Source organism: Pseudomonas sp. MYb118 (genome assembly GCF_040947875.1).
Classification (GTDB): Bacteria; Pseudomonadota; Gammaproteobacteria; order Pseudomonadales; family Pseudomonadaceae; genus Aquipseudomonas.
In genome coordinates this window covers 3,242,315-3,298,453 of record NZ_JBFRXN010000002.1, presented here as the reverse complement: position 1 = coordinate 3,298,453, position 56,139 = coordinate 3,242,315, and the positions used below count along the sequence as shown (strand labels likewise).

The 56,139-nt window shown below is 62.1% G+C and carries 53 protein-coding genes (2 of these 53 only partly in view); 26 read left to right on the top strand and 27 right to left on the bottom strand.

The features are described from left to right. Positions 1–1,214 carry the 3' portion of a mechanosensitive ion channel family protein gene (locus ABVN20_RS20920; RefSeq protein WP_368557590.1) on the top strand. Its footprint begins 85 nt before the window's first position, so only the last 1,214 of its 1,299 coding nucleotides appear in the window; its start codon lies off the left edge, out of view; its stop codon occupies positions 1,212–1,214. A gap of 126 nt (positions 1,215–1,340) precedes the next feature. Here ABVN20_RS20920 and ABVN20_RS20915 read toward each other — a convergent pair whose 3' ends face one another. The 3 genes from ABVN20_RS20915 to ABVN20_RS20905 all read right to left on the bottom strand — a co-directional run bounded on the left by ABVN20_RS20915 (position 1,341) and on the right by ABVN20_RS20905 (position 3,598). After that, entirely contained in the window at positions 1,341–2,207 is an 867-nt protein-coding gene (locus tag ABVN20_RS20915; RefSeq protein WP_368557589.1) for a carboxylate/amino acid/amine transporter, read from the bottom strand. A gap of 313 nt (positions 2,208–2,520) precedes the next feature. Continuing rightward, positions 2,521–3,120 carry an FMN-dependent NADH-azoreductase gene (locus ABVN20_RS20910; RefSeq protein WP_368557588.1) on the bottom strand — a complete coding sequence of 200 codons (600 nt, stop codon included), beginning with the start codon at positions 3,118–3,120 and terminating at the stop codon, positions 2,521–2,523. Positions 3,121–3,283: 163 nt separating this feature from the next. After that, positions 3,284–3,598, bottom strand: a complete 315-nt coding sequence (locus ABVN20_RS20905; protein ID WP_368557587.1) for a 3-phosphoglycerate kinase — start codon at positions 3,596–3,598, stop codon at positions 3,284–3,286. A gap of 50 nt (positions 3,599–3,648) precedes the next feature. On the opposite strand from ABVN20_RS20905, the gene ABVN20_RS20900 reads away from it, so the two are divergent. The 5 genes from ABVN20_RS20900 (at position 3,649) to aqpZ (ending at position 8,909) form a co-directional block, all read left to right on the top strand. Further along, the gene (locus ABVN20_RS20900; RefSeq protein WP_368557586.1) at positions 3,649–4,572 is read left to right on the top strand and encodes a LysR family transcriptional regulator; all 924 of its coding nucleotides are present in this window, start codon (positions 3,649–3,651) and stop codon (positions 4,570–4,572) included. A gap of 14 nt (positions 4,573–4,586) precedes the next feature. Then, positions 4,587–5,402 (top strand): alpha/beta fold hydrolase, encoded by an 816-nt coding sequence (locus ABVN20_RS20895; RefSeq protein ID WP_368557585.1) that lies wholly within the window; start codon positions 4,587–4,589, stop codon positions 5,400–5,402. Next, positions 5,396–5,953 carry a peptidylprolyl isomerase gene (locus tag ABVN20_RS20890; RefSeq protein ID WP_368557584.1) on the top strand — a complete coding sequence of 186 codons (558 nt, stop codon included), beginning with the start codon at positions 5,396–5,398 and terminating at the stop codon, positions 5,951–5,953. Before ABVN20_RS20895 ends, ABVN20_RS20890 begins: the two co-directional genes overlap by 7 nt. A 182-nt stretch (positions 5,954–6,135) precedes the next feature. Further along, positions 6,136–7,968, top strand: a complete 1,833-nt coding sequence (locus ABVN20_RS20885; RefSeq protein WP_368557583.1) for an ABC transporter ATP-binding protein — start codon at positions 6,136–6,138, stop codon at positions 7,966–7,968. 245 nt (positions 7,969–8,213) lie between these two features. Further along, positions 8,214–8,909: an aquaporin Z gene (gene aqpZ, locus ABVN20_RS20880; RefSeq protein ID WP_368557582.1), complete on the top strand. Its 696-nt coding sequence runs from the start codon at positions 8,214–8,216 to the stop codon at positions 8,907–8,909. A gap of 14 nt (positions 8,910–8,923) precedes the next feature. Here the strand turns inward: aqpZ and ABVN20_RS20875 are convergent, their stop codons facing one another. Then, positions 8,924–10,048 carry a GNAT family N-acetyltransferase gene (locus tag ABVN20_RS20875; protein WP_368557581.1) on the bottom strand — a complete coding sequence of 375 codons (1,125 nt, stop codon included), beginning with the start codon at positions 10,046–10,048 and terminating at the stop codon, positions 8,924–8,926. A 283-nt stretch (positions 10,049–10,331) separates the two neighbouring features. On the opposite strand from ABVN20_RS20875, the gene ABVN20_RS20870 reads away from it, so the two are divergent. Then, positions 10,332–11,648: a putative porin gene (locus tag ABVN20_RS20870; RefSeq protein WP_368557580.1), complete on the top strand. Its 1,317-nt coding sequence runs from the start codon at positions 10,332–10,334 to the stop codon at positions 11,646–11,648. Positions 11,649–11,900: 252 nt separating this feature from the next. Here the strand turns inward: ABVN20_RS20870 and ABVN20_RS20865 are convergent, their stop codons facing one another. From ABVN20_RS20865 to aceK, 3 genes are all read right to left on the bottom strand, one after another. Then, the gene (locus ABVN20_RS20865) at positions 11,901–13,022 is read right to left on the bottom strand and encodes a beta-ketoacyl-ACP synthase III (RefSeq protein WP_368557579.1); all 1,122 of its coding nucleotides are present in this window, start codon (positions 13,020–13,022) and stop codon (positions 11,901–11,903) included. Positions 13,023–13,360: 338 nt separating this feature from the next. Further along, positions 13,361–17,272 (bottom strand): ATP-dependent RNA helicase HrpA, encoded by a 3,912-nt coding sequence (gene hrpA, locus ABVN20_RS20860; RefSeq protein WP_368557578.1) that lies wholly within the window; start codon positions 17,270–17,272, stop codon positions 13,361–13,363. Between the two features lie 193 nt (positions 17,273–17,465). Further along, complete coding sequence (gene aceK, locus ABVN20_RS20855; RefSeq protein ID WP_368557577.1) at positions 17,466–19,184, bottom strand: bifunctional isocitrate dehydrogenase kinase/phosphatase; 1,719 nt, start codon at positions 19,182–19,184, stop codon at positions 17,466–17,468. A gap of 412 nt (positions 19,185–19,596) precedes the next feature. On the opposite strand from aceK, the gene ABVN20_RS20850 reads away from it, so the two are divergent. Together ABVN20_RS20850 and ABVN20_RS20845 are read left to right on the top strand one after the other, a co-directional pair. Continuing rightward, on the top strand, positions 19,597–21,222 hold the full coding sequence (locus ABVN20_RS20850) for a methyl-accepting chemotaxis protein (RefSeq protein ID WP_368557576.1): 1,626 nt from the start codon (positions 19,597–19,599) through the stop codon (positions 21,220–21,222). 72 nt (positions 21,223–21,294) lie between these two features. Beyond that, positions 21,295–22,176, top strand: a complete 882-nt coding sequence (locus ABVN20_RS20845; RefSeq protein WP_368557575.1) for a DMT family transporter — start codon at positions 21,295–21,297, stop codon at positions 22,174–22,176. 111 nt (positions 22,177–22,287) lie between these two features. Here the strand turns inward: ABVN20_RS20845 and ABVN20_RS20840 are convergent, their stop codons facing one another. The 6 genes from ABVN20_RS20840 to ABVN20_RS20815 all read right to left on the bottom strand — a co-directional run bounded on the left by ABVN20_RS20840 (position 22,288) and on the right by ABVN20_RS20815 (position 29,733). Beyond that, complete coding sequence (locus tag ABVN20_RS20840; protein WP_368557574.1) at positions 22,288–23,868, bottom strand: aldehyde dehydrogenase (NADP(+)); 1,581 nt, start codon at positions 23,866–23,868, stop codon at positions 22,288–22,290. 23 nt (positions 23,869–23,891) lie between these two features. Continuing rightward, positions 23,892–24,887: an AraD1 family protein gene (gene araD1, locus ABVN20_RS20835; RefSeq protein ID WP_368557573.1), complete on the bottom strand. Its 996-nt coding sequence runs from the start codon at positions 24,885–24,887 to the stop codon at positions 23,892–23,894. A 52-nt stretch (positions 24,888–24,939) separates the two neighbouring features. Then, complete coding sequence (locus ABVN20_RS20830; protein ID WP_368557572.1) at positions 24,940–26,115, bottom strand: L-rhamnonate dehydratase; 1,176 nt, start codon at positions 26,113–26,115, stop codon at positions 24,940–24,942. A 327-nt stretch (positions 26,116–26,442) separates the two neighbouring features. Next, positions 26,443–27,447 carry a 4-hydroxythreonine-4-phosphate dehydrogenase PdxA gene (locus ABVN20_RS20825; RefSeq protein WP_368557571.1) on the bottom strand — a complete coding sequence of 335 codons (1,005 nt, stop codon included), beginning with the start codon at positions 27,445–27,447 and terminating at the stop codon, positions 26,443–26,445. After that, the gene (locus ABVN20_RS20820; protein WP_368557570.1) at positions 27,444–28,400 is read right to left on the bottom strand and encodes an amidohydrolase; all 957 of its coding nucleotides are present in this window, start codon (positions 28,398–28,400) and stop codon (positions 27,444–27,446) included. Before ABVN20_RS20820 ends, ABVN20_RS20825 begins: the two co-directional genes overlap by 4 nt. Beyond that, a complete protein-coding gene (locus ABVN20_RS20815) occupies positions 28,393–29,733 on the bottom strand; it encodes an MFS transporter (RefSeq protein ID WP_368557569.1) in 1,341 nt (446 codons plus the stop codon). The genes ABVN20_RS20820 and ABVN20_RS20815 overlap by 8 nt, the downstream gene beginning before the upstream one ends. Before the next feature lie 379 nt (positions 29,734–30,112). Between ABVN20_RS20815 and ABVN20_RS20810 the strand changes: the two genes are divergently transcribed. The 6 genes from ABVN20_RS20810 (at position 30,113) to ABVN20_RS20785 (ending at position 35,135) form a co-directional block, all read left to right on the top strand. Next, positions 30,113–31,129, top strand: a complete 1,017-nt coding sequence (locus ABVN20_RS20810) for a Bug family tripartite tricarboxylate transporter substrate binding protein (RefSeq protein WP_368557568.1) — start codon at positions 30,113–30,115, stop codon at positions 31,127–31,129. 50 nt (positions 31,130–31,179) lie between these two features. Further along, positions 31,180–31,713 (top strand): tripartite tricarboxylate transporter TctB family protein, encoded by a 534-nt coding sequence (locus tag ABVN20_RS20805; protein ID WP_368557567.1) that lies wholly within the window; start codon positions 31,180–31,182, stop codon positions 31,711–31,713. Then, entirely contained in the window at positions 31,710–33,236 is a 1,527-nt protein-coding gene (locus ABVN20_RS20800) for a tripartite tricarboxylate transporter permease (protein WP_368557566.1), read from the top strand. Before ABVN20_RS20805 ends, ABVN20_RS20800 begins: the two co-directional genes overlap by 4 nt. 64 nt (positions 33,237–33,300) lie before the next feature. Then, the gene (locus ABVN20_RS20795) at positions 33,301–34,242 is read left to right on the top strand and encodes a LysR family transcriptional regulator (protein ID WP_368557565.1); all 942 of its coding nucleotides are present in this window, start codon (positions 33,301–33,303) and stop codon (positions 34,240–34,242) included. Positions 34,243–34,398: 156 nt separating this feature from the next. Beyond that, entirely contained in the window at positions 34,399–34,938 is a 540-nt protein-coding gene (locus ABVN20_RS20790) for a hypothetical protein (RefSeq protein WP_368557564.1), read from the top strand. Between the two features lie 35 nt (positions 34,939–34,973). Then, the gene (locus ABVN20_RS20785) at positions 34,974–35,135 is read left to right on the top strand and encodes a hypothetical protein (RefSeq protein WP_368557563.1); all 162 of its coding nucleotides are present in this window, start codon (positions 34,974–34,976) and stop codon (positions 35,133–35,135) included. Between the two features lie 55 nt (positions 35,136–35,190). Here the strand turns inward: ABVN20_RS20785 and ABVN20_RS20780 are convergent, their stop codons facing one another. Both ABVN20_RS20780 and cysK read right to left on the bottom strand, forming a co-directional pair. Next, positions 35,191–36,129: an aspartyl/asparaginyl beta-hydroxylase domain-containing protein gene (locus tag ABVN20_RS20780; protein WP_368557562.1), complete on the bottom strand. Its 939-nt coding sequence runs from the start codon at positions 36,127–36,129 to the stop codon at positions 35,191–35,193. A 208-nt stretch (positions 36,130–36,337) separates the two neighbouring features. After that, positions 36,338–37,312: a cysteine synthase A gene (gene cysK, locus ABVN20_RS20775; RefSeq protein ID WP_368557561.1), complete on the bottom strand. Its 975-nt coding sequence runs from the start codon at positions 37,310–37,312 to the stop codon at positions 36,338–36,340. 127 nt (positions 37,313–37,439) lie between these two features. On the opposite strand from cysK, the gene ABVN20_RS20770 reads away from it, so the two are divergent. Continuing rightward, complete coding sequence (locus ABVN20_RS20770) at positions 37,440–38,516, top strand: DUF748 domain-containing protein (protein WP_368557560.1); 1,077 nt, start codon at positions 37,440–37,442, stop codon at positions 38,514–38,516. On the opposite strand, the gene ABVN20_RS20765 is transcribed toward ABVN20_RS20770, so the two are convergent. Next, positions 38,513–39,016, bottom strand: a complete 504-nt coding sequence (locus tag ABVN20_RS20765) for a DUF2442 domain-containing protein (RefSeq protein ID WP_368557559.1) — start codon at positions 39,014–39,016, stop codon at positions 38,513–38,515. The two genes, ABVN20_RS20770 and ABVN20_RS20765, sit on opposite strands and share 4 nt — an antisense overlap. Continuing rightward, positions 39,004–39,234, bottom strand: a complete 231-nt coding sequence (locus ABVN20_RS20760; RefSeq protein WP_368557558.1) for a DUF4160 domain-containing protein — start codon at positions 39,232–39,234, stop codon at positions 39,004–39,006. Before ABVN20_RS20760 ends, ABVN20_RS20765 begins: the two co-directional genes overlap by 13 nt. 200 nt (positions 39,235–39,434) lie before the next feature. Between ABVN20_RS20760 and ABVN20_RS20755 the strand changes: the two genes are divergently transcribed. Both ABVN20_RS20755 and ABVN20_RS20750 read left to right on the top strand, forming a co-directional pair. Then, on the top strand, positions 39,435–40,280 hold the full coding sequence (locus ABVN20_RS20755; protein ID WP_260522592.1) for a MoxR family ATPase: 846 nt from the start codon (positions 39,435–39,437) through the stop codon (positions 40,278–40,280). Between the two features lie 25 nt (positions 40,281–40,305). Continuing rightward, positions 40,306–41,484, top strand: coding sequence for a VWA domain-containing protein (locus ABVN20_RS20750; protein ID WP_368557557.1), 1,179 nt, complete (start codon positions 40,306–40,308; stop codon positions 41,482–41,484). A gap of 94 nt (positions 41,485–41,578) precedes the next feature. Here ABVN20_RS20750 and ABVN20_RS20745 read toward each other — a convergent pair whose 3' ends face one another. From ABVN20_RS20745 to ABVN20_RS20730, 4 genes are all read right to left on the bottom strand, one after another. Further along, positions 41,579–42,505, bottom strand: coding sequence for a biotin-dependent carboxyltransferase family protein (locus tag ABVN20_RS20745; protein ID WP_368557556.1), 927 nt, complete (start codon positions 42,503–42,505; stop codon positions 41,579–41,581). Then, entirely contained in the window at positions 42,502–43,206 is a 705-nt protein-coding gene (gene pxpB, locus ABVN20_RS20740; protein ID WP_368557555.1) for a 5-oxoprolinase subunit PxpB, read from the bottom strand. The genes ABVN20_RS20745 and pxpB overlap by 4 nt, the downstream gene beginning before the upstream one ends. Further along, positions 43,203–43,955: a 5-oxoprolinase subunit PxpA gene (locus ABVN20_RS20735; protein WP_368557554.1), complete on the bottom strand. Its 753-nt coding sequence runs from the start codon at positions 43,953–43,955 to the stop codon at positions 43,203–43,205. Before ABVN20_RS20735 ends, pxpB begins: the two co-directional genes overlap by 4 nt. A gap of 73 nt (positions 43,956–44,028) precedes the next feature. Then, positions 44,029–45,315, bottom strand: coding sequence for an MFS transporter (locus tag ABVN20_RS20730; protein WP_368557553.1), 1,287 nt, complete (start codon positions 45,313–45,315; stop codon positions 44,029–44,031). 160 nt (positions 45,316–45,475) lie between these two features. On the opposite strand from ABVN20_RS20730, the gene ABVN20_RS20725 reads away from it, so the two are divergent. Then, positions 45,476–46,390 carry a LysR family transcriptional regulator gene (locus ABVN20_RS20725; protein ID WP_368557552.1) on the top strand — a complete coding sequence of 305 codons (915 nt, stop codon included), beginning with the start codon at positions 45,476–45,478 and terminating at the stop codon, positions 46,388–46,390. A 122-nt stretch (positions 46,391–46,512) separates the two neighbouring features. Here ABVN20_RS20725 and ABVN20_RS20720 read toward each other — a convergent pair whose 3' ends face one another. The 3 genes from ABVN20_RS20720 to ABVN20_RS20710 are packed head-to-tail and all read right to left on the bottom strand — an operon-like array spanning position 46,513 to position 48,373. Continuing rightward, positions 46,513–47,058 carry a DUF2937 family protein gene (locus ABVN20_RS20720; protein ID WP_368557551.1) on the bottom strand — a complete coding sequence of 182 codons (546 nt, stop codon included), beginning with the start codon at positions 47,056–47,058 and terminating at the stop codon, positions 46,513–46,515. A gap of 11 nt (positions 47,059–47,069) precedes the next feature. Then, the gene (locus ABVN20_RS20715; protein ID WP_214381327.1) at positions 47,070–47,846 is read right to left on the bottom strand and encodes a class II glutamine amidotransferase; all 777 of its coding nucleotides are present in this window, start codon (positions 47,844–47,846) and stop codon (positions 47,070–47,072) included. Between the two features lie 29 nt (positions 47,847–47,875). Next, on the bottom strand, positions 47,876–48,373 hold the full coding sequence (locus ABVN20_RS20710) for an MFS transporter (protein ID WP_368557550.1): 498 nt from the start codon (positions 48,371–48,373) through the stop codon (positions 47,876–47,878). Positions 48,374–48,576: 203 nt separating this feature from the next. Between ABVN20_RS20710 and ABVN20_RS20705 the strand changes: the two genes are divergently transcribed. Further along, entirely contained in the window at positions 48,577–50,616 is a 2,040-nt protein-coding gene (locus ABVN20_RS20705) for a S9 family peptidase (protein WP_368557549.1), read from the top strand. Positions 50,617–50,816: 200 nt separating this feature from the next. After that, complete coding sequence (locus ABVN20_RS20700; RefSeq protein WP_368557548.1) at positions 50,817–51,290, top strand: cyclic nucleotide-binding domain-containing protein; 474 nt, start codon at positions 50,817–50,819, stop codon at positions 51,288–51,290. On the opposite strand, the gene ABVN20_RS20695 is transcribed toward ABVN20_RS20700, so the two are convergent. Then, the gene (locus ABVN20_RS20695; RefSeq protein ID WP_368557547.1) at positions 51,287–51,580 is read right to left on the bottom strand and encodes a hypothetical protein; all 294 of its coding nucleotides are present in this window, start codon (positions 51,578–51,580) and stop codon (positions 51,287–51,289) included. The two genes, ABVN20_RS20700 and ABVN20_RS20695, sit on opposite strands and share 4 nt — an antisense overlap. Positions 51,581–51,673: 93 nt before the next feature. Here ABVN20_RS20695 and ABVN20_RS20690 point away from each other — a divergent pair, with 93 nt between their 5' ends. The 4 genes from ABVN20_RS20690 to ABVN20_RS20675 all read left to right on the top strand — a co-directional run bounded on the left by ABVN20_RS20690 (position 51,674) and on the right by ABVN20_RS20675 (position 53,881). After that, the gene (locus ABVN20_RS20690) at positions 51,674–52,360 is read left to right on the top strand and encodes a spermidine synthase (RefSeq protein ID WP_368557546.1); all 687 of its coding nucleotides are present in this window, start codon (positions 51,674–51,676) and stop codon (positions 52,358–52,360) included. A 48-nt stretch (positions 52,361–52,408) separates the two neighbouring features. Beyond that, positions 52,409–52,780 carry a YajD family HNH nuclease gene (locus ABVN20_RS20685; protein WP_007944009.1) on the top strand — a complete coding sequence of 124 codons (372 nt, stop codon included), beginning with the start codon at positions 52,409–52,411 and terminating at the stop codon, positions 52,778–52,780. Between the two features lie 166 nt (positions 52,781–52,946). Next, a complete protein-coding gene (locus tag ABVN20_RS20680) occupies positions 52,947–53,417 on the top strand; it encodes an RNA methyltransferase (RefSeq protein WP_093225527.1) in 471 nt (156 codons plus the stop codon). A gap of 86 nt (positions 53,418–53,503) precedes the next feature. Continuing rightward, complete coding sequence (locus tag ABVN20_RS20675; RefSeq protein WP_368557545.1) at positions 53,504–53,881, top strand: DUF2892 domain-containing protein; 378 nt, start codon at positions 53,504–53,506, stop codon at positions 53,879–53,881. Between the two features lie 137 nt (positions 53,882–54,018). Here the strand turns inward: ABVN20_RS20675 and ABVN20_RS20670 are convergent, their stop codons facing one another. Both ABVN20_RS20670 and ABVN20_RS20665 read right to left on the bottom strand, forming a co-directional pair. Then, on the bottom strand, positions 54,019–55,248 hold the full coding sequence (locus ABVN20_RS20670) for a hypothetical protein (RefSeq protein WP_368557544.1): 1,230 nt from the start codon (positions 55,246–55,248) through the stop codon (positions 54,019–54,021). A gap of 18 nt (positions 55,249–55,266) precedes the next feature. Then, complete coding sequence (locus ABVN20_RS20665) at positions 55,267–55,716, bottom strand: YcgN family cysteine cluster protein (RefSeq protein ID WP_368557543.1); 450 nt, start codon at positions 55,714–55,716, stop codon at positions 55,267–55,269. Between the two features lie 271 nt (positions 55,717–55,987). Between ABVN20_RS20665 and ABVN20_RS20660 the strand changes: the two genes are divergently transcribed. Further along, positions 55,988–56,139, top strand: partial view of a nitroreductase family protein gene (locus ABVN20_RS20660; RefSeq protein ID WP_368557542.1) — the start only. It continues 442 nt past the right edge of the window; only the first 152 of its 594 coding nucleotides appear in the window; it begins with the start codon at positions 55,988–55,990; the stop codon falls past the right edge of the window.

Genomic DNA, 56,139 nt, shown 5'->3' with positions numbered 1-56,139 from the left:
TGCTCACGCTGCTGGTGGTGGCGCTGGTCCTCGGACGAGTGGCGCGCTACCTGATCCTGCACGCCACCAAGATGCTCGCTCGCCAGCCGGCGTTGCACTGGATCAACGACTTTCTGCACAACAAGGTGTTTCATCGCCTGGCGCAGATGACGCCGCCGCTGGTGATCCAGTCCGGCCTGCACCTGGTGCCGGAGCTGGGCAAGACCAGCCTGACTTTTCTCGGCAACGTCGCGCTGGCGTTCACCCTGCTGTTCATGATGCTGGCCGTCAGTGCCCTGCTCAACGCCCTGCTGGACATCTACGCGCGCACCGAACACGCCCGCACCCGCTCGATCAAAGGCTACGTGCAACTGGCGAAAATGGTCTTGTACGTGTTCGGCGCGATCATCATCGTCGCCACCCTGATCGACCGTTCGCCACTGTTGCTGCTGTCGGGCCTGGGTGCCATGTCGGCGGTGATCCTGTTGGTCTACAAGGACACGCTGCTGTCCTTCGTCGCCAGCGTGCAACTGACCAGCAACGACATGTTGCGCGTCGGCGACTGGATCGAGATGCCCCAGGTCGGCGCCGATGGCGATGTGGTGGACATCACCCTGCACACGGTCAAGGTACAGAACTTCGACAAGACCATCGTCTCCATCCCCACCTGGCGCCTGATGAGCGAGTCGTTCCGCAACTGGCGCGGCATGCAGCAATCCGGTGGCCGGCGCATCAAGCGCAGCCTGTTCATCGATGCCAGCGGCGTGCGCTTCATTCGTGACGACGAAGAACAGAAACTGTCCCAGGTGCACCTGCTGACCGACTACATCAACCGCAAGCAGGCCGAACTCAAGGCCTGGAACGAAGCCCAGGGCAACGTCGCGGCCATGTCGGCCAACCGCCGGCGCATGACCAACATCGGCACCTTCCGCGCCTACGCATTGGCCTACCTGAAAAGCCACCCGGAAGTTCAGCCGAACATGACCTGCATGGTCCGCCAGATGCAGACCACGGCCCAGGGCATCCCGCTGGAAATCTACTGCTTCACCCGCACCACGGTGTGGGCCGATTACGAGCGGATTCAGGGGGATATTTTCGATTATCTGCTGGCGGTGCTGCCGGAGTTTGGTTTGAGCCTGTATCAGCAGCCCAGTGGTGGGGATCTAAGGGCCGGGTTGTTGCCGGCGGTGCTGGGGGCGAATCACATTCCAGAACCGGAAAAACACATCATGTAACCAACACCGCCATTCCCCTTTTGTGGGAGCGAGCCTGCTCGCGATCGGTGTATCAGTCGATGCAAGTGTGGCTGACACACCGCATCGCGAGCAGGCTCGCTCCCACAAGGTTAATCACATAAAAGGTCAATGTGCGCTGGCAGGTTTGCGTATCCCCAACCGACTGATCCACACCGCCGCCAATATCACCGTCCCGCCCAACAGCAACCGCCCCAGTTCCTCATGCTGGTTCCAGATCAGCAGGTTCATCAGCAGCCCAACCGGCACATGCAGGTTGTTCATCACTGCCAGCGTGCCGCCGTTGACCAGGCAGGCGCCCTTGTTCCACCAGTACAGACCCAGCGCGGTGGAGACCAGGCCGAGGAACAACAGCACGGCCCATTGCAATGGCGCTTCGGGCAGGAAGTTCGCTTTGCCGAACAGCAGGAACGCCGGCAGGGCCACCGCCAGGGCGCCCAGGTAGAAATAGCCGAAACGCCGGTAGTGCGGCAGGTCGCTGGGGTGGCGTGCCACCAGGTGTTTGTACAGCACCTGGCCGGCGGCGTAGGTGAAGTTGGCCAGTTGCAGGAGCAAGAAGCCCATGAAGAAGTCCGGGTTGATCCGGTCATAGCGAATCACCGCCGCGCCCGCCACCGCGACCAGTGCGGCGATCAGCGCCCAGGGGTTGAAGCGGCGATTGAGGGCGTCTTCGATCAGCGTCACATGCAACGGCGTGAGGATGGTGAACAGCAGCACCTCCGGCACGGTGAGCACGCGAAAGCTCAGGTACAGGCAGACGTAGGTCACGCCGAACTGCAATGCGCCGATCAGCAGCATGCCACGCATGAACGCCGGCTCCACCGAGCGCCAGCGTGTCAGGGGAATGAACACCAGCCCCGCCAGCAGCACGCGGATCAGCACCGCGAAGTAGCTGTCGACATGCCCGGCCAGGTATTCGCCGATCAGACTGAAGGAAAACGCCTGGATCAGCGTGACAAAAAGTAGATAGCCCATGGTCGCCTCGTTTTGAATGGCGGCGACGATAGCGGGTTTTGCCCTGAAGTTGTAGGAGCGAGCTTGCTCGCGATAGCGGTGTTTCAGGCATTTATCTATTTCAGACACACCGCATCGCGAGCAAGCTCGCTCCTACAGTGGGCCGGGGCGCTCGCAATATCCCACGCAAAAAAAAGCCCGATCTCGCTAAAGCGTTCAATCGGGCGGCAGCACTCAGGAGCAAAAAGTGCAAAGGGAGGTTCGTTGCGCGTGAAACCTTGAAGGGGTTCGCCAGATCATTCCAACATCAAGGGATTATCTGGCGATTAAAGCCTCAGGCGACCTGGGCCAGCTTGGCGTTGGCCTGGTTCAGGCCCTTCTCCTGGAAGTCGCCACTCAGGTTCATGCCTTCGGCGTGGATGAAGGTGACGTCGTGGATGCCGATGAAACCCATGACCTGGCGCAGGTACGGTTCCTGATGGTCGGCCGGGCCGCCGGCGTAGATCCCGCCGCGCGCCGTCAGCACATAGGCGCGCTTGCCGGTGAGCAGGCCTTGCGGGCCGGTTTCGGTGTACTTGAAGGTCACGCCGGCACGCAGCACGTGGTCGAGCCAGGCCTTGAGGGTGCTCGGGATCGCGAAGTTGTACATGGGGGCGGCCAGGACCAGCACGTCGGCGGCCAGCACTTCATCGGTCAGTTCGTTGGAGCGTTCCAGGGAAGCCTGTTCGATCTCGTTGCGCTGCTCGGCCGATTTCATCCAGCCGCCCAGCAGGTTGATGTCCAGGTGTGGCACCGGGTTGATGGCCAGGTCGCGGACACTGATCTCATCCTGCGGGTGCGCCGCTTTCCATTGGCTGATGAACGTCTGGGTCAGCTGACGGGAAATCGAGTCTTGCTGGCGGGCGCTGCTTTCGATGATCAGAACGCGGGACATGGGATGTAGCCTCCATCTGAGAATGCTGTAAGTCGATGGAGTGAAGGTTAAACAGAGTTTTATTGATGAAAAAGCGCAAATAACTGCTACAAACCATCAATAAATTCGTTTATAAGCTGAGCATGACCTGTGGGCGTCCAGCGACGCCCGCAGGAACTCGAAGCTATTTCGGGGTGCAGGTCAGCTTGATGCGCATCTTGATGATGGACCGGTTGAATTTGACAGTGGCGGTCTTGTGCTTGCCGGCGGCCACTTCGATGTTGCGGGTGCGCGGCGCTTCCGGACCGTTGTTGAAGACCACCTTGCAGGAGGCGTCGACGTCGCCGTAGTTGTTGACCTGGATGGACGCGATGTCGGTGTCCGTGTCATTGGCGTTGTAGTCGATGCTCATGCCATTTAATTGTTTTTGTACGTCGATCGGGTAGGCAAACGCCGTCAACGGCAACATCGCCAATACCAACAAACAGAATTTTCTCATTCGGCGGTCTCCAATAAAGGACCGCCAGCTTAGGACAAGAGGAGCTCAACATGAAAGCGCCCCGCGTGACCCTTGATCAATGGCGAACGTTGCAGGCCGTGGTCGACCACGGCGGTTTCGCCCAGGCCGCCGAAGCGCTGCATCGCTCGCAATCGTCTGTCAGCTACACCGTCGCCCGCATGCAAGATCAACTGGGCGTGCCGCTGCTGCGCATCGACGGGCGCAAGGCTGTGCTCACCGAAGCCGGTGGCGTGCTGTTGCGCCGCTCCCGGCAACTGGTGAAACAGGCCAGCCAACTGGAAGACCTGGCGCATCACATGGAACAAGGCTGGGAAGCGGAAGTGCGCCTGGTGGTGGACGCCGCTTACCCGAGCGCCCGCCTGGTCCGCGCGCTGACCGCGTTCATGCCGCAGAGCCGTGGCTGCCGGGTGCGCCTGCGCGAAGAAGTCTTGTCGGGTGTGGAAGAAGTGCTGCTCGAAGGCGTGGCCGACCTGGCGATCACCGGTTTCAGCATTCCCGGCTACCTGGGTGCCGAGTTGAGTGATGTCGAATTCGTCGCCGTCGCCCACCCCGAGCATGCCCTGCACCGCTTGAACCGTGAGCTGAGTTTCCAGGACCTGGAAAGCCAGATGCAGGTGGTGATCCGCGACTCCGGTCGCCAGCAGCCTCGGGATGTCGGCTGGCTCGGTGCGGAGCAGCGCTGGACGGTCGGCAGCCTGGCCACGGCGGCCACTTTCGTCAGCAGCGGGCTGGGGTTCGCCTGGCTGCCACGGCACATGATCGAACGGGAACTCAGAGAAGGTTCGCTCAAGCTGCTACCGTTGGATCAGGGCGGCAGCCGTAACCCGAGCTTCTACCTGTACTCGAACAAGGACAAACCGCTGGGCCCGGCGACGCAAATCCTCATCGACCTGCTGCGCAACTTCGACACCGCGCCGCTGGATGCGCCGTTCGCCGCCCCCGAACAAGCCTGACACGGAGTGACCCGATGGCCTATTTCGAACATGAAGGTTGCCACCTGCACTATGAGGAATATGGCCACGGCGCGCCGCTGCTGCTGGTTCACGGGCTGGGCTCCAGCACCCTGGACTGGGAAAAACAGATCCCGGCCCTGTCGGCCCGCTATCGGGTGATCGTGCCCGATGTGCGCGGCCACGGGCGCTCGGACAAACCCCGCGAGCGCTACAGCATCGCCGGGTTCAGCGCCGACCTCGTCGCCCTGATCGAACACCTGAACCTGGGGCCTGCGCACTATGTGGGTCTGTCCATGGGCGGGATGATCGGCTTCCAGCTGGCGGTGGATCAGCCGCACCTGCTCAAGAGCCTGTGCATCGTCAACAGCGCGCCCGAGGTCAAGCTGCGCAGCCGCGACGATTACTGGCAGTGGTTCAAGCGCTGGAGCCTGATGCGCGTGCTGAGCCTGCGCACCATCGGCAAGGCCCTCGGGGCCAGGCTGTTCCCGGAACCGGAACAAATACGGTTACGGGAAATGATGGCCGAGCGCTGGGCAAAAAACGACAAACATGCTTATCTCGCCAGCTTCGATGCCATCGTTGGCTGGGGCGTTCAGGAACGACTGTCCAGGGTGTCCTGTCCAACCCTCATCGTCAGCGCCGACCGTGACTACACCCCGGTCGCGCTGAAAGAGAATTACGTAAAACTGCTACCCGATGCGCGGCTGGTGGTGATTGCCGATTCGCGCCACGCCACCCCGCTGGATCAACCGGAACGCTTCAACCAAACACTGCTCGAGTTTCTCACCGCAGTCGACACCACCCCAATCAGGATCACTGACCCATGCTGAAAAAAATCGCCCTCGTCGCCGGCTCCGTACTGTTTGCCGCCAACCTGATGGCCGCCACGCCGGCCAAGGCGCCACACGTGCTGCTGGAAACCACCAACGGCCAGATCGAAATCGAACTGGACCCGGTCAAGGCGCCGATCAGTACCAAGAACTTCCTTGAGTACGTCGACAGCGGCTTCTACAACAACACGATTTTCCACCGCGTGATCCCGGGTTTCATGGTCCAGGGCGGCGGGTTCACCCAGCAGATGCAGCAGAAAGAAACCAAGGCGCCGATCCAGAACGAATCGAAGAACGGCCTGCACAACGTGCGTGGCACGCTGTCGATGGCACGCACTTCGAACCCGAATTCGGCCACCAGTCAGTTCTTCATCAACGTCAAGGACAACGACTTCCTCGACCAGGGTGATGGCTACGCGGTGTTCGGCAAGGTGGTCAAGGGCATGGATGTGGTGGACATCATCGTCAACTCGCCCACCACCGTGCGCGGTGGCATGAAGGACGTGCCGGCTGACCCGGTGTACATCAAGTCGGCCAAGCGCATCGACTAAGCTCACACGCCTGCCCCTCTGTAGGAGCGAGCTTGCTCGCGATGGTCGTGAACGATAACGCGAGCTGTCTGGAGGCCTGCGGTGACTGAACCACCATCGCGAGCAAGCTCGCTCCTACAGTACAGGGGGGCCGGGAGTTTTTTGGCGTTTGAAGAAGAGCCCCTTTACCGGGCGGAGACACAATGCTTTATCGCCGTTTCGAACAACTGATCGATGTCTTCCGTGACGCCCCGACGGCGACGCCGCCGGACCGTGTCTTTCCCTTCTACACCTACTACCTCAAGCAGGTCTGGCCGAGCTTCGTCGCCCTGCTCACCGTGGGCCTGTTCGGCGCGTTGATCGAAGTGGCGCTGTTCAGCTACCTGAGCCGCATCATCGACCTGGCCCAGGGCACGCCCAACGTCAATTTCTTCAAGGATCATGGCCTCGAACTGGCCTGGATGGCCGTGGTGGCCCTGATCCTGCGGCCGGTGTTCGTCGGCCTGCACGACCTGCTGGTGCACCAGACCCTGAGCCCGAGCATGACCAGCCTGATCCGCTGGCAGAACCACAGCTACGTGCTCAAGCAGAGTCTGAATTTCTTCCAGAACGACTTCGCCGGGCGCATTGCCCAGCGCATCATGCAGACCGGCAACTCGCTGCGCGATTCCGCCGTGCAGGCGGTGGACGCCCTGTGGCACGTGTTGATCTACGCGATCAGCTCGCTGGTGCTGTTCGCCGAGGCCGACTGGCGCCTGATGATTCCTTTGTTGTGCTGGATCGCCGCGTACATCGGCGCGCTCTACTACTTCGTGCCACGGGTCAAGGAGCGTTCGGTGGTCTCCTCGGATGCGCGCTCCAAACTCATGGGCCGCATCGTCGATGGCTATACCAACATCACCACCCTGAAGCTGTTCGCCCACACCAATTACGAACAGCAATACGCCCGGGAAGCCATCGACGAGCAGACGGTCAAGGCGCAGCTGGCTGGCCGGGTGGTCACCAGCATGGATCTGGTCGTGACCGCCATCAACGGCCTGCTCATCGTCACCACCACCGGCCTGGCATTGTGGCTGTGGACGCAGTCGCTGATCAGCGTCGGCGCCATCGCGCTGGCCACCGGCCTGGTGATCCGCATCGTCAACATGTCCGGCTGGATCATGTGGGTAGTCACCGGCATCTTCGAAAACATCGGCATGGTCCAGGACGGCCTGGAGACCATTTCGCAACCGCTGAGCGTCACCGACCGCGACGACGCCATGCCGCTGGCCGTGGCCCGTGGCGAAGTGCGCTTCGAGCACGTGGACTTTCACTACGGCAAGCAGAAAGGGGTCATCGAAGGCCTCAACCTGACGATCAAGCCCGGTGAAAAAATCGGCCTGATCGGCCCGTCCGGCGCCGGTAAATCCACCCTGGTCAACCTGCTGCTGCGCCTCTATGACGTCGAGGGCGGACGGATCCTCATCGACGGCCAGAACATCGCCGAGGTCGACCAGGAAAGCCTGCGCGCGCGCATCGGCATGATCACCCAGGACACCTCGCTGCTGCACCGCTCGATCCGCGACAACCTGCTGTACGGCAAGCCCGATGCCAGCGACGCGCAGTTGTGGGAAGCGGTGCACAAGGCCCGGGCCGACGAGTTCATCCCGCTGCTGTCGGATGCCGAAGGGCGCAGCGGTTTCGACGCCCATGTCGGTGAACGCGGGGTCAAGCTCTCCGGCGGCCAGCGCCAGCGCATCGCCATTGCCCGGGTGCTGCTCAAGGATGCACCGATCCTGATCATGGACGAAGCCACCTCGGCACTCGACTCGGAAGTCGAAGCGGCGATCCAGGAAAGCCTGGAAACGCTGATGCAGGGCAAGACCGTGATCGCCATTGCCCACCGCCTTTCCACCATCGCCCGCATGGACCGCCTGGTGGTCCTGGACAAGGGCCGGATCGCCGAGACCGGCACCCACGCCGAACTGCTGGCCCACGGCGGCTTGTATGCGCGGCTGTGGCAGCACCAGACGGGTGGGTTTGTGGGGATTGATTGAGCATGGGCTTGTGACTGACACACATCACTGTGGGAGCGAGCCTGCTCGCGATGAGGCAATCAATTCCAACATCACTGGCGCCTGACACTCCGCCATCGCGAGCAGGCTCGCTCCCACATTGTGGCTGCTGGAAATCCGCACAAACCGTGCTGTACTCACCGCAGGTTCTGGAGATGAACCTGTCGTAAGTCTGCAGGATGCATCACTCGATACAGTCTCGATAGCACGCTATCAAGGACACGCTCATGTCTCTGTTCAAACGTTCAGTTACTGAGTTGTTAGGTACGTTCTGGCTGGTGTTGGGGGGTTGCGGCAGTGCGGTCCTGGCCGCGTCTTCTCCGCTGGGCATCGGGGTGCTGGGCGTGGCCATCGCGTTCGGGCTGACGGTGCTGACCATGGCCTTCGCCATCGGCCACATTTCCGGCTGCCACTTGAACCCCGCCGTGTCGGTGGGCCTGACCGTCGGAGGGCGGTTTCCCGGCCGTGAACTGCCCGCCTACATCGTTGCCCAGGTGATCGGCGCGATCATCGCTGCGGGCTTGATCTACTACATCGCCAGTGGCAAGGAAGGGTTCGATCTGGCGGCCGGCCTCGCTTCCAACGGCTACGGTGAACATTCCCCCGGTAAGTATTCGATGGCCGCAGGCTTTGTCTGCGAGCTGGTGATGACGGCGATGTTCGTGCTGATCATCCTCGGCGCCACCGACAAGCGCGCACCGGCGGGGCTGGCACCGATCGCCATCGGGCTGGCGCTGACGCTGATCCACCTGATCTCGATTCCCGTCACCAACACCTCGGTCAACCCGGCCCGCAGCACCGGCCCGGCGTTGTTCGTCGGTGGCTGGGCCGTCGCGCAATTGTGGATGTTCTGGGTCGCGCCGTTGCTCGGTGCGGTCATCGGCGGCGTGATTTACAGGTGGCTGGGCCAGGAAGACAGCTGACTAAAAGGCGAGAGTCAGCCTTGTCGATAAGGCAAGGCCGCCCTCGCCTCCTCGGCGTAGGCCAGCACGCCCACGCGTTCCTGGCTCAGGAAGTCCTTGACCGCGGCCTTCAGCCCCGGATGGCGCAGGTAATGCCAGGAATGGGTGATCACCGGTTCAAAGCCGCGGATCAGCTTGTGTTCGCCCTGGGCACCGGCATCGAAACGCTGGAAGCCGTTGGCGATCGCGTAGTCCATGCCCTGGTAGAAACAGGTCTCGAAATGCAGGCGGTCGAACTCCGCCAGGCAGCCCCAGTAGCGTCCGTAAAAGCTGCCGCCTCCGACCAGGCTGAAGGCCATCGCCACCGGCCGTGAGCCTTGTTTAGCCAGCACCACGCGAATGGCCTCTGGCATGCGTTCGGCCAACAGGCTGAAAAATTCCCGGGTCAGATAAGGCCGTTGCCGACGCACCGCGTAGGTGTTGGCGTAGCAGGCATAGACGAAATCCCACTGCGCCTGGTCCAGCTCCCGACCTTCGAGCCATTCGAAGTCGAAACCCTGCCCCGCCACCTGCTCGCGCTCCTTGCGCATCTGCTTGCGCTTGCGCGAACTCAAAGTGTCGAGAAAGTCCTGAAAATCGCCATAACCGCGATTCTGCCAGTGGTACTGACAGCCGATGCGTTGCAGCCAGCCGGGCTGTTCGGCCAGGGCGGCGTCGGTGAACGGGTCGGTGAAGTTGATGTGCGCGCTGCTGAGCCCTTCGATTTCCAGGTAACCGGGCAGGCTCTTGAGCAACTCAAAACCGTCCTCGACCGTGGCCGCCAACAGGCGCGGGCCACCGACCGGGCTGAACGGCACGGCGGTCAACAGCTTCGGGTAGTAGTCGATACCGGCCCGCTCGCAAGCGTCCGCCCAGGCGTGATCGAACACGTACTCGCCGTAGGAATGCCACTTGCGATAACTGGGCAAGGCGGCGATCAGCCGGTCACCGTCCATGTGCAACAGGTGCTCGGGCTGCCATCCGGAATGAGGGCCGACACTGCCACTGTCTTCCAGCGCGCTGAGAAAGGCATGACGCAGGAACGGCTGGCTCTGCGGCACCCGTTCATCCCAGGTGTGCGGGGCAATTTCAGACAGTTTCTGCACACGTTGCAACGCCATCGAATCCTCTCCACTTCGCGGTCTAGAGCCTCGCCAGTATCGCTTATCAGCGGCCGTTGCACACCCTGCCATCGGCCGACAGGACGCCTGCGAAAAAGTTCAGCAAACGTTCAAATCGTCATCTAGACGCCATCACATTGCCACTGCTTTGTCATAAACCATCGCGATACTGGCGCCTGTTTTTAGAGCGCCGGGTTCTAACCCGGACACTGTTTTCCGCCCTTCAACGGTCGGTTGTGCCCTGGATGACCCCGTCATCCTCTCTCATCCTTCGGAGAATGATATGCGTCTTGCTTCCACGAAAACTGCGGCGGCCCTGTGTGGCGGCCTGCTGCTGGCCATGAGTGTTCCGGCCAGCGCCGCAGTCGACGCCAAACTGCTGGACATGCTCAAAGCCAACGGCTCGATTACCAATGCGCAGTACACCGAACTGCAAGCCGAACTGGCCCGGGATCAGAAAGAGCAGCAAATCGCTCGCCAGGCTCAGCAAGAGACCAACGAGCAGATCGCCGCGACCGCGAAGAAAACCAACGAGCTGAGCTCCTTCGACCAGAAACTGGCGTGGGCTGCCAAGACCCAGTTCAAGGGTGACGTACGTTTCCGTCAGGAAACCGTGAAGAACGACGGCGTTTCCAACACCGGCGACCAGGACCGTCAGCGTATCCGTGTGCGCCTGGGTGCCTACACCGAGATCAACCCGCAAGTCGACACCGGTATCCGTATCGCCACCGGCAGCGACAACGATCCACGCTCGACCAACCAGAGCCTGGACAACAACTTCACCAAGAAAGACATCTGGCTGGACCAGGGTTACGTCGACTACCACCCGGACGCCATCAAGAACCTGCACCTCGTTGGCGGCAAGATGCCACAACAATGGGTGAGCATGGGCGACATCATCTGGGATAGCGACATCAGCCCTGAAGGTCTGTCGGCTTCCTACAAATACCCACTGGGCGGCAGCACCGAACTGTTCGGCAGCGCCGGTCACTACACCCTCAAGGACAACGTCGACGGCGAAGGCAAGCAGTTCCGTCACGACCTGCGTCTGTACGCCGGCCAGCTGGGTGCTCGTTTCGCGATCACTGACAACCTGAAAATGACGTTGGGCGGCAGTATCTACGCGTACGACAACGACAACGACATCGACAAGACCTGTACCGCCAACAGCTGCCGCCTGGCCATCAACGGCAACAGCGCCGGCGAGCAGTTCAAACTGTACGAAGGTTTCGGTCAGCTGGACATCGGCGGCCTGCCAATGCCACTGTCGCTGTACGGTCAAGTGGTTAACAACGATGACGCCAGCAACGACCAGGACATGGGTTGGCTGGTGGGTGCGAAGACCAAGGTCTACGGCTTCGGCATCGACTACAACTATCGCGACGTACAGCGTAACGCCGTGGTCGGCGCCTTCACCGACTCCGACTTCGCCAACGGTTTCACCGGTTCGCGCGGCAGCAAGCTGAAAGTGAGCTACGACCTGGACAAGAACTTCTCGCTCGGCGCGACGTACTTGATGGCCGACTCCGACTACACCAACGCCACACTGCGGGACTCGAAAATCAACACCCTGCAACTGGATGCTGAAGCGAAGTTCTGATCCTGCTACACGACTCGGGCAAGGAAGCCTGAGGCGCATCTTATAACCTGGTGTTGCTGTATCGGTCCCCATCATCCGTCCGATACAGCAACACCAGGTTTTTTGCGTTTGGGGTACAACCCTTGCCACACGTCATCGTTGGCCCCCATCGCGAGCAGGCTCGCTCCCACAGGTTGATCGCATGTTTCCAGTGGGAATGCGATCACCTGTGGGAGCGAGCCTGCTCGCGATGGGGGTATGTCAGCTTCGTAGTTACAGCTTGCGCAGAATCACACTGCCAATCGAATAACCGGCACCGAACGAACTGAGCACCGCCAGCGAGCCGGGGGCCAGGTCGTCCTGGTTCTTGTGGAACGAGATCACCGAACCTGCCGAACTGGTGTTGGCGTAGGTGTCGAGGATCACCGGGGCTTCCTGCTCGGTCGCGTCGCGGCCCAGCAGCTTTTTGACGATCAGGTGGTTCATGCTGAGGTTGGCCTGGTGCAGCCAGAAGCGCTTGACGTCGGCGACGTTGAGCTGGTTCTCGGTCAGGTGCTGGCCGATCAGCTCGGCGACCATCGGGCAGACTTCCTTGAACACCTTGCGACCTTCCTGGACGAACAGTTTGTCGCGGGTGCCGATGCCCTCTTCCGCTGCGCGGTTGAGGAAACCGAAGTTGTTGCGGATGTTGTTGGAGAACTTGGTCAGCAGTTTGGTGCTGACGATGTCGAACTGGTGCTTGGACGTGGCCTGGTCGGCACGCTCGATGATCACCGCGGTGGCGGCGTCGCCGAAGATGAAGTGGCTGTCGCGGTCGCGGAAGTTCAGGTGACCGGTGCAGACTTCCGGGTTGACCATCAGGATCGCCCGGGCCTGGCCCAGCTGGATGCTGTTGGCGGCGGCCTGGATGCCGAAAGTGGCGGAGGAGCACGCCACGTTCATGTCATAACCAAAACCGTCGATGCCCAACGCTTCCTGGACTTCGATGGCGATGGCCGGGTAGGCGCGTTGCAGGTTGGAGCAGGCGACGATCACACCGTCGATGTCGGCGGCGGTCTTGCCGGCGCGCTGCAAGGCCTGTTCGGCGGCACCAATGGCCATCTGGCAGAGCACCGACCACTCGTCGTTGGAGCGCTCCGGCAGGCGCGGCGTCATGCGCTGCGGGTCGAGGATGCCTTCCTTGTCCATGACGAAGCGGCTCTTGATGCCGGATGCCTTCTCGATGAACGCGGCGCTGGATTCGGTCAGGGCCTGGACTTCGCCACGGGCGATGGCGTCGGCGTTGTCGGCGTTGAACTGCGCGACGTAGGTATTGAAAGACTGCACCAGTTCTTCGTTGGAGATGCTGTTGGCCGGGGTATAGAGGCCGGTGCCGCTGATGACGACGTTATGCATGGTCGTTTCTCGAAATTGATTCAGGCAGAAAGCATTGGCACCGACGTACCAATACACAAAGGGTCTATTCCCATCCCGGGGACGCAAACCTGGCATCGCTTTATTCCGACATCCAGCCCAGGCAGAGGCTCTGGACCGCGAAACCGGCATTTATGGTCGCGAAGTTTGCCATAAATGCAGAATTTTGGCCCGTTCCCTGTGGTAACGAGCACAGCACCTGTGGGAGCGAGCCTGCTCGCGATGAACGCCAGAACACCGCGGGGTGTCAGGCTTCCCGAGTCATCGTTGACGTCCATCGCGAGCAGGCTCGCTCCCACAGGGGTTCATGCAACCAGAGGTCAGGCTTCGACCTGGGTCCACTGCTTGGCCAGGCGCTTATCGGAAATCGGCACCTTGGTCCCCAGCTGTTGGGCGAACAGCGACACCCGGTATTCCTCCAGCCACCAGCGGTACAGCTCCAGCTGCGGGTCGCGCTTGCCTTCCTGGGCGTGTTTGGCGGCGCGGGTCTGGTATTGAGTCCACAGGGCCGACAACTCGCCACTCCAGACCCGATCCTTCTGCACCTGGGCGCCGAGCTTCTCGAAACGCTGCTCGATGGCCTTGAGGTAACGCGGCAACTCCTTGAGCCACTGCATCGGCGTTTCGCGCACGAACCCCGGGTACACCAGTTGGCTGAGCTGCTGCTTGATGTCGTTCAGGGCCACCGCCTGGGCCAGGTCGATCTTGCCCTTGAAGCGCTTTTGCAGCCCGTGCCAGAGCTTGAGAATGTCCAGGGTCAGCCTGGCCACGCGCTCGGCATGCTCGGTCCAGGCGCCACGCTTGCGTTCGGCCAGCGCCGCCAGCCCGGCACCGTCGCGAGGCAACGGGTCTTCACCGTCGAGGATGCAACTGTCGAGGCTGGCCAGCAGGATGTCTTCGACCAGTGCATCGACGCGCCCCATGTCGCGGTACAGCAGGCCCAGCTCGGTCAGCCCCGGCAACTTGCCGCGCAGGAACTTCGCCGATTCGGCCAGTTGCTGCATGAGCAGGCGCTGCAAGGCGCGGCGGTGCTGGAACTCGGCTTCGGCCGGCGTCGAGAACCGCCCTTCCTTGACCGTGCCGCCCTCTTCCACCAACGCCGGATAGACCGTCATCGACAGCCCGGCAATCTTCTGCTGGGTTTTTTCCGCTACCGCCGCGAAGCCTTTCGCTTCCACCGGCTGCTGGCTCTTCGCAGTTTGCGGCACTGCCAGTGCGGCCTGACTCGCCTCGGCAAACCGTGCCGTCAGTTCCGCCAGGTCACGCCCTTCACCGAGGAACTTGCCCTGGCCGTCAACGATTTCCAGGTTCATGCGCAGATGGCTTTCGACCTGCTGCGCCGCTTCCGCCCAGGCTTCATCGCTGACCCGCGCCCCAGTCATGCGCAACAGTTCACGCCCCAAGGCCTGGGGCAACGAACCCTCGGCAAAGGTCATACGCTGCAACGCCGCCTTGACGAAGTCCGGCACCGGCACGAAGTTCTTGCGCAGGGCCTTGGGCAGATTACGCACCAACGCAATGCACTTGGCCTCGATCACCCCCGGCACCAGCCACTCCAGGCGCTCCGGTGGCAACATCGGCAACAGCGGCGCCGGCACGCGCAGGGTCACGCCGTCACGCGGGTGATTGGGTTCGAAGTGGTAACTGAGCGCCAGTTCCAGGTCGCCAATGTGCAGGGTGTCCGGGTACTGCATGGCGGTGACTTCACTGGCTTCGCGGGCCAGCACGTCTTCTTCGCGCATGATCAACAACTGCGGGTTCTTCTGGCTGTTGACCCGGTACCAGCTGTCGAACGTCGCCGTCTGGTGAATCTCCGCCGGCAGCCGCGCCTCGTAGAAGGCGTAGAGGGTTTCCTCATCGGCGAGGATGTCGCGCCGACGCGCCTTGGCTTCCAGCTCGTCGAGTTGTTCGAGCAGACGTGCATTGGCCGAGAGGCACTTGGCCTTCGACTGGATCTCGCCCCGCACCAGGCCTTCGCGGATGAACAGTTCGCGCGAGACCACTGGGTCCACGGGGCCGAAATGCACCGGCCGGCGACCGACCACGATCAGCCCGAACAGGGTGATCTGCTCGTAGGCCACCACCTGGCCGCGCTTCTTCTCCCAATGCGGTTCGAAGTGGTTTTTCTTGATCAGGTGCCCGGCCAGCGGCTCGATCCAGTCGGCGTCGATCTTGGCCACCATGCGCGCGTAGAGCTTGGTGGTCTCCACCAGCTCGGCGGTCATCAGCCACTGCGGGCGCTTCTTGCCGATGCCCGACGACGGGTGAATCCAGAAGCGCCGCTGACGGGCACCGAGGTAATCGCCCTCTTCGGTTTTCTGGCCGATCTGGCTGAGCAGGCCCACCAGCACCGCCTTGTGCAGTTTCGGGTAGTCCGCCGGCTCCTTGTTGAGGCTCAACTGCAGGTCACGGCAGATCAGGCTCAACTGCCGATGGGAGTCGCGCCACTCGCGCAGACGCAGGTAGTTGAGGAAATTCTTGCGGCACCAGTTGCGCAACGGGTTGGCCGTCAACGCCTGGCGCTGCTCTTCGAAACCTCGCCACAGATTGACCAGCGCGGCGAAGTCCGAGTCGGCATCCTTCCATTGCGCGTGGGCCTGGTCCGCCGCTTGCTGGCGCTCGGGCGGACGCTCGCGCGGGTCCTGGATCGACATGGCGCTGGCAACGATCAACACTTCCTGCAAACTGCCCAGCTTCGCCGCTTCCAGCAGCATGCGGCCCATGCGCGGGTCCACCGGCAGGCGCGCCAATTGGCGGCCGAGCGGCGTCAGCTGGCTGTTGCGGTCCACCGCAGACAGCTCTTGCAGCAGGTTGAAACCGTCGCTGATGGCCTTGCCATCCGGCGGCTCGATGAACGGGAACGCGGTGATTTCGCCGAGGCGCAGATGCAGCATCTGCAGGATCACCGCCGCCAGGTTGGTGCGCAGGATCTCCGGGTCGGTGAATTCCGGGCGCCCCAGGAAATCCTCTTCGCTGTACAGGCGCACGCAGATACCCGGCTCGACCCGTCCGCAACGACCTTTACGCTGGTTGGCGCTGGCTTGGGAAATCGCCTCGATGGGCAGGCGCTGGACCTTGGCGCGGTAGCTGTAGCGGCTGATGCGCGCGGTGCCGCTGTCGATCACGTAGCGAATGCCCGGCACCGTCAGCGAAGTTTCCGCGACGTTGGTCGCCAGCACCACGCGACGCCCTGGGTGCGACTGGAAAATCCGCTGCTGCTCGGCCGGCGACAGCCGTGCGTACAACGGCAGGATTTCGGTGTGCTTGAGCTGGGCCTTGCGCAGCATGTCGGCGGCGTCGCGGATCTCCCGTTCGCCGGGCAGGAACACCAGCACGTCGCCCGGGCCGCGGCGCTCGCTGCGCTCATAGGCGGCGATTTCGTCGAGGGTGGCGAGGATCGCCTGGTCCACGGTCAGGTCGTCCTCGACCCGGTTGCCTTCTTCGTCCTGTTCCAGGGTCAGCGGGCGATACCAGGTTTCCACCGGGAACGTGCGGCCGGAGACTTCGACGATTGGCGCATCGTCGAAGTGTTTGGAAAAGCGCTCCAGGTCGATGGTCGCCGAGGTGATGATGACTTTCAGGTCCGGACGACGCGGCAGCAGAGTCTTGAGATAGCCCAGCAGGAAGTCGATGTTGAGGCTGCGCTCGTGGGCTTCGTCGACGATGATCGTGTCGTAGCGTTCCAGGTAGCGATCGTTTTGGGTTTCCGCCAGCAGGATGCCGTCGGTCATCAGCTTGATCAGCGTGTTGGCGTCGCTCTGGTCCTCGAAACGCACCTGATAACCGACCAGCGCGCCCAACGGCGTGCCCAGTTCCTCGGCGACCCGACTGGCGACACTGCGCGCGGCGATTCGACGTGGCTGGGTGTGGCCGATCAGGCCATGCTGGCCGCGGCCGATCTCCAGGCAGATCTTCGGCAACTGGGTGGTTTTACCCGAACCGGTTTCGCCGGCGATGATCAGCACCTGGTGTTTTTCCAGGGCCTTCTTGATCTCGTCGCGCTTGGCCGCAATCGGCAGGCTGTCGTCGTAACGAATCACCGGCAGGCTGGCCTTGCGCGCCAGCACCTGATCGCAGGACGCCTGCAGGCGCGTCACCCACTGGGCCAGCTTGGCCTCGTCGGGCTTCTTGCGCAGCTCAAGCAACTGCCGCCGCAGCCGGTGACGGTCGGCGAGCATGGCGTGATCGAGGTTTTTCAGCAGTTTGTCGATGGAGGGCGATTCGTTGGTCATCAGCTACGCAATTCAGTCGTCTAGTGGCGCAAGGGAGCGATTGTCGCAGATTTTGCGACCGCTGCGCGGTCGATCGCGACGGTGCGACGTTTCGACAGGCTCGCTCCCACAGTGAGCGGTGGTGTACCCAAATTTTGTGGTCACTGCCGATCCTCTGTGGGAGCGAGCCTGCTCGCGATGGCGTCAGCCCTGGCTACTCACCATCAAGCCCCCTGCGCCGATACGGAAACACATCGATCACCTTCCCCGCCCGAATCGCCTCCTGCAAGCCCTTCCAGTAATCGGCGTTGTACAACTCGCCATGCAACTGGTCGAACAACTTGCGCTGCGCCGAATCGGCGAACAGGAACGGCGGGAATTCCTCGGGGAACACATCCAGCGGCCCGATCGAATACCACGGCTCCGAAGCCATCTCGTCCTCGGGCGTACGTGGCGCCGGGATGTGGCGGAAGTTGGCCTCGGTCAGAAAGCAGATTTCGTCGTAGTCATAAAACACCACGCGGCCGTGGCGGGTAACGCCGAAGTTCTTCAGCAGCATGTCACCGGGAAAGATGTTGGCCGCCGCCAGTTGCTTGATGGCCAGGCCGTAGTCTTCCAGCGCCTCGCGCACCTGCGCTTCGTTGGCGTTGTCCAGGTACAGGTTGAGCGGGGTCATGCGCCGCTCGGTCCAGCAGTGGCGGATCAGCACCGTGTCACCTTCCACCGACACCGTCGACGGCGCCACGTCCAGCAGCTCTTCCAGGCACGCCGGTTCGAACTTGTCCAAGGGGAAACGGAAGTCGGCGAACTCCTGGGTGTCGGCCATGCGCCCGACGCGGTCGACACTTTTCACCAGCCGGTATTTCTCGATCACCGTGGCGCGGTCGACGTTCTTCGACGGCGAAAAACGGTCCTTGATGATTTTGAACACGGTGTTGAAACCCGGCAGGGTGAACACGCTCATCACCATGCCGCGCACGCCGGGAGCCATGATGAAGCGGTCGTCGGTGTTGGCCAGGTGATTGATCAGCGCCCGGTAGAACTCCGACTTACCATGCTTGTAGAAGCCGATCGAGGTGTACAGCTCGGCGATGTGCTTGCCCGGCAGGATGCGCTTCAAAAAGCCGATGAACTCCGCGGGCACCGGCACATCCACCATGAAATACGAACGGGTGAAGGAGAAGATGATCGACACGTCGGCTTCGTCGGTGATCAGCGCGTCGATCTGGATGCCACGCCCCTCCAGGTGCAGCAGCGGGATCGCCAGCGGCCATTGTTCATCGGCGGTGAAGATGCGCCCCACCAGGTACGCGCCCTTGTTGCGGTACAGCACCGAGGAAAACAGCTCGACACTCAGGTCCGGGTCCTTGCACACCCAGTCCGGCAGGTTCTCGCGCAGTTGCGCTTCGAGGCGGCACAGGTCGCCGGGCAGGTCGGCGTAATCCTCGCTGAAACGGTAGTCGGCAAAAATGCTCGCAAGCATCTCTGACAGGTGGCCTTCGGGCCTGTAGGTGCGGGTTTGCGCCGCGCGAGCCCGGCGCAGGCTCGGCCGGGTGGTGTGGATGAACATGCAGCCGTCGCTGATCAGGTCATGGCTGAACAGCCCGCAGAAGATCGAGTTGTACCAGGTCTCGGACAACTCATCGTCGAAGCGCAGGTCGATCAGGCTGATGTAGGCGCTCTTGACCAGCGGCCAGCAACTGACGTCCAGGGTGTCGCTGTCGAACGCCGTGCGCAACCGCCGGACCGTCTCGCCGACTTTTTCTTCGTAGAGGTTGATCCGTGCCGCCGAGGCCTCCTGGGTCGCCTGCCACTGCGCCTGCTCGAAACGCGCCCGGGCGCCGTCGGTGATCTGGCGAAAATGCTCGCGATAATCATCAAAGCCATCGAGGACCATTCGGGCGATATCGGCGGCGGGCCATTGCTGCGGCATGGTGAGACCTCTGCGGGAATTCGGAAGACCTGAGCTTAGCCAGTGAACGCGTTGCAGGAGAAGCGCAATTTCCGCCGTTGTGTGGATGATTCATCCGGTTACAGATGTTTTTTCGGTTTTTTTAAGTCGACCGTTTAGTCAACAAACGAATAAAAAAGCCCATAACGATCTGATGAACCGTTTCACCTGCAGCCCTCGGATCTCGCGGCTTTCGGATCCAATCTGCACCAGCGATCCGCTCGAGCGATGTTTTTCTGCTTTCGCGCCGCGCTGCTTTCCACCCGCGCAGGGGGCGCGGAGTGGTCTTACCAAAATGATGGCACTTTGATATATACGCCGCCTTCACCCCTCCAAAACAAGATCTTCGGCCAACGAGGACTCCCCCCTATCCCTACATCCAAGGAGCAATTTCATGCCTATAAGGAACCTGCGCATCGGTGTGCGCGCGAGTCTGAGTTTCGCCGTACTGGCGACCCTTCTTGTCTTGGTCGGACTGCTCAACCTGCGTCAGATGGCGAGCCTGCGCGAGAGCGCGGCGGTCATCGAGCAAGTGTGGATGCCCAACATCGAAAGCATGCACGACAGCGCCGCCAACATGGCGCGGATCCGCCTGGAGTCGTTGCGCGTGATCACCGTCAACGAAAAATCGGTGCGCGACACCAGCAAGGGCATTCTCAACGGCCAGCGTCAGGAACTGCTCAAGCGCCTGGAGGACTACCAGGCCACGCTGTCCACCGATCAGGAACGAGCCATGCTCGCCACCCTGACAAGCGAGGTCGGTAAATATCTGTCGATCCTCGATCAGATCATCGCTCACATTGCCGCCGGCCAGAATGAGCGGGCCTTCACCCGCCTCAACGATGAACTGGCGCCTCAGGGTGGCAAGGTCGATCAAGCGCTGGAGGCGTTGATCAGCTTCAACCAGCAAGGCGCCGATGAAGCCGCCAAGGCCGCAGCGGCCATGTACGAACGGGCGCTGTGGATCGTCGGCGTAATCATCATCGTGGCCCTGCTCGCCACCTTGCTGCTGGCCTGGGCCTTGACCCGCAGCATCACCACGCCGATCAATCAGGCCCTGAGCGCCGCGCGCCGGATTGCCGACGGCGACCTCAGCGGGCAGATCGTCAGCGCTGGCAAGGACGAAGCCGCCTTGCTGCTTTCAGCCCTGGCCGACATGCAGGGCAACCTGCGCTCGACCATCCGCGGCATCAGCGATTCGGCACGGCAACTGGCATCCGCGGCCGAGGAAATGAGCTCGGTGATGGAGGAAAGCACCCGTGGCCTGCAACAGCAGAACGACCAGATCGAAATGGCTGCCACCGCCGTCACCGAGATGAGCAGCGCCGTGGACGAAGTGGCCGCCAATGCCGTGTCCAGTGCCGAAGCCTCGCAGGCGTCGAACGAGGACAGCAAGCACGGGCATGTGCAGGTCAGCGAGACCATCAGCGCAATCCAGGGCCTGGTCAGCGAAGTCCTCGACGCTTCGGCGCAGGCCGAGGGGCTGGCAGCGCAGGCGCAGGACATCAGCAAGGTGCTGGAGGTGATCCGCGGCATTGCCGGGCAGACCAATCTGCTGGCACTCAATGCCGCCATCGAAGCCGCCCGGGCCGGTGAAGCCGGACGCGGGTTTGCCGTGGTCGCCGACGAGGTGCGCTCGCTGGCGCAACGCACGCAGAATTCCACCGAAGAAATCGAGCTGATGATTAGCAACATCCAGCAGGGCACCGGCTCCACGGTCACCGCGTTGCAAAGCAGCGCCGAACAGGCCAACCAGACCCTGCGTCGGGCCAACAGCGCCGGCAACGCCCTGGAAAAAATCACCGCGTCGATTTCGCAGATCAACGAGCGCAACCTGGTCATCGCCAGCGCCGCCGAACAACAGGCGCTGGTGGCCCGCGAAGTCGACCAGAACCTGGTGACCATCCGCGACCTGTCGACCCAGACCGCCGCCGGTGCCACCCAGACTTCGGCCGCCAGCCAGGAACTGTCGCGGCTGGCCATCGACCTCAACGGCCTGGTGACACGCTTTGTAATTTGATGCCGGTTTTTCGGTTGCCATCCACAGGGCTCTCGGCAACACTCTCGCCCCCGTCAATGGAAGGAGTGCACCGTGAGCCCTGTCGATCTTGTACGTCTGCTGTCGCTGGCGGCCATCTGGGGTGCGAGCTTCCTGTTCATGCGCATCATCGCCCCGGTGATCGGCACCATTCCCACGGCGTTTTTCCGCGTGTCGATTGCCGCGGTCGGCTTGCTGGTGATTCTCGGCCTGCTGCGCGTGCGCTGGGATTTCAAGGGCAAGCTGAAAACCGTGATGCTGCTCGGGGTGATCAACTCCGGCATTCCGGCGACGCTCTACTCGGTCGCAGCCCAGGTGTTGCCGGCCGGTTACTCGGCGATCTTCAACGCCACCACGCCGCTGATGGGGGTGTTGATCGGCGGTCTGTTTTTCCATGAACGGCTGACGGCGGCCAAACTGGGTGGCGTGTTCCTCGGCCTGTTCGGGGTGGGCGTACTGACCCGCGCCGGCCCGGTGGCGTTTGATATGCCGCTGCTGATGGGCGCCCTCGCCTGCCTGCTGGCCACCACCTGCTACGGCTTCGCCGGTTTCCTCGCGCGGCGCTGGCTCGATCAGGCCGGTGGGCTGGACAGTCGCCTGTCGGCCCTGGGCAGCATGCTCGGGGCGACGTTGTTCCTGCTGCCACTGTTCGGCTACAGCGCACTCAGCCAGCCACCGGCAAGCTGGGGCGGCTGGAATGTCTGGCTGTCATTGCTGGGGTTGGGCCTGGTGTGCACGGCGTTCGCCTACATCATCTACTTCCGTTTGCTCAGCTCGATCGGCCCGGTGAAGTCCTCGACCGTGACCTTCGCGATCCCGCCGTTCGGGGTGTTGTGGGGAGCGATGTTTCTCGATGAGCCGCTGTCGATGGCGCATGTGTATGGCGGGGTGTTGATTGCGGCGGCGTTGTGGTTGGTGTTGAAGCCGGCCAAATAATCGAGTTGGCTGTTAAGAGCATCGCGAGCAGGCTCGCTCCCACAAGGGATTTTTGAACGACACAAATCCCCTGTGGGAGCGAGCCTGCTCGCGATGACGCCCGCTCAGACTCTACAAAGCCTGACTACTGACCTCCCCATCCACCAACCGCCGAATCCCCAGCGGATTACTGTCCTGCAACGCCTCGGGCAGCATCGCATCCGGGTAATTCTGGAAGCACACCGGCCGCAGGAAACGCTCGATCGCCAGTGTCCCCACCGACGTCCCGCGGGCATCGGAGGTTGCCGGGTACGGCCCGCCATGCACCATTGCGTCACACACCTCGACCCCGGTCGGATAACCGTTGAACAGGATCCGCCCGACCTTCTCCTGTAACACCTCGGCCAGCCAGCGGTGCTCGAGCAACTCCGCAGGTTCGCCAATCAGCGTCGCCGTCAGTTGCCCGCGTAAGCCGTGCAGCGCTGCGGCGAGCTGGGTCTGGTCCTCGACTTCGATGACGATGGTGGTCGGCCCGAACACCTCTTCCTGCAGCAGTTCATCGCCCTTGAGCAGCAGGCTGACATCGGCCTTGAACACCTGCGGTTGCGCCTGATTGCCCTGCTGCGGTTTACCCGCCAGGTGCGTCAGGCCCGGATGCTCGTGCAGCTCGCCAAGGCCACGACTGTAGCTGGCCAGCGCGCCGGCATTGAGCATGGTCTGTGCCGGCTGCTCGTTCATCTGCGCGCAGAAGGCCTTGAGGAAGTCGCTGAACTGCGGCGAGCGCAGGCCGATGACCAGGCCTGGATTGGTGCAGAACTGCCCGCAGCCCAGGGTCACTGAACCGGCCAATTGTGCGGCGATCTGCTCGCCGCGCACCTTCAGCGCCTCGGGCAGCAGGAAAACCGGGTTGATACTCGACATCTCGGCGAACACCGGGATCGGTTGCGCCCGGGTCGCGGCCATGTGGCCCAGGGCATTGCCGCCCTTGAGCGAACCGGTAAAGCCCACGGCCTGGATGGCCGGGTGCTTGACCAGCCACTCGCCGACGCCGGCGCCATAGATCATGTTGAACACGCCGGCCGGCATGCGCGTGCGTTCGGCGGCACGGATGATCGCGTCGGCGACCCACTCGGCCGTCGCCATGTGCCCGCTGTGGGCCTTGAACACCACCGGGCAACCGGCGGCCAGGGCCGAGGCGGTATCACCACCGGCCGTGGAAAAGGCCAGCGGAAAGTTGCTCGCGCCAAACACCGCCACCGGCCCCAGGGCGATGCGGTACTGGCGCAGGTCCGGGCGCGGCAGCGGCTGGCGATCCGGCAGCGCGCGGTCGATCCGTGCGCCGTAAAAGTCACCGCGACGCAGCACCCTGGCGAACAGGCGCAGCTGGCCGCTGGTGCGTCCGCGCTCACCCTGGATACGCCCCGCCGGCAGCGCGGTTTCGCGGCATACGGTGGCGACGAATTCATCGCCCAGCGCGTCGATTTCATCGGCGATGGCGTCGAGGAACGTCGCCCGTTGTTCCGCGCTCAGGTTGCGGTAGATCGGATAAGCGGCGGCCGCAGCCTTGGCGGCGGCGTCCACTTCGGCTTCACTGGCCTGGAAGAATCGCGCCGGCAGCGGCTCACCGCTGCTGGCGTCGAGGCTTTGCAGTTGCACGGTGCCGTTGGCACTGCGCCGGCCACCGATGTAGTTGTGTCCGAGTATCGAGGTCATGGAGGTTTCCTTGAGCGACCGACTTAAAGCGTACGCACCTGGCCGATCGGCAGGGGCTGGGCAGACTCACCGATACCGTTGACCAGCGGTGCGCCGAACTCGTCGAGGCTGATCTGGAAACGATCGCCCGGCTGGGTCTTCACCCCATCTGCAAACGACAGTGTGGCGGTGCCGAAGTAATGCACGTGCACATCGCCCGGGCGCAGGAACTGCGCGTACTTGAAGTGATGGAATTCGAGGTTGGCGAGGCTGTGGCACATGTTGTCCTCGCCGCTGAGAAACTCCTTTTCCCACAGGGTCTGGCCGTTACGCACGATACGGCTGGTGCCCGCCAGGTGCCGGGGCAGTTCGCCGACGCGCAGCTCGGGGCCGTAGGAGCAACTGCGCAGTTTCGAGTGCGCCAGGTACAGGTAGTTGCGCCGTTCCATGACGTGGTCGGAGAACTCGTTGCCCAGGGCGAAACCGACGCGATACGGCAGGCCATCATCGCCGATCACATAGAGCCCGGTCAGCTCCGGCTCTTCACCGGCATCCTCGGCAAACGGCGGCACCGGGAAGTCCGCGCCAGGGCGCACGACGATGCTGCCGTCGCCCTTGTAGAACCATTCCGGTTGCGCACCGACCTGCCCGTCCGCAGGCTTGCCGCCCTCCAGGCCCCACTTGAACATGCGCATGGTGTCGGTCATGCCGGCTTCCACCGCGCCGTTCTGCTGGTGCATCTTGTCCCGCGCCGAGGCGCTGCCCAGGTGGGTCAGGCCGGTGCCGCTGATCAGGCAGTGGGCCGGGTCTTCGTGATCCAGCGGCGGCAGGACCTGGCCGTGTTGCAACAGCTGCGCGTAGTCGGGGCCGGGCTGGGTGCCGCGCTTGGCCACTTCGTCTTGCAGGCTGCGTTGACCACGGATGGCCGCGAGGGCCAGTTCACGGGTGCTGCGGGTGTCGTTCAACACCAGCACCCGGGAGCCCTCGACCACGCCGACCTGGCGCTCCCCTTGGGTGTTTTCGAATTGAATCAGGCGCATGTTGTTCTCCACTGGGTCAGGGATTGCGCCGCCCGAAAGCGGCGCGCGAAGGTCACTCGATGATGTTGAACTCGCTCAGGTACTCATCGGAGATTTCCAGGCCCAGGCCCGGCTTGTTGTCGTCGAGCTGGATGTAGCCATTGACCGGCTGCGGCTCGCCCTTGAACACGTAGTAGAAGAGTTCGTTGCCGACCTCGACGTCGAACACCGGGAAGAACTCGGCCATCGGCGAGGCAGTGGTGGACATGGTCAGGTGGTAGTTGTGCATCTGCCCGGCGTGCGGGATCACCGGCACCGACCAGGCTTCGGCCATGGCGTTGATCTTGCGCGCGGCGGTGATGCCGCCGACGCGGTTGGTGTCGTACTGGATCACGTCGACGGCGCGGCGTTCCAACAGGTCCTTAAAGCCGTAGGAAGTGAATTCGTGCTCGCCGCCGGAGATCGGCATGATGCCCATCTTCTTCAGCTCGATGTAACCCTCGATGTCATCGGCGATCACCGGCTCTTCCAGCCAGCGCGGTTCGAACTCGGCCAGTTTCGGCAGCATGCGGCGGGCGTATTCGAGGGTCCAGCCCATGTAGCATTCGAGCATGATGTCCACGTCGGGACCGGCCAGTTCACGCAGTGCGCGCACTTGCTCGATGTTGCGGCGCATGCCCGCCGGGCCGTCTTTCGGGCCATAGCCGAAGCGCATTTTCAGCGCGGTGAAGCCCTGGCTCAGATAGCCCTGGGCTTCTTCGAGGAACAGGTCGAGATTGTCGTTGGCGTAGAGCTTGGAGGCGTAGGTCCAGATCTTTTCCTTGGTACGCCCGCCCAGCAGCTTGAACACCGGCTTGTTGACCGCCTTGCCCATGATGTCCCAGATCGCGATGTCGATCGCCGAGATCGCGGCCATGCCGATGCCTTTGCGGCCCCAGGCGTGGCTCTGGCGATACATTTTCTGCCAGATGTATTCGTTGTCGAACGGGTCTTCGCCAATGGCGATCGGGGCCAGGTAAGTGTCGATGATTTCCTTGGCCACACGTGGCGCCAGGGCGCAGTTGCCGATGCCGACAAGACCGGTATCCGTTTCGACTTCCACCACCAGCCAGCCATGGAAACGGAACGAGCCCATGGCATCGCCACGTTCGAACAGGATGTCGCTGGCGTTGGTGCAGAAGTGCGCCTGAGGTGGAACGACTTTGCCTTTCCACTCGAATACGCGGGTACGGATCGCTTTGATTTTCATGAATTCAATTCCTTGCTGGCGCTTCTTGTAATTGTTGAGTCGCGTGCACGAAACCGCTGTTGTGACGGCTTCCAGGCATTCGATGGAGCGACTTTAGCCAGCGGCCGGGGAGCGCGGATAATCACTTATGCGCATCCGTCGATAACCTGGGGAAATAGGTTCGAGCGTTTATTGCGTGGATCGGGTTATCAGGTGGCAGGATAAAAACTGTGGGAGCGAGCCTGCTCGCGATAGCGCACTGCCAGTCACCACACAGGTGTCTGGACTGCCGTCATCGCGAGCAGGCTCGCTCCCACAGGGGATGTCACTGGAGATGAAGGACCGCGATCAGCGGCGGTTACTACCCATCCGACAAGCAATCTGGAAAGCCTGGCGAATCGCTCCGGGGTTGGCCTTGCCCTGCCCGGCGATGTCGAACGCGGTGCCGTGGGCCGGGGTGGTGATCGGGATCGGCAGGCCGCCCTGCACGGTCACGCCACGGGAGAAGCCCATCAGCTTGATCGCGATCTGCCCCTGGTCGTGGTACATGGTTACCACCGCGTCGAAGGCACTGGCGTCGCCCTGGACCTTGAGGAAGATCGTGTCGCCCGGATACGGCCCTTCGGCGGCAATGCCCGAGGCCTGCGCGGTGCGCACGGCCGGGCCGATGATGTCCAGTTCCTCACGGCCGAACGAGCCGTTGTCGCCGTTGTGCGGGTTGAGGCCGCAGACACCGATGCGCGGTTTTTCCAGGCCGCTGCGTTTGAGCGCGGTGTCGATCAGCTGGATCGCTTCCACCACCCGTTCCTGGCTCAGCATGCCCGGCACTTCAGCCAGGGCCACGTGCGAGGTCACCCGCGAAGTCCAGAGGTTGTCGAGCACGTTGAACTCGCAGAACGGCCCGTGGAAATCCAGCAGTTCGGCGAACCAGTGCAGTTCGTCGTTGTGCGCCATCCCGGCCATGTGCAACGAGGTCTTGTTCAGCGGCCCGAACAGTACCGCATCGGTGGTGCCGGCCTCGGTCAGGCGCAGGGCCTTTTCCAGGGTGTCGAGGCTGTAGCGACCGCCGATGACACTGGCTTCGCTGCGTGGGAATTCACCGACCGTATCGCCTCGGAAGTCATAGAACAGCGGCGTGTCGTCTGTGAACGACAGCTGCTCCAGCGACTCCACGCGACGGTAGGGAAATTCCGCGCCGGCCAGGCGCATGCCACGGCGCATTTCCGCCTCGTCGGCGATCAGGATCACGTTGGCCTGGCGGCGTACCTCGGCCTCGCCCAGCAGGCGTGCGATCAGTTCCGGGCCGATGCCGGCAGGGTCACCCAGGACCATGGCGATGGTTACTTTTGTCATGCTTCACTCCTCAGGGATTCAGGTCGCGTGCGCTCGCTGGCGCACGGCTCGCAGCGGTACACCCGTTGCGCATTGCTGTAGAACAATCGCTCCTGATCCGCCCACGGCAGGTCAGCAACGATGGATTTGAAACCGCTGTAAATGTCGTCGAACGAGCCACACAGGCTGTCCACCGGGAAGTTGCTGGCGAACATCACGCGATGGGTGCCGAACATGGCGATCACTTCGCGCACGATCCAGGCGTTGTCCTTGGCGCGCCACGCCCGGTCCTTGAGCCCAAGGCCGGAAATCTTCACCTGGACATTCGGCCACTCCGCCAGCCGCGCCATCGCGCGCCGCCAGCCGGCCAGGCCTTCGGCGCTGCGATCACTGGGCAGGCCGGTGTGGTTGAGAATCAGCGTGGTGCCGGGAAAGTCCCGCGCCAGGCGCTCGGCTTCATGCAGGTTCCACCAGGGCGTCTGCAGATCGAAATGCAATCCCAGCCCTTGCAGGGCCGCGTAACTTCGGCGCCAGCGCTCGTCGCTCATCAGGCTGCGCATGTGTCCGACCTCGGCGGGCGACGTCGGCCCGCCCGGCTTGTGGCGCACACTGCGCACGCACTTGAACGAAGCCTGCTCGGTGAGCACGGCGATGGCGTCCGGGTGATCGAGCCACGCTTGCGCCACCACCGCGTTCGGCACGCCGTAGCGCGCGGCCAGTTGCTCGATGAAACGGGTCTCGCCAATCGGGTCCTGCGGGTCCCACTCGGTCTCGATGTACACCGTTTGCACGACCTTGTGCGCACCTGCATCGGCGAAGTAATCGTCCGGAAAATAGCGGCGCTTGATCGCGTTGTAGTCGCCGTAGCGAAACGGAATGTTGGCCTCGGGCGCGAGCCAGGGATGAGGATTGACCGTCGGATCCCAGAAGTGGTGATGGGCGTCGATGATCAGGCCGTCGTACAACTTAACCATGGCGCACCTCGTCGAGACTGATGAACAGCGTCGCCAGTACGAAGACTGCCGAACATACCGCGAAGAATCCCAGCACCGGGGCAAACCCGCCGGTCATTTGCAAAATCACCCCCACAAGGATCGGCACCGTGATGCCGCCGACGCTGCCGGCCATGTTCATCACCCCGCCCACCAGGCCGACCCGTGCTGGAGCGGCGAGCAACGCCGGGAAGCTCCAGTACAGGCTGCCCCACATCAGGAAAAACGCGGTCATGGCCAACAGCGCCACAGCCGCAAAAGGATCACTCAGGGTCGGCAGCAACAGGAACGCACCGAGCGCCACCACACCGGAAAACGCCAGCAGGCTCTTGACCGCCACGCCCCGGCTGACACCCTTGCGGATCAACCCGTCGCAGAGGAAGCCACCGGTCAACGAGCCCAGCGCGCCGCAGATGAAAATCACGAAGGTCGCCGCACCAATGCCCTTGATGTCAAAACCCCGTGCCTGCGCCAGGTAGCTCGGGCCCCAGGTCAGCAGGCCGAAATACACCATTGCCCAACTGGCGCGACCGACCAGCAGACCACTCAATGAACGTGTCGCAATGCCCAGCCCCTTGACCGACATCTGTGCCGCTTCGGCAGCAGGTGTGGCGCGCCCGGCGCTGATTTTCTCCAGCTCCTGCGCATTGACCTGCGGGTGAGTCGCCGGATTGTCACGCAGAAAGCGCCACGCTACCCAACCCAGCACCAGGGTGGCGATACCGGCGATCAGGAAAGCCAGGCGCCAGGAGTCCAGGGTGGCAATCAAGTAAGCGATGATCAGACCGCCCAGCGCCACACCCAACGGGCTGCCGCTGTCCATGAGCACCGCGCCGCGACTGCGCTCGCTGGGCGCCAGCCACAGGGAAATCAATTTGCCGCCTGAAGGAAACAACGGCGCCTCGGCAGCGCCGAGCGCAACCCGGGCAAACAGCAAGGACAACCCGCCCGTGGCAAACGCCGCGAGAACCTGGAACGTACCCCACAGCCCGGTGGACCAACTGATCACCCGGTGCGGCCCGAAACGATCAATCATCCAGCCGCCAGGGATCTGCAATAACGCATAGGCCCAGAAAAAGCTGCTGAGGATCAGCCCCTGCATACTCGGCGACAGGGAGAATTCCTGGGCGATGGTCGGCATCGCAATCGACAGCGACACCCGGTCGATCAAATTGACCATGGTGAGCGCGAAAATGATCGCAAAGATCTTCCAGCGTACGTTACTGGCCTTGGTTGTGCCCGCCAGCGGCGTAGTCGCGGCGGCAGCGTGGGCATCGGCTTCTGGCAGATGCAGGGAAGCACTGGGACGAGCCATGGTGCGTACCTCGATTTATTATTTTTTTGTGGGGGCAACGTGCCGTTCCAGGACGGCTTGGTGAGCACTATCGAAGGCTCAGCGATAACCGTCTAATCAAACCTGGAAATAAGGCGATAGCCTCGGGTTATGGCAGACCCCGCTTTCAGCGACCTTTCAACGCCGTTGCTCCCCCACCAAAATACCCCGAAAACGCTCTGGAACGGGACATTCGATAACTGTCACAATTCATTTCCAAGCAAGCTATAACCTCAGGCTATCGGTATATGTATTGTTTTGACTAGACGCGAGCGCGGCGCCTTCCCACACTCGGGCCAGGCTTGCAGCTTTCGAGCACCGACAAGTCACTCATAACAACTACAAAAACGAGGCCCTTCCAATGCGAAATGCATTCGTCCGTCGCACCTCCCGTCTGTTCCTTGGTTGCACGCTGATAGCGGCCGGCGCCCTGCCCGCCCTGGCCAGTGCCGCCTGGCAACCGGACAAGAACGTCGAGATCGTGGTTGCCGGCGGCCCCGGTGGCGGCACCGATCAACTCGGCCGTCTGATTCAGTCGATCATCACCACGCACAAGCTGCTCGACGTCAACACCATCGTCCTCAACAAGGGCGGCGGCAACGGCGCCGAAGCGTTCCTCGACATGAAAATGAACAAGGGCGATGCGGAAAAGCTGGTGATCGGCACCAACAACATCTACCTGCTGCCGCTGGTGTCCAAGCTCGGTTACCAATGGCAGGAACTGACGCCCGTCGCCGCCGTGGCCGAGGATGACTTCATCCTGTGGAGCTACAAAGGCGCGCCGTGGAAGGATGCCAAGGGTTTCTACGAAGCGGCCAAGGCCGATCCTTCGAAGATGCGCATGGGCGGCAGCCAGTCCAAGGACGTGGACCAAACGCTGACTCTGCTGCTCAACCAGACCAACAACAGCAAGCTGGTGTACATCCCGTTCAAGAGCGGCAGTGAAGCCGCGACGCAACTGGCCGGCAAACACATCGCCGCCAACGTCAACAACCCCGCCGAAAGCATCAGCCAGTGGCGTGGCGACCAGGTCGAACCGCTCTGCGTGTTCAGCCAGGAACGCATGGCTTACACCGACAAGGTCGCCGGCGACAAATCCTGGGCCGACGTGCCGACCTGCCACGAGCAGGGCCTGGGCGTCGATCAGTACCGTTTCCCGCGCACTGTGTTCATGCCGGGCGACGTCACCGCCGAGCAGCGCGCGTTCTATGTCGAGCTGATGCGCAAAGTCACCGAGACGCCTGAGTTCAAGGCCTACGTGAAACAGAACGCGCTGGTGCCGACCTTCCTCGAAGGCGAGCCACTGACCGCCTACATCGAAAAAGACACCGCCCGCGTCACTCCGGTGTTCAAGGAAGCCGGCTGGCTGAAAAACTGAGTCTGTGACGGCCGCCCCCCTGCGCGGCCGTCGCCTCTGGAGGTGTTTGCATGTCCCATTCTTCGGATTCACCGGCACTGGTCGGCACCCGTTGGATCGAACTCGGCCTGGCCGCCTTCACCGCGCTGATTGGCGCGGTGGTGATGATTGGCAGTGTCGAACAAGGTATCGGCTGGGGTGATGCCGGCCCCGAGCCGGGTTACTTCCCCTTCTACATCGGCCTGATGCTGTGCGCGGCGAGCGTAGCCAACGGCGTGTTGACCCTGGTGCGCTGGCAGGCACTGAACATTGCCTTTGTCAGTCGCAACGCGTTCCGCCAGGTGCTGTCGGTGTTCATCCCGATTGCCCTGTTCGTCGCCGCCATGCCCTTCACCGGCATCTATGTGGCGTCGGCCTGTTTCATCGCCTGGTTCATGGCCCGTGACAAGGTCCGCGCCCAACCCTACGGCAAACTGATGATCGCCAGCGTATCCCTCGGCGCAGCGCTGGCCAGTTACCTGATTTTCGCGTTGTGGTTCAAGGTCCCGCTGGATGCAGGCCCCCTGGGCGACTTGATTGCCATGGCCTGGAGACACTTCAAATGAGCGAGTTCGATTCCCTGCTGCAAGGCATGAACCTGATCCTCACGCCGGGCCATATCGGCCTGATGGTGGTCGGCGTATTGCTGGGCATTCTGGTCGGCGTACTGCCCGGCCTCGGCGCCCCCAATGGCGTGGCGTTGCTGCTGCCGCTGACGTTCACCATGTCGCCGGTGTCGGCGATCATCCTGCTGTCGTGCATGTATTGGGGTGCGCTGTTTGGCGGCTCGATCACCTCGATCCTGTTCAACATACCCGGTGAACCTTCATCGGTGGCGACCACGTTCGACGGCTACCCGATGGCCCGTGAAGGTCGCGCCGCCGAAGCCTTGACCGCCGCCTTCAGTTCGGCGCTGATCGGCGCGCTGGCCGGGGTGCTGTTGCTGACCTTCCTGTCGACCAAGATCGCCGCGTTCGCCATGACGTTCAGCTCGCCCGAGTTCTTCGCTGTGTACCTGTTGGCGTTCTGTACCTTCATCGGCATGAGCAAGAACCCGCCACTGAAAACCGTGGTGGCGATGATGATCGGTTTCGCCATGGCAGCGGTCGGCATGGACACCGTCTCCGGCAACCTGCGCCTGACCTTCGACCAACCGATCCTGATGACCGGCATCAGCTTCGAAGTGGCGGTGATCGGCCTGTTCGGCATCGGCGAAATCCTCTGCACCGTCGAGGAAGGCCAGGTGTTCCGTGGCGAACGTGCGCGGATTACACCGATGGTCATCCTGCGCACCTGGGCAAAACTGCCACGCTACTGGTGGACGATTGTGCGCAGCACCCTGGTGGGTTGCTGGATGGGCATTACCCCTGGTGGCCCGACCGCCGCTTCGTTCATGAGCTATAGCATGGCGCGGCGCTTCTCGAAGAATCGCGAAAACTTCGGCAAAGGCGAAGTCGAAGGCGTGATCGCCCCGGAAACCGCCGACCACGCCGCCGGCACCAGCGCGCTTCTGCCGATGCTGACCCTGGGCATTCCGGGTTCGGCCACGGCGGCGGTGATGCTCGGCGGCTTGATGATCTGGGGCCTGCACCCTGGCCCGACGCTGTTCGTCGAGCAGCACGATTTCGTCTGGGGCCTGATTGCGAGCATGTACCTGGGCAACGTGGTGAGCCTCATCGTGGTGCTGGCCACCGTGCCGCTGTTCGCCTCGATCCTGCGCATCCCGTTTTCGGTGATCGCCCCGATCATCATCATGGTCTGCGCCATCGGTGCCTACACGGTGCACAATTCGTTCTTCGATGTGGTGCTGATGCTGGGCTTTGGCGCGCTCGGGTACCTGTTCAAAAAACTGGGCTACCCGATTGCACCCTTGATTCTGGCCGCTGTGCTGGGCGACAAAGCCGAAGATGCGTTCCGCCAGTCGATGCTGTTCTCCGACGGTCACGTTGGTATCTTCTGGTCCAACCCGCTGGTGGGCAGCCTGACCACCGCCGCCCTGCTGATGCTGTTCTGGCCGCTGATTTCCAAGGCACTGGCCAGCGTGCTCGGTCTGCGTAAATCCCCTGTCGCCAAGACCAAATCGGTGTAGTGACGCTGGCAATGCCTGACATTTATTGTCAGGCTTGCCGCAGTCTTTCCTGCGAGCGCCGCCCATGACAAGAATTCCTGAAGCCAATGTGATACACAGTCGACTGCGCCTGCGCCAATTGCGGCTGATGCTGGCGTTGCAGGAATTCGGTTCATTGCGCCGCGCCGCCGATCACATCGGCATGACCCAACCGGCAGCCACCAAGATGCTGCACGAGGCCGAGGACCTGCTCGGCGTCGAACTCTTCGAGCGCCTGCCCCGTGGCATGCGCTCGACCCCGTTCGGGGAAACCGTGATCTATTACGCGCGCATGGTCTTCGCTGAACTGAGCGGCATGCGTGAAGAACTGGTCGCGCTGGAATCCGGCAACCTCGGCCGCGTTGCGGTCGGCGCCATTCCAGCGCTGGCCTCGGGGTTGTTGACCCGCACCATCGCCACCCTGAAACACAGCCATCCACGCCTGTCGATGAGCATCCAGGTCGACACCAGCGACGTGTTGGTCCAGGCACTTTTGCAGGACCAGCTCGACATCGTCCTGGGGCGCATTCCGGCCGGGGCCCGGGCCGAAGAACTGCTGTTCGACAGCCTCGCCGAAGAGGCGCTGTGCGTGATCGCCAGTGCGCAAAACCCGCTGGCGAACGAGAAACACCTGAGCTGGGCCGAACTGCAGAACATGACCTGGGTGCTGCAACAGCAACCCAGCCCGATGCGCGCGATCATCAACCAGGTGTTCCACAACGCACGGGTCGACATCCCCAGCAGCATCGTCGAAACCACCTCGATCATGACCTTGCTGTCGCTCATCCAGCAGACCGACATGCTCGGCGTCACCCCGGTTTCGGTGGTCGAGGACTACCCCGGCCGCGACCTGCTGGCGGTGCTGCCGATCAAGTTCGAGGCGCGTCTGCCGCCTTATGGCTTGATCACCCGGCGCCATCGCATTCAATCGTCTGCCATGCAGGCGTTCATGAATTCAGTGCGGGCCGAGCATGCCCTGAGCAAATGAAAAAAGGCCTGGCGCCATGCACCAAGCCGACGATCCAGCGCCTGACAACAATTGCAATGACTTGGACAAAGGGCCAGTAAAGACGTAAAGCACACAGTTACCTAGGCTTGGGATTCACAGCAGCGTCCAGCGAGGACAGGGAATGCACGGGATCACATGCCAAGGGAACGGGCTTATCTTCGGTATCAATTGTACAAATCACAGGCGAGAAAACAGGCTGTTTCGAGCGTTGTACAACTTCTGCGCGTCGAAACTGACTCCGCAGCTGTGGACTTGTCGAATGTGCGCTTTGAGCCGATTGATATGCAAGCGTTGACTGCTTTTGACCAGTGGGAGGATCCGCATTTCTCATGGCATGAGGTCATCGAGTGGAAGGCACGGGAGCCACTGGCCCTGGACCTTGCCATCTGGTTCAACTCCGAGCTGTGTGGGCTGTGTTTCGCGAACCCGAATAACAGCCGGCAACGAATCCGTATCGTGCGATTGGAAGGAAATCCGGGGAGCGCACATCCCTTGAAGGGGCGTATCGCAACGCTCACGATGATCGTGGTTGAGCAATATGCACAGGTCATAGGCGCCGGTTTGCTCGAAATCCAGGAACCACGGGCGGGAGCAGTTTCGATCTATCGGCAACTTGGCTTTGAATTCGATCGCGAAGGCCGACTTGTCAAAACTTTGGAGAACCTTGTATTTTGAAGACTGTTCAATTGATGACCAGCGGTGGAGGGAATATGCGCAGAACAATCAAAAAATCTTCCACAAGGAAAAACGCTCATGTTGCGCAAAGCAAAGCAGTGGCGGGAGAACTGACGGCGAGCCAACGCCGCCTTCTTCAATTACTCGTCACGGGCATCGAAGGCGAAGAACCCAACCTGCTCGCCGGCCGCCCCTGAAAACGGGCAAAAAAAACCGCTCCCAGTGAGCGGTTTTTTCATAATGCGGATGCAATCACCCGAACAGCCAGTACCCCAGCAGCGTCAGTACCACCACCGCCAGCACCGGCCGCAGTACGCGATAGGCCTTGGGGTTGCGGCGTTTCCACTGTTTGACCACCGAGCTGGTCTTGTCGCTGAAACGCTTGCTCCAAGCGTAGGCCTGGTTGATCCCGCCGACGCGCTCATCGTCGAGGTTCTGCGGTGCGGTGGCGCGCCCCAGGAATGCGCTGACCCGGCGATTGATGCTGGTCATCAGGCGATTGCTCAATGGGCGCTCGATGTCGCAGAACAGGATCACCCGGGTCTGCTCGGTTTCGTTCTTCACCCAATGCACGTAGGTCTCGTCGAACATCACGTCATCGCCATCGCGCCAGGCGTACACCTGGCCATCGACGAAGATGCGGCAATCGTCGGAGTTGGGCGTCGACAGCCCGAGGTGATAACGCAGGGAGCCGGCGAACGGGTCGCGGTGCGGGTTCAAGTGGCTGCCGCCCGGCAGCAACGCGAACATGGCGCCCTTGACGTTGGGGATGCTGCTGACCAGGGCCACGGTTTTCGGGCACAGGGTTTCGGCCGATGGCAGGGGTTTGTCGTACCACTTGAGGTAAAAACGTTTCCAGCCTTTCTTGAAGAACGAGCCGAAACCGGCGTCGTTGTTCTTCTCAGCGGCGCGGATGTAGCCCTCGTCGAACAGGTGCATCGCCTCCTCGCGGATGACCTGCCAGTTGTCCTTGAGCACATCCAGTTCAGGGAATTTGCTGCGATCCAGATAAGGCCGGGAAGGCACGGCGGAAAACAGGTACATCAGGGCGTTGTAGGGCGCAAACAGCGCCGAGTGGTTGACGAATTGGCGCAAGACCGGCAAACGCGCCTTGCCGCGCAAATGCACATACAGTGTGCTGCCCAAAAACAGCAGCAACAGCGAAGCCTTCACGGCAAAGGAAAAGGTCATCCACAACTCCTTGAAAATAAACAACTTTGCACAACGCCATGTACCCGGCGCGGCAGCCAGCCATGATAAGCACTACAGGCCTTGGGAAAAACCCGCCCGACTCAACATTCAGTGTTGAGGATTGTGTAATAAAACCTTTATTAACATAAGCCTCCTGAACGGGGGCTGACCTCGGCCAGCCCCTCTGTCAGACGAGTGACACGCGCGCTTAAGCCTGGTTCTCCTGATCGGTGAACAGGTCACTGAACAGCATGCTCGACAGGTAGCGCTCACCGGAGTCCGGGAAAATCACCACGATGGTCTTGCCCTGCATCTCCGGGGTTTCGGCCAGACGCGCAGCCACGGCCATCGCCGCACCGCAGGAAATACCGCACAGAATCCCTTCTTCCTGCATCAGGCGCAGGGCCATGGCCTTGGACTCTTCGTCGCTGACCAGCTCGACGCGGTCGACCATCGACAGATCGAGGTTCTTCGGCACAAAACCGGCACCGATGCCCTGGATCTTGTGCGGGCTTGGCTTGATTTCATCGCCTGCCAGCGCCTGGGTGATCACCGGCGACACCACCGGCTCGACCGCCACCGACACAATTGGTTTGCCCTGAGTATTCTTGATATACCGAGAAACCCCGGTGATGGTTCCGCCGGTGCCCACGCCCGCCACCAGCACATCGACCGCGCCGTCGGTGTCGTTCCAGATTTCCGGACCTGTGGTTTTCTCATGGATGGCCGGGTTGGCCGGGTTGTCGAATTGCGCCGGCATGAAGTGACGGGACGGGTCGCCAGCGACGATCTCGGTGGCCTTCTCAATCGCGCCCTTCATGCCTTTGGCCGGCTCGGTCAACACCAGCTCGGCGCCCAGCGCCTTGAGCACCTTGCGGCGCTCGATGCTCATGGACGAAGGCATGGTCAGAATCAGCTTGTAGCCGCGCGCGGCCGCGACGAACGCCAGGCCAATGCCGGTATTGCCCGAAGTGGGCTCGACAATGGTCATGCCTGGCTTGAGTTTGCCGCTGCTCTCAGCGTCCCAGATCATGTTCGCGCCGATCCGGCACTTGACCGAATAACCCGGGTTGCGCCCCTCGATCTTGGCCAGGATGGTCACGCCACGTGGCGCGATGCGGTTGATCTGCACCAGCGGGGTATTACCGATGGAATGGGCGTTGTCAGCAAAAATACGACTCATGACCGGGTCCTTGATACAGCATTGATTTAGCCCATCACGGTATGCCTGTTGCCGGTGCTCGTCCAGTCAGGTCGAACGTCCGCTAGCCATTACAGTCAATGCATTACATCGCCAGAGATTTGCCATCATGAAACGTCGTTACAGCTGGCCCTTATGGATCCTCGTTGGCCTCGTTGTCTGTCTGGTCGCTTTGCACATCGCCCTGCCCTATATGGTCCGCGATTACCTGAATGGCAAACTCGCCGACATGGGCGATTACCGCGGCCAGATCACCGACGTGGATCTCGCCTGGTGGCGCGGTGCTTACAAGATCAACGGCCTGGAAATCATCAAGGTCGATGGCAAGGTCCCGGTCCCCTTCGTCGAGGCGCCGTTGATCGACCTGGCCGTCAGTTGGCACTCGCTGCTGTACGACCACGCCGTCGTGGCCAAGGTGCAGTTCTTCAACCCGCAGGTGAATTTCGTCGACGGCGGCGCCAACAAGCAGAACTCGCAAACCGGTGAAGGCACGGACTGGCGTGCTCAATTGGGCAAGCTGTTACCCATCACCCTCGACGAAGTGCGCATTTACGACGGCAAGATCAGCTTTCGCAACTTCAACTCGAAGCCGCCCGTCAACATGAACGCCACCGACGTCAACGCGAGCATCTACAACCTGACCAACGTGGTCGACAAGGAGGGCAAGCGCGATGCGCGCTTCGATGGCAAAGCGTTGCTGCTGGGACACGCGCCCCTGGAAACCAGCGCAACCTTCGACCCGCTGAGCAATTTCGAAGACTTCCAGTTCCGCCTGCGGGCCAGGGACATCGAACTCAAGCGCGTGAACGATTTCGCCTCGGCCTACGGCAAGTTCGACTTCAACGCCGGCCACGGTGACGTGGTGATCGAGGCACAGGCGAAAAAGGCGCAATTGAGCGGGTACATCAAACCCCTGTTGAAGGATGTCGATGTGTTCAACTGGCAACAGGACGTGGAGAACAAGGACAAGGGCGTGTTCCGCTCGATCTGGGAAGCCATCGTCGGAGCTTCCGAAACCGTACTGAAAAACCAGGGCAAGAATCAGTTTGCCACGCGGGTGGAGTTGAGCGGCAACGTGCACCGCCAGGACATCAGCGCGTTCCAGGCGTTTTTGCAGATTTTACGCAACGGTTTCATCCAGGCTTTTAACGCCCGCTATGAACGACCCAAACCGCAAGCCGGTTAAGCCTTGGGGAAAACGCTGTAGCGCCCGATTTCCTCGGCCGCCTGCGCTGCGTTGGCCTGCTGCTGCAAGAAATCCCAACCGAGGCAGGCCAGCGCCAGAGAGCGGGGTACCGCCTCGCGACCACTGCTGTAACGGGTGATACTGCGAGTGCTGACCCCCAGCGCCTGCGCCGCCTGATTGAGCGGCAGGCCGGTGCGGGCACGCCAGTCGATGAAGATCCGGGTGTTTTCGTCCGTGGCATTCTGCGCCAGCGCATCTAGATACAGCGTGTCTGCGCCGATCTGGATGTCCTGTTCGGGCCATTCCACACTCCAGCCATCATCACCAAGGGCCGCCCCTTCGAACGCCCCGGGCGCCAACAACGGCTGCAACCCTGGATAGGCTCGCAGATCACGGCTCAGGTCGAGGGTCAGTTGCTGGCCGTCGATAAACGTCAGCGCCAGGCGGTTGTCGGGCAGCGCCTGCACCGCCGATAGCCGTGGCCGTTTCATGGGTAACATCGTTTCCACTCCTGCAGCAGTTGCACCTGATGGGCGCGGACCCAATCCAGGGCTTCCTTGATGATCAACGGCGGTGCCCGGCCCATGGTCACTTCGACGGTTTCCAGGCTGAGCACGACATCCAGCCCGCCCCCGACCAGATGGACATGGGGTGGCGGATGGTCACGTTCACGCAGTTGAATGCGGTACGTATCGCGAAATCGGTATTTAGTAGACATGAATCGCAAGCTATCGCCAAAATGGCGATAGCTCAATACTGGCAAGCCGCCGAGACTGAGTCAAGATGTGACGCTCCATTCAGAGACTGAATAAGCCGTCTGCGTTCACAGTCGACCGGCCTGCGCGTTATAGTCGGGTACTTGATTATTGCGCCCCGCCCTGCCCCGTCAGGCCGGCTTTACCGTTCGAGGATTAGCAGATGAAGTTCGAAGGCACCCAGGCCTACGTCGCCACCGATGACCTGAAGCTGGCGGTCAACGCCGCCATCACCCTGGAGCGTCCGCTGCTGGTCAAGGGCGAGCCCGGCACCGGCAAGACCATGCTGGCCGAGCAACTGGCCGAATCCTTCGGTGCGCGGCTGATCACCTGGCACATCAAGTCGACCACCAAGGCGCACCAGGGCCTCTACGAGTACGACGCGGTCAGCCGCCTGCGTGATTCGCAACTGGGCAACGAAAAGGTCCACGATGTCCGCAACTACCTGAAAAAGGGCAAGCTGTGGGAGGCGTTCGAGTCCGAGGAGCGGGTGATCCTGCTGATCGACGAAATCGACAAAGCCGACATCGAGTTCCCCAACGACCTGCTGCAAGAGCTCGACAAGATGGAGTTCTACGTCTACGAGATCGACGAGACCATCAAGGCCAAGCAGCGGCCGATCATCATCATTACTTCCAACAACGAAAAAGAGCTGCCGGACGCCTTCCTGCGCCGCTGCTTCTTCCACTACATCGCCTTCCCGGATCGCACCACGCTGCAGAAGATCGTCGACGTGCACTACCCGGACATCAAGAAAGACCTGGTCAGCGAAGCGCTGGACGTGTTCTTCGACGTGCGCAAGGTCCCGGGCCTGAAGAAAAAGCCATCCACCTCCGAACTGGTGGACTGGCTCAAACTGCTGATGGCCGACAACATCGGCGAAGCCGTGCTGCGCGAACGCGATCCGACCAAGGCCATCCCGCCGCTGGCAGGTGCCCTGGTGAAAAACGAACAGGACGTGCAACTGCTCGAGCGCCTGGCCTTCATGAGCCGCCGCGGCACTCGCTAAGCACTGGTGAAAAGGGGCTGACGCCATGTTGCTCAACCTGTTCAATGAAATGCGTGCCGCCAAGGTGCCGGTCTCGGTGCGTGAGCTGCTGGACCTGATCAACGCGCTGAAACAGCGCGTGACCTTCGCCGACATGGACGAGTTCTACTACCTGGCCCGGGCCATCCTGGTGAAGGACGAACGGCACTTCGACAAGTTCGACCGGGCCTTCGGCGCCTACTTCAACGGCCTGGAAAAGCTCGACGACCACCTCGAGGCGCTGATTCCCGAAGACTGGCTGCGCAAGGAATTCGAGCGTTCGCTGACCGATGAAGAACGGGCGGCGATCCAGTCCCTGGGTGGCCTGGACAAGCTCATCGAAGAATTCAAGAAACGCCTGGAAGAACAGAAGGAACGCCACGCCGGCGGCAACAAATGGATCGGCACCGGCGGCACCAGCCCGTTCGGTTCCGGCGGGTTCAACCCAGAAGGCATCCGCGTCGGCGATGCCGGCAAGCGCCAGGGCAAGGCGGTCAAGGTCTGGGACCAGCGTGAGTACAAGAACCTCGACGACTCGGTGGAGCTGGGTACGCGCAACATCAAGGTCGCCCTGCGCCGCCTGCGCAAGTTCGCCCGCCAGGGTGCGGCCGAAGAGCTGGATATCGACGGCACCATCGACCACACCGCCAAGGATGCGGGCCTTCTGAACATCCAGATGCGCCCGGAGCGGCGCAATACGGTCAAGCTGTTGTTGCTGTTCGACATCGGCGGGTCGATGGACGCCCATGTGAAGACCTGCGAAGAGCTGTTCTCGGCCTGCAAGACCGAGTTCAAGCACCTGGAGTACTTCTACTTCCACAACTTCATTTATGAATCGGTGTGGAAAAACAACATGCGCCGCACCTCCGAGCGCACCTCGACCATGGACCTGCTGCACAAGTACGGCGCCGACTACAAAGTGATCTTCATCGGTGACGCCGCCATGGCGCCCTACGAAATCACCCAGCCGGGCGGCAGCGTCGAACATTGGAACGAGGAAGCCGGCTACGTGTGGATGCAGCGCTTCATGGAGAAGTACAAGAAGCTCATCTGGATCAACCCGTATCCGAAAGACACCTGGGGCTACACCTCATCGACCAACATCGTGCGCGACCTGATCGAGGACCAGATGTACCCGCTGACGTTGCGGGGGTTGGAGGAAGGGATGCGGTTTCTTTCCAAGTAGTTTTGTGGTGCCTGATGTGACGCCATCGCGGGCAAGCCCGCTCCTACAGATGGTCAGCAAAACCTCTGTAGGAGCGAGCTTGCTCGCGATGCTTTTAGCCGTAGGAAAAACGCCTCAAATACTCAACCTGCTCCCGATGCGCAACCTCCTGCACCACCGGCCGCAACCGCACCTGCGCCCCCGGCAGGCACTGCGCCAGCCGCGCCAGCGCCAATGGCGTGAGCGCCCCCAGGCGTGGATAACCGCCGATGGTCTGGCGGTCATTGAGCAACACGATCGGCTGCCCGTCCGGCGGCACCTGCACCGCGCCCAGCGGGATCCCTTCGGAGATCATCGGCTTGCCCTGGTAGGTCAACGCCGGCCCCAGCAAGCGTATGCCCATACGATCGGCTCGGCTGTCGAGGGTCCAGGGGCTGTTGAACGCATCGAACAGGCTCTGGCCACTGAACTCGCCGATCTGTGCCCCGAGGATCAAGTCCAGCGGTGCATCGCGCTGCAAATCCGGCACCTGCCCGGCTGGCAACTCGCGCACCAGCAGCGGCGCGTCGACGGAGTAGCTCAATGAGGCGCCCTTGACCAGCGCCTGCCCCCTGCCGTCCAGCCCACCCAGTTCCTCGCGCACCACCGTCGCACAACTGCCCAGCACCTGCGGTGCATCAAAGCCGCCCGGCGCCGCCAGATAGGCACGAGCCCCCAGCAACGGCTGGGTAAATTGCAAACGCTGGCCCTTGCGCACCTTGAAACTGCGCCACGGTGCCAGCGCCTGGCCATCCAGTTGCGCGCCCAGGTCCGCGCCTGCCAGCGCCAGCAGGCAATCCTCTTCGGCCAGCACGGTAAATCCGCCCAGGGTGATCTCGATCACCGCCGCATCCAGCCGGTTACCCAGCAACCAGTTGGCCCACGCCTGCGAGCGCCAATCCAGCCCGCCGCCCTGGGTTACGCCCAGGTGTCGTACGCCAAATCGGCCGGCATCCTGCAACAGGCACAACGGCGTGCTCGCTTCAATCGAAAGACGGCTCATGCCTGCGCCTCCAAGGGGGTGTCGTCGCCGCCCAGGTTAATGAACTCGGCATGGCTGATCGGGGCGAAACGCACGGTGTCGCCCGGTTGCATCAGGCTGTAGCCCTCGCGATCACGGTCGAACAAGCGCGCCGGTGTACGCCCGATCAGGTTCCAGCCGCCCGGAGACACGGCCGGATAAGCGGCGGTTTGCCGCTCGGCGATGCCTACGCTGCCCGCCGCCACTTTCTTGCGCGGGGTACTCAGGCGCGGTGCCGCGAGCGCTTCCTCCACCAGTCCCATGAAGGCAAAGCCCGGTGCGAAACCCAGGGCGAATACCTGATATTCCCGTTCGCTGTGACGGCGGATCACTTCATCCACCGTCAACGTGCTGCGTTTGGCCAACAGCTCCAACTCCGGGCCGACGCTCAGGTCATACCAGACCGGCAGCACATGGCACTGGCCACTGCGGCGGGTGTTGGGCGACAGGTCGATCAGCGCCTCGGCGATCAACGCCCGTGCCTGGGTTGGGCTCAAGGCATTCAGGTCGTAATGCACCATCAGCGTCGTGTAGGACGGCACCAGGTCGATGAGTTGCCCGGCAAAGGCCACCCGCAGGTTTTCGCTGGCGGCGAGCATCCACGGCATGTTGCTTTCGGCGATCTCATCGAACAGCCGCACCATCAGGCAATCCAGCGCCACTACTTCGATGCGCAGTTTCATGATGCGCGCAACTCATCGAGGGCTTCACGGATACTGCGCACCGCCGCCACCGAGCTGGCGTTGTCGCCATGCACGCACAGGGTGTTGGCCTGCAAGTGCAAGGCGCTGCCGTCACTGGCGGTAAGCGGTTCACCGCGGGCAATCTTCAAAGCCTGGGCAATGATCGTGTCAGCATCATGGTGCACGGCGCCCGGCAGTTGTCGCGAAACCAGCCGGCCGGCACTGTCGTAGGCCCGGTCAGCGAAGGCTTCGAACCACAGGGTCACGCCGTACTCGTCCCCCAGTTGCTGCGCCGCGCTGTTGTCGCGGGTAGCCATCAGCATCAGCGGCAATGTCGAATCGTAAGCCGCCACGGCTTGCAGCACGGCACGCAATTGCGCCGGGTTGGCCATCATGTCGTTGTACATCGCCCCGTGTGGCTTGACGTAGCTGACACGCCCGCCCTGCGCCCGGCACAGGCCATCGAGGGCGCCAATCTGGTAGTGCAGGATGTCTTGCAGTTCCTGGGCGGTGTAGGCCATGGAGCGACGACCGAACCCCACCAGGTCCTGATAGGCCGGGTGCGCGCCGATCTGCACGCCATGGTTCAGCGCCAGGTTGACGGTCTTGCGCATGATGCTCGGGTCGCCGGCATGGAACCCGCAGGCAACGTTGGCGCAGTCGATGAAGGGCATGACCTCGGCGTCCAGACCCATGGTCCAGCTGCCGAAGCTCTCGCCGATATCGCAGTTCAGTAGCAGGCGGTTCACTGTGAACACTCCTGTAGGCTTTGTTCTTTTCAGCTGCGAGGCTTTTCTCTCAGACAAGCCCGCAGATTATCAGTTACTGGGCGTCGAGTTGCTTGCCACGGGTTTCCGGCAGGCTCAGGGCAGCCAGGATCACCACCCCGTAGGACACCGCCGCAAATGCGCCAATGCCGACACTCAGCGGTACCTTCTGGCTGAGCAAGCCGATCAACAGGGGGAACAACGCCGCCAGCGCCCGGCCGATGTTGTAGCAAAAGCCCTGCCCTGAACCACGAATCCGTGTCGGAAACAGCTCGGTGAGAAACGCGCCCATGCCACTGAAGATCCCCGAGGCAAAAAAGCCCAGGGGAAAGCCCAGCCACAGCATCACGCCATTGCTGACCGGCAATTGCGTATACAGCAGCACGATGGTGAACGAGCCGACCGCGAACAGGATGAAGTTCTTCTTGCGCCCGAGCAGGTCGGTCAAATAGGCACTGATGACATAACCGACGTAGGACCCAATGATCACCATCGCCAGATAACCGCTGGTGTTGAGGACACTCAGGCCCCGTTCATTCTTCAGGAAGGTCGGCAACCAGGACGTGATCGCGTAATAGCCGCCCAGCGCACCGGTGGTCAGCAGCGAGGCACGAATCGTGGTGAAGAGCATGCCGGGGGCGAAGATCTCGTAAAACTTCGACGGATTGCTCGGGGCTTCCTTGGCCTTGGCCTCCCGGTAGATTTCCGGGTCCTTGACCAGCCGGCGAACGAAGATCACGAAAACCGCCGGGACAATGCCAAGGATGAACAGCGCGCGCCAGGCGTCCTCCGGCGGCAACACCGAGAACAGCAGGGCATACAGGATCGCGGTCAGCCCCCACCCCAGTGCCCAGCCGGATTGCACCATGCCCACGGCCTTGCCACGGTCCTTGGCGCGAATGACTTCACCGATCAGCACCGCACCGGCGGTCCACTCCCCGCCAAAGCCGAAGCCCATCAGGGTACGGGCGATCAGCAGTTGTTCGTAGCTCTGGGCGAAACCGCAGAGAAAGGTGAAAAAGGCGAACCACAGGACCGTCAGTTGCAGGGTGCGCACGCGGCCGATGCGGTCGGACAGAATCCCGGCCACCCAGCCACCAATGGCCGAGGCGATCAGGGTGCTGGTGTGGATCAACCCGGCCTGGCCGGTGGTGATGCCCCACATCGCAATCAGGGTTGGCACCACGAAGCTGAGCATCTGGGTGTCCATGCCGTCCAGGCCGTAGCCGATCTTGCAGCTCCAGAAGGTGCGACGTTCCTGCTGATTGATGTTGCGGTACCAGTCGAAAGGTCCCGGACGAGCCGTGGTTTTCGGGATGGCGGTGGTGTCGGGCGCACTCATGGCAAATCTCCGCGCTGATTTTATTGGTATTGTTCTGAGCCCCGACGACGCCTATCGTGGGAACCGGATGGGCCGATTGTTGGACGCGCAGACCTTTTGCGTCCAACGAGTAAAATCCCGCTCCAGACATAAGAAAAATTTATCCCCCCGAGCGAGCCCCATGAACCTCAAGTTTCTCGAGACCTTCGTCTGGGTCGCCCGACTCAAGAGCTTTCGCCTGACCGCAGACAAGCTGTTCACCACCCAGGCGTCGATTTCCAGCCGCATCGCCGTGCTCGAAAGCGAGCTGGGGGTGAAGCTGTTCCTGCGTGATTCGCGGGGCGTGAGCCTGACGCCCGAAGGCTTGAAAGTGCTCGAACATGCCGAGCAGATGATGGACACCATGCAGGCGCTGAAGCAGTCGATCGAGACCCGCTCCAGCAAGGTCGGCCGGGTGCGCATCGGCGTCATGGACACGGTGATTCACACCTGGCTGAGCCCGTTGGTGGCGCAAATGACCGAGCGCTATCCGCTGGTGGACATCGAACTGGTGGCCGATACCTCGCTGAATCTCTGCGATCAGCTGCAAAAAGGCTTTCTCGATGTGGCTTTGCAAACCGATCTGTTACGCCAGGAAAGCGTGCGCAGCCTGGAACTGGCCAGCCACCCGATGGGCTGGATCGCCGCCAGCAACTCCCTGTACAACCGCGAATACTCAGGTGTCGCCGACCTGGGCAACGAACGCATCATCACCTACTCGAAAAACTCTCACCCGCATCAGGAAGTGCTCGCGCTGATGCAGGCCAATGGCGTGATCGCACCGAAGCTGAACTGCGTGAACTCGGTGTCGGCGATTACCCGCTTGTTGCGTGACGGTTTCGGCATCGGGGCGTTGCCACCGGTGCTGGTGGCCGAAGAACTGGCGCGCGGGGACTTGACCCTGCTGGCCATCGACCAGCGCCCACCGGATTTGCAGGTCGTGGTGTCGTGGCGGACCGGGGTGGAATGGGTCGAGGAAATTGTGGCGTTGTGTCAGCAGGTGCTGGCGGACTACGCGAGTCGGGTGGGGGAAAACTACATCGTGCTGGCACGCTGAGTTAAATCTCCTGTGGGAGCGAGCCTGCTCGCGATTGCGCAGTATCCGTTACCATCTTGATTACGGATATACCGCTATCGCGAGCAGGCTCGCTCCCACAGTTTTACTTCAATTGCTGAGCATCACTGCAACCCACGCACATCCCGGTCTTCGATCGGCCGGCTCTGGCGCATGCGGCGGCCGCCCAGCACGACCCAGTCGATCAGGCGGAACAGGCACTCGATGCCGAACGACAGCAGCAAGGCGCCGCTCATTCCCCAGATCATCGCCTCCGGGGTCAGCAGAATCTGGTAGCTGTAGCCGTTCCAGGTTTCCTTGCGAATGTCCGGGTCGGCGGCCAGCACCACTTGCAGGAAGCGGATGTACCAAGGGCCCTGCATGGCCTGGAACTGTTTATCCAGGGCCACTTGCCGGGTCAGCAGGTTGCTCAGGCTGTCGGCGTCGCTGCGAAAGATCGGGTCTTCGCTGGCGCGGTAATGGGCGACCAGCGCCTGCATGTCACCCTTGAAAAACTGATTGGCGGTGTTCTGGAACCCGCTCAGGCTGGCCTGCGCCTCGATCAGGTGGGCCTCGATTCGCTTGGCGTAGTCATTGATGAACCCCGGCACCTGGACACCGATCAACAGGCCCGCCGCGAACAACACCAGCCGTAGATAACTGAGCAACATGAGAGCGTCCTTTATTCGGTCTTGCCCTGGCTGACGCATTCACCACGTCGCCACAGGCTCCATTGGCCCGGCTCGTAGCGGGTCCAGGTTTCGTTTTCAGTCAGGGGTTCGGTGGCAATCACCGTGACCACATCGTTGGGCGTGGTCTCGGCCTGGAAGTCGACGATCACATCGACGTCCTTCAGGCGCGCCGGGCCGAACGGTGCGCGACGGGTGATCTGCGCCAGTTTGGTCGAGCAGTAGCAGAACAGCCAGTCGCCATCGCTGAGCAGGCAGTTGAACACGCCCTTGCTGCGGTATTCGGCACAGGCGGCCACCAGGTCCGGCAGCAGTGCTTCGATCTCCACCGGTTCCGGGAAGGCGGCGCGCACTCGATTGAGCAAATCGCAGAACGCCGCCTCGCTGTCGGTATCGCCGACCGGGCGGTAGAAGCTGGTGATCGGTTGAAAGTCGGCCAACTGGCCATTGTGCGCAAAACACCAGTTGCGCCCCCACAGTTCGCGCACGAACGGGTGGGTATTGGACAGGCAGACCTTGCCGACGTTGGCCTGGCGGATGTGCCCGATCACCACTTCGCTCTTGATCGGATAACGCTGCACCAGGTTGGCCACTTCCGACTCGCTGCTCGCCGCCGGGTCCTGGAACAGACGCAGGCCACGCCCTTCGTAGAACGCGATGCCCCAGCCATCACGGTGCGGGCCGGTGCGCCCGCCGCGCTGCATCAGCCCGGTAAAACTGAACACGATGTCGGTCGGGACATTGGCGCTCATGCCCAATAACTCACACATGCTCGGACTCTCTGTAAGGCGCTGGCAGTTTACAAACGCGGCTCGACCCGCATGCGCTGCGGGTTGCTCGGCACGGGTGGGCGGCCATAACGGTCATCGCCGGCACCGCCGAAGGGTTGGTCATCGTCCGGTTCGTCGGCGCGCGCCGCGGCCTTGGCGGCCTCGGCCCGCTCCTTGCGAGCCCGGGAAGCGCGCTCGATAGGGAAACGGATCGCCACGAACACCAGATAGATACCAAAGGCAATCATGCCGTACATGAACAGGTCGGAGATCGCCCGCCAGGCGTTGTTGCCGACCTTGAACGCGAGGTCCAGGGCGGTAATGGCGATGGCCGGGGCGACTTTTTCCTTCACCGGGTCAATGATCGTCGGGCTGAACAGCAGCACCGCGCCCAGCACGCGCAGCGGCTCGCGCAACCAGCGCCACATCCAGCGGGTGATGCGCATCCACACCAACAGGCAGCCCAAGGCGGCGAAGGCGTAAAGGCCCCAAGCGATCAGATAGTCGTTCTCGGTCATGGTGTCCATGGCAAGGCAAGCAAATAGGCGCTTATAGTAACGACTTTTCGCACGCCAGGCTTGTCCCAATACCATCAGGCCGCACGCCCCTGTAGGAGCGAGCTTGCTCGCGATAGCGGTACACCGGTCCGCATCTTTACTGCTGACACACCGCATCGCGAGCAAGCTCGCTCCTACAAGGGGGGCATTAACCTTATTTTCGAGAGCCACACATGTCCCCATCCGCCCCCATTGCCCACAAGGCCCCAGGCGTTGACCCGTATGCCTGGCTGCAGGAACGCGACACCGACGCGGTACTCGACTACCTGAAAGCCGAAAACAGCTATCAGGAAGCGCAAACCGCCAACCAGGCCGGGCTGCGCGAGACGCTGTTCGAAGAGATCAAGGGCCGGATCCTCGAAACCGATCTGTCGCTGCCGTCCCCCTGGGGCCCGTACCTGTATTACACGCGCACCACCGCCGGCGACGAGTACGCCCGGCACTATCGCTGCCCGCGCCCGGACGACGACAGCCTGCAACTGGACGAAAGCCGCGAACAACTGCTGCTGGACCCGAACGAACTGGCCAACGGCGGGTTCTTTTCCCTCGGCGCCTTCAGCATCAGCCCGGACCACCAGCGCCTGGCCTACAGCATCGACTCCACGGGCGATGAGATCTACACCCTGTTCGTCAAGGAATTGTCCGACGGTCGTGTCAGCGAACTGGAGTTCCAGGACTGCGACGGCAGCATGACCTGGGCCAACGACAGCCTGACCCTGTTTTTCGGCGAACTGGACGACACCCATCGCCCGCACAAGCTGTTCCGCTACCGGCTGGACGGCACAGCGGCCGAAGAAGTGTTCCATGAGCCCGACGGCCGCTTCTTCATGCACTGCTACCGTTCCAGCTCCGAGCAGCAACTGCTGCTGGCCCTGGGCAGCAAGACCACCAGCGAAATCTGGGTGCTCGACGCCTCGCAGCCGCAGCAGGCCTTTACCTGCATCGCACCCAGGGTCGAGGATCATGAATACGACGTCGACCACGGCGCGCTCGACGGCCAATGGACCTGGTTCATCCGCAGCAACCGCGACGGCATCAACTTCGCCCTGTACACCGCCGTCGATACCGGCGTGGCGCCCACCGAAGCCAGTTGGCGCGAGCTGATTGCCCACAGCGACAGCACCATGATCGAGGGCATGAGCCTCAATGCCGGGGCCATGACCCTGAGCCTGCGCGAAGGCGGCCTGCCGATCATCGAAGTGCACCCACAGGATTTGCCGAGTTATCGCGTGCAATTGCCGGACGCGGCCTACAGCCTGCACGTGCAGAACAGCCTGGAATTTGAAAGCGAGCGCATCCGTCTGCGCTACGAGGCGCTGAACCGCCCGGCGCAGATTCGCCAACTGGAGCTGGTCAATGGCGACCAGACCGTCCTGAAACAAACCCCGGTGCTCGGCCCGTTCGACGCCGATGCCTACGTCAGCCAGCGTCTGTGGGCGACCGCGCCGGACGGCACCCAGGTGCCGATCAGCCTGGTGGTCAAGCGCGAAGCCCTGGGCAAACCGACGCCGCTTTACCTGTACGGCTACGGCGCATACGGCCAGAGCCTCGACCCGTGGTTCTCCCACGCGCGCCTGAGCCTGCTTGATCGCGGCGTGGCGTTCGCCATTGCCCACGTGCGTGGCGGCGGCGAACTGGGTGAAGCCTGGTACCGCGCCGGCAAGCAGGAACACAAGCACAACACCTTCAGCGACTTCATCGCCTGCGCCGAGCACCTGATCGCCAACGGTTTCACCACATCGCCGCAGCTGGCGATCAGTGGCGGCAGTGCCGGCGGCCTGCTGATCGGCGCGGTGCTCAACATGCGCCCGGAGTTGTTCGGCGTGGCGATTGCCGAAGTGCCGTTCGTCGACGTACTGAACACCATGCTCGACCCGGACCTGCCACTGACCGTCACGGAATACGACGAGTGGGGCAATCCCGAAGAGCCGGACGTTTATGATCGGATCAAGGCCTACGCACCGTACGAAAACGTCACCGCACAGGCGTATCCGGCAACCCTGGTGATCGCCGGCTACAACGACAGCCGCGTCCAGTATTGGGAAGCGGCCAAGTGGGTGGCAAAATTGCGCGCCAGTAAAACCGACGACAACCCGCTGCTGCTCAAAACCGAACTGGGCGCCGGCCACGGCGGGATGAGCGGCCGCTACCAGGGATTGCGTGACGTAGCGCTCGAATACGCGTTTGTTTTCGAGGTTTTGGGGATTGAGTGAGGAACTTGGCCTGATGGGCAGGTCTTAACTGCGAGCAATGCCCGTCCCCTGTAGGAGCGGGCTTGCCCGCGATGGCGGTGTGTCAGACACAAACATTTATCTGACACACCGCCATCGTCGGAACGCCGCGCGGGACAAGTCCGCTCCTACAGGGGGGTGTGAAAAATTGATATCAGCAACAATAAAAAGACCGTGAGCACATGTCAGAACCGACCCTGTTGAACAATGAAATCCGCGACTGGCTGATGGACTGTGGCCTGTTCGCGCAACTGCTGCCGGCCGATTTCGCGGCGGCTTCCGGCTATTTCAGCATCAGCACGGTGGCCGAGGGCGAAGTGATTTTCCACGAAGGCGATGCCGGCAGTTTCATGTGCATCATCCACACCGGCCAGGTCGCGGTGCAGAAAACCAACAGCGACGGGCAACGGGTGACCATGACCACCCTGCGCAGTGGCCGGGCCTTCGGTGAAATGGCCGTGCTCGATGGCGAGCGCCGCTCGGCCAGTTGCGTGGCTGCCAGCCACTGCCAATTGCTGAACCTGGGCAAGGATTCGCTGGAAAAAATGCTCAACGACGCGCCCAAAATCGCCGCCAAGATCATCCGCGCCCTGGCCGTGTCCCTGTCCAAGCGCCTGCGCATGGCCGATGGCCAATTGCTCGCGCAACAGGTCTAACCACCCGGCGACTTGACCTTCGGAACGTTGGGTTCGATACCCGGTACCGGCTGATCCCTCGTTGGCGGCACAGGCTTCTCGATCGGCGGCAACAAGGGTGGCCCTCCACTGCCGGGGCCGACCTTGGGAATGCTGTTGGGGGTGATCTGTGGGTACGGTGTCGGCGTCGCCGTGCCGGGCGAACCGGGCAGCGGCGTCGGGCTGGTCGGAAGGCTTTGCAGTTCCTGGGCCGACACTGCAGTTATCGAGAGCGCGGCCAGGGCAATGACCGTTAGAATGGTGCGCTTCATCAAGGGCTCCGTTGACCTTGTTGTCTGCTTGCAGGCTACTCCCAACGGCGCCCGTTTGCCTTCCCCGATGCCCAATCTTTTCAAGAGAACCCCATGAAACGTTTCGTCCTGCTCGACACCGCTCCCATTCCTGGCAACGGCGGTGCCCTGTGCCTGTTCGAATACGGCGAGGATTTTGTCATCAAGATCCAGGGCGGCGACGGCGGCCAGTTGATGAACACCCGCATGCACGGCTCCGAAGACGCGCTGGCGGAAATCCCCTGCCGCAAAGTCGCCGGCCGGCCGAACTCGCGGGTGTTGATCGGCGGCCTGGGCATGGGGTTCACCCTGGCATCAGCGCTCAAGCACCTGGGCAAGGGCGCTGAAGTGGTGGTGGCCGAGCTGGTGCCCGGCGTGGTCGAGTGGAACCGCGGGCCGCTGGGTGAAAAGGCCGGCAAGCCGATCGAGGACCCGCGCACGGTGATCCGCCAGGAAGACGTGGCCAAGGTCCTGCAAGCCGAGCCACAGGGGTTCGACGCGATCATGCTCGACGTCGACAACGGCCCCGAAGGCCTGACCCAGCGCGCCAACAGCTGGCTCTACAGCGCTGCGGGCCTGAATGCCTGCGCCAAGGCCTTGCGGCCCAAAGGCGTGCTGGCGGTGTGGTCGGCCAGCGCCGACCGGCTGTTTTCCGACAAGCTGAAGAAAGCCGGCTTCAAGGCCGAGGAAGTGCAAGTCTACGCCCACGGCAACAAGGGCACCCGCCACACCATCTGGATTGCCGAGAAGCTCAAGGGCTGAGCTAAACTGCACACATAACCGTCATTTGTCTTTTACAAAGGTGAACCCATGAGTTCGTCCACCCCCACCAACACGTCGAAACTGGACCGCATCCTCGCCGACAACCAGCGCGACAAGGAAATGGGTTACCGCGACAAGGCCCTGAAAATGTACCCGCACGTGTGCGGCCGCTGCGCCCGTGAGTTTTCCGGCAAGCGCCTGAGCGAGCTGACCGTGCATCACCGCGACCATAACCACGACAACAACCCGCAGGACGGCTCGAACTGGGAGCTGTTGTGCCTGTATTGCCACGACAACGAGCACTCGCGCTACACCGACCAGCAGTATTTCGGCGAAGGCTCGCTGAGCACACCGAAGATTGCCAAGGCCACCCACAACCCGTTTGCGGCGTTGGCGGGGTTGATGAAGAAGGAAGACTGAAGAGCATCGCGAGCAGGCTCGCTCCCACAGGGTATTTGTTGTTCACAAGTCCAGTGTGGGAGCGAGCCTGCTCGCGATGAGGCCAGCAAACTCAACACAAATCTCAACCCGCACCCCTCCCCCAATCCCCGTATAATCGCCGTTTTTTCCCGAAGGCACCCCGCTCGTGGCAGACAAACGGTACAGCTGCATTGGTTTGTATAACCCCAAATCACCGGAAAACGTCGGCTCGGTCATGCGCGCCGCCGGCTGCTATGGCGTGGCGTCCGTGTTCTACACCGGCAAGCGTTATGAACGCGCCGCCGACTTCGTCACCGACACCAAGCGCGTGCACTACGACATTCCGCTGATCGGCATCGACGACCTGAAAAAGATCCTTCCCCTGGGCTGCGTCCCGGTCGCGGTTGAGCTGGTCGAGGGCGCCCGCCCGCTGCCGGAGTACACGCATCCGGACCGCGCGTTGTACATCTTCGGCCCGGAAGACGGTTCGCTGGATAAAGAGATCCGCGACTGGTGCGAAGACGTCGTCTACATCCCCACCACCGGTTGCATGAACCTCGCCGCCACGGTCAACGTCGTACTCTACGACCGCATGGCCAAGGGGCTGAACACCCGCTCGGGGCCGAAATTCCGCTGAACCGCCGCACATCCGATGGAACAAGCGGCCTGCTGCGGCAGTCAGCTTGATTATCTGCAGCAGCCATTTTCGCCAGGAGACAGATCATGAGCCCACTCAAACGCGTAGAGCGCATCGACTCCACCCCGTTCCAGAGCCCTTCGGAGCACAACGTCCACGGCTGGGAGCGTTTCGGTTCGCTGGCCGGCGGCGCAGTGATGGTCGGCAAGGGCCTGCGGCGCGGCGGCATCTTTGGCCTGATCCAGGTGGCCATCGGCGGCGTGGCCCTGGCCCGCGGCATCACCGGGCACAGTTCGGCCAAGAGCCTGCTGGAGAAAAGCCGTCAGGACTTGAATAACGTGCGCGCGAAAATCGAACGCGCCGGGGAAGAACTGGGCCGGTTGAAAGCCAATGCCGAAGCGGCCACCAGCACGGCGACCGTGACGGGCAATGATTCGTTGAAATCGCCGAAGGCTGGGGTCTGACCCAGCGCTTCCCACGTCCCTGTAGGAGCGAGCTTGCTCGCGATGGTCGTCAACGATGACGCGGGCTGTCTGAATGCCAGCGGTGCCTGAGCCACCATCGCGAGCAAGCTCGCTCCTACAGGGGACGGGGGGCCGGGTTATTGAAGCAATTCGGTATTGAGCACCCTGGACGACTCGCCAATCACGCTCTCAGCCAATTGCACGAATACCTGGGTATCCACACTCTCCAGGCGCATCGCCCCCCGCATCACGTCATCCAGCGAACGTTTGTTGCGGGTCTTCAAACGAATCTCGCGATCCAGTTCCTGCAACAGCAACACCGCCTTGGCCACCTGGGCCGGGCTGGCCTGGGCGTCGCGCAGCGTGGTGACTTTCTGGCTGGCCTTGACCAGCCGGGCATGCAGGGTTTCGTAACGCTCGTCACTCATCCCGCCCGCGCGTCGCACCAGTTCGATGGCGTAATACTCGGCCAGGCCTTCGCTGATCCAGTCGCTGCGATGCGTGTCGTTGACCCGTCCGAACACCTGGGCCAGCTCGCGCACCAGCGCGCTGCTGCCGCTCTCGCTGACCAGCGGCAGGCGCGTATTGAGGTAGATCGACTCACGGGCCGCCAGGCTGCCGCGCCACATCGGGTCGTTGGCACCGACGATCAGCAGTTTGCTCGGGTGACGCGGGAACACCGCCTGCACCTGCGGCCAGACGAAGGTCAGCAGCGTCAGCACGTCCATGCGCCGCATGCCCTGGCCCTGGGGCGAAGCGACGGTGACTTCGGTTTCTCCCAGGCGCGTACGGCGGCTGCCCAGGTGACCGGCGAGCATCCAGCCCGTGGGCCGGTCAAACAGGCGTGAGGGGTTGTCGATGCGGAACTTGTTCTTGCCGATGCGCGGCCAGGCGGTTTCGACGCTTTTCCAGTTGCTGGGTAACTGGAACTCCAGGCGCGACACCAGCTCGGTACCGTCCTGCTGGTCCAGTTTGGCGGCAGGCACCAGGTCGTCACCGCGCATCAGCGCCCAGGTGGGCGTCATGCGCGTATCGAAGCTGCCATTCTTGCGGCCGTGGCTGATGCGCACGCGGTAAGTCAGGCTGGCTTTATCGGCGGCCGGGCGCCAGACACCGCGTGCCTCTTTGCCGGGGGTGAGCTGCCATTGGCCGTCGGCCTTGAAGTCGCTGTAGTGGCTGCCATCGCCCAGGTCGAAATCCAGGCTGCGCACCGCCGAACCCTGGGCCAGGGTCAGGCGCACTTCCGCCTGATCGCTCTGCGGCAGCAGGCGTACGTGATAATCCAGGTCGACCTTCTTCGCCGCCCACACCGACGAACTCAGGGCCAGCAGCCCCACGGCCAGGCCCAGGCGCAATCCCACAGCCATACACACTCCTTGTTGAAACTAACCCGCGCGGAAAATCAGATGATCTTCCCAATCCTCTTCGGCCACGCTGCCTTCGGCGAGCATGCGACCCGACTGGGAAATGCGTTCGTGGTGCACGGCGTCGCGATCGCCGCACACCAGGTGATGCCACAGCGGCAGATCCTTGCCTTCGCTGACCAGGCGATAGCCGCAGGTCGGTGGCAACCACTTGAATTCATCGGCCTTGCCCGGCGTGAGTTGAATGCAGTCCGGCACAGACTCACGGCGGTTGGGGTAATCGCTGCACTGGCAGGTTTTCAGGTCCAGCAACTTGCAGGCGATAAGCGTGTAGTAAACGCTGTTGTCCTCTTCGTCCTCGAGCTTTTGCAGGCAGCACAGCCCGCAACCGTCGCACAGCGATTCCCATTCCTGCTGATCGAGTTGATCGAGGGTTTTGCGTATCCAGAACGGTTCGACTTTGGCGGCCATGGCTCGAGCATCAACATCAGGTGGTGAAAAGGCCGCCAGTCTAGTGCCCGGCGCCCTGCGGGCCAAGCATTGGCGACTGCCGGTACGACAGGACTTGTCAGTTAATGCGTCGACCAGTAGCTTTGCCAGTCGCAAGGAGCCCGCCACTGCGTGCCATTAACGCTCGACCGCGTTGCACCCAGGGCAAATGCCAGGCTCACGAAAAACCCCATCGCCCAGCCAACTGTGCCCGCCGGTTTACCTCGACTCTCTGATCGCAAGGAATCTCTGCATGAGCGCCAATCCACGCGTTGCCGAATATGCCATCCACCCGCAATTCACCGACCGCTGGTCGCCCCGCGCCTTCACCGGCGAAGCCATCCCGGAAGAAACCCTGCTGAGCTTCTTCGAAGCCGCACGCTGGGCGCCATCGGCCTACAACTC

Coding starts and splice junctions, on each gene's coding strand:
- ABVN20_RS20915 (WP_368557589.1), bottom strand. CDS start 2,207: ATGGGCTATCTACTTTTTGTCACGCTGATCCAGGCGTTTTCCTTCAGT.
- ABVN20_RS20910 (WP_368557588.1), bottom strand. CDS start 3,120: ATGTCCCGCGTTCTGATCATCGAAAGCAGCGCCCGCCAGCAAGACTCG.
- ABVN20_RS20905 (WP_368557587.1), bottom strand. CDS start 3,598: ATGAGAAAATTCTGTTTGTTGGTATTGGCGATGTTGCCGTTGACGGCG.
- ABVN20_RS20900 (WP_368557586.1), top strand. CDS start 3,649: ATGAAAGCGCCCCGCGTGACCCTTGATCAATGGCGAACGTTGCAGGCC.
- ABVN20_RS20895 (WP_368557585.1), top strand. CDS start 4,587: ATGGCCTATTTCGAACATGAAGGTTGCCACCTGCACTATGAGGAATAT.
- ABVN20_RS20890 (WP_368557584.1), top strand. CDS start 5,396: ATGCTGAAAAAAATCGCCCTCGTCGCCGGCTCCGTACTGTTTGCCGCC.
- ABVN20_RS20885 (WP_368557583.1), top strand. CDS start 6,136: ATGCTTTATCGCCGTTTCGAACAACTGATCGATGTCTTCCGTGACGCC.
- aqpZ (WP_368557582.1), top strand. CDS start 8,214: ATGTCTCTGTTCAAACGTTCAGTTACTGAGTTGTTAGGTACGTTCTGG.
- ABVN20_RS20875 (WP_368557581.1), bottom strand. CDS start 10,048: ATGGCGTTGCAACGTGTGCAGAAACTGTCTGAAATTGCCCCGCACACC.
- ABVN20_RS20870 (WP_368557580.1), top strand. CDS start 10,332: ATGCGTCTTGCTTCCACGAAAACTGCGGCGGCCCTGTGTGGCGGCCTG.
- ABVN20_RS20865 (WP_368557579.1), bottom strand. CDS start 13,022: ATGCATAACGTCGTCATCAGCGGCACCGGCCTCTATACCCCGGCCAAC.
- hrpA (WP_368557578.1), bottom strand. CDS start 17,272: ATGACCAACGAATCGCCCTCCATCGACAAACTGCTGAAAAACCTCGAT.
- aceK (WP_368557577.1), bottom strand. CDS start 19,184: ATGCCGCAGCAATGGCCCGCCGCCGATATCGCCCGAATGGTCCTCGAT.
- ABVN20_RS20850 (WP_368557576.1), top strand. CDS start 19,597: ATGCCTATAAGGAACCTGCGCATCGGTGTGCGCGCGAGTCTGAGTTTC.
- ABVN20_RS20840 (WP_368557574.1), bottom strand. CDS start 23,868: ATGACCTCGATACTCGGACACAACTACATCGGTGGCCGGCGCAGTGCC.
- araD1 (WP_368557573.1), bottom strand. CDS start 24,887: ATGCGCCTGATTCAATTCGAAAACACCCAAGGGGAGCGCCAGGTCGGC.
- ABVN20_RS20830 (WP_368557572.1), bottom strand. CDS start 26,115: ATGAAAATCAAAGCGATCCGTACCCGCGTATTCGAGTGGAAAGGCAAA.
- ABVN20_RS20825 (WP_368557571.1), bottom strand. CDS start 27,447: ATGACAAAAGTAACCATCGCCATGGTCCTGGGTGACCCTGCCGGCATC.
- ABVN20_RS20820 (WP_368557570.1), bottom strand. CDS start 28,400: ATGGTTAAGTTGTACGACGGCCTGATCATCGACGCCCATCACCACTTC.
- ABVN20_RS20815 (WP_368557569.1), bottom strand. CDS start 29,733: ATGGCTCGTCCCAGTGCTTCCCTGCATCTGCCAGAAGCCGATGCCCAC.
- ABVN20_RS20810 (WP_368557568.1), top strand. CDS start 30,113: ATGCGAAATGCATTCGTCCGTCGCACCTCCCGTCTGTTCCTTGGTTGC.
- ABVN20_RS20805 (WP_368557567.1), top strand. CDS start 31,180: ATGTCCCATTCTTCGGATTCACCGGCACTGGTCGGCACCCGTTGGATC.
- ABVN20_RS20800 (WP_368557566.1), top strand. CDS start 31,710: ATGAGCGAGTTCGATTCCCTGCTGCAAGGCATGAACCTGATCCTCACG.
- ABVN20_RS20795 (WP_368557565.1), top strand. CDS start 33,301: ATGACAAGAATTCCTGAAGCCAATGTGATACACAGTCGACTGCGCCTG.
- ABVN20_RS20790 (WP_368557564.1), top strand. CDS start 34,399: ATGCCAAGGGAACGGGCTTATCTTCGGTATCAATTGTACAAATCACAG.
- ABVN20_RS20785 (WP_368557563.1), top strand. CDS start 34,974: ATGCGCAGAACAATCAAAAAATCTTCCACAAGGAAAAACGCTCATGTT.
- ABVN20_RS20780 (WP_368557562.1), bottom strand. CDS start 36,129: ATGACCTTTTCCTTTGCCGTGAAGGCTTCGCTGTTGCTGCTGTTTTTG.
- cysK (WP_368557561.1), bottom strand. CDS start 37,312: ATGAGTCGTATTTTTGCTGACAACGCCCATTCCATCGGTAATACCCCG.
- ABVN20_RS20770 (WP_368557560.1), top strand. CDS start 37,440: ATGAAACGTCGTTACAGCTGGCCCTTATGGATCCTCGTTGGCCTCGTT.
- ABVN20_RS20765 (WP_368557559.1), bottom strand. CDS start 39,016: ATGTTACCCATGAAACGGCCACGGCTATCGGCGGTGCAGGCGCTGCCC.
- ABVN20_RS20760 (WP_368557558.1), bottom strand. CDS start 39,234: ATGTCTACTAAATACCGATTTCGCGATACGTACCGCATTCAACTGCGT.
- ABVN20_RS20755 (WP_260522592.1), top strand. CDS start 39,435: ATGAAGTTCGAAGGCACCCAGGCCTACGTCGCCACCGATGACCTGAAG.
- ABVN20_RS20750 (WP_368557557.1), top strand. CDS start 40,306: ATGTTGCTCAACCTGTTCAATGAAATGCGTGCCGCCAAGGTGCCGGTC.
- ABVN20_RS20745 (WP_368557556.1), bottom strand. CDS start 42,505: ATGAGCCGTCTTTCGATTGAAGCGAGCACGCCGTTGTGCCTGTTGCAG.
- pxpB (WP_368557555.1), bottom strand. CDS start 43,206: ATGAAACTGCGCATCGAAGTAGTGGCGCTGGATTGCCTGATGGTGCGG.
- ABVN20_RS20730 (WP_368557553.1), bottom strand. CDS start 45,315: ATGAGTGCGCCCGACACCACCGCCATCCCGAAAACCACGGCTCGTCCG.
- ABVN20_RS20725 (WP_368557552.1), top strand. CDS start 45,476: ATGAACCTCAAGTTTCTCGAGACCTTCGTCTGGGTCGCCCGACTCAAG.
- ABVN20_RS20720 (WP_368557551.1), bottom strand. CDS start 47,058: ATGTTGCTCAGTTATCTACGGCTGGTGTTGTTCGCGGCGGGCCTGTTG.
- ABVN20_RS20715 (WP_214381327.1), bottom strand. CDS start 47,846: ATGTGTGAGTTATTGGGCATGAGCGCCAATGTCCCGACCGACATCGTG.
- ABVN20_RS20710 (WP_368557550.1), bottom strand. CDS start 48,373: ATGGACACCATGACCGAGAACGACTATCTGATCGCTTGGGGCCTTTAC.
- ABVN20_RS20705 (WP_368557549.1), top strand. CDS start 48,577: ATGTCCCCATCCGCCCCCATTGCCCACAAGGCCCCAGGCGTTGACCCG.
- ABVN20_RS20700 (WP_368557548.1), top strand. CDS start 50,817: ATGTCAGAACCGACCCTGTTGAACAATGAAATCCGCGACTGGCTGATG.
- ABVN20_RS20695 (WP_368557547.1), bottom strand. CDS start 51,580: ATGAAGCGCACCATTCTAACGGTCATTGCCCTGGCCGCGCTCTCGATA.
- ABVN20_RS20690 (WP_368557546.1), top strand. CDS start 51,674: ATGAAACGTTTCGTCCTGCTCGACACCGCTCCCATTCCTGGCAACGGC.
- ABVN20_RS20685 (WP_007944009.1), top strand. CDS start 52,409: ATGAGTTCGTCCACCCCCACCAACACGTCGAAACTGGACCGCATCCTC.
- ABVN20_RS20675 (WP_368557545.1), top strand. CDS start 53,504: ATGAGCCCACTCAAACGCGTAGAGCGCATCGACTCCACCCCGTTCCAG.
- ABVN20_RS20670 (WP_368557544.1), bottom strand. CDS start 55,248: ATGGCTGTGGGATTGCGCCTGGGCCTGGCCGTGGGGCTGCTGGCCCTG.
- ABVN20_RS20665 (WP_368557543.1), bottom strand. CDS start 55,716: ATGGCCGCCAAAGTCGAACCGTTCTGGATACGCAAAACCCTCGATCAA.